Origin of the sequence: Phenylobacterium sp. (assembly GCF_030646615.1) — a bacterium.
Classification (GTDB): domain Bacteria; phylum Pseudomonadota; class Alphaproteobacteria; order Caulobacterales; family Caulobacteraceae; genus Phenylobacterium.
The window spans coordinates 114,254-158,561 of record NZ_JAUSLG010000066.1 but is presented as its reverse complement, the minus strand read 5'-3'; the positions used below and the strand labels follow the sequence as shown (position 1 = coordinate 158,561).

Genomic DNA, 44,308 nt, shown 5'->3' with positions numbered 1-44,308 from the left:
GATCGAGGCGCGGATCCACCACATGGCGTAGGTGGCCAGGCGGAAACCGCGGTCGGGATCGAACTTCTTGACCGCCTGCATCAGGCCGACATTGCCCTCGGAGATCACTTCGCCGATGGGCAGGCCATAGCCGCGATAGCCCATGGCGATCTTGGCCACGAGACGCAGATGGCTGGTGACGAGCTTGTGGGCGGCGTCGGAATCCTCGTGCTCCTGCCAGCGCTTGGCGAGCATGAACTCGTCGTCCTTGGCCAGCATCGGAAACTTGCGGATCTCGCTGAGATACCGGCTCAGGCCGCCATCTGGCGACATGACGGAAAGCGTGTTCGCTGCGGCCATGATTATCCCCTTTCCCTGCGGACCTTCAGGACCGTCGCGCAAACGCGCGCGGGTCAGTCCGCCCCTCCAACCCTGCCAGATAGGTATTGGTTTCTCGGAGCGGAAGACCGCCGGGGAGGGCGATCCGTCAGATCCACCGTGCGGACTGAATGTCCCACTTGTGTACTGGGGAATTATTACCCCCCGATCGGGGCGCAAGCAAGGCGATCATGCCCGAGGGCCGCAGGGAAAAACTCAGAGCGCCGACAGCAAATCTTCAAGCTTGTCCATGTCTGACGGCAGGGCGCTCTCGAAGCGCAGGGGCTCGCCGGTGATCGGGTGGATGAAGCCCAGCACGGCGGCGTGCAGGGCCTGGCGGACAAGGCCGGCCTCGGCCATGGCCGCGCGCACCGGGCCGGCCGGACTACCCGAGCCATAGATGAGGTCCCCCAGGCAGGGTGCGCCCTTGGAGGCCATGTGCACCCGGATCTGGTGGGTGCGGCCGGTCTCCAGCCGGCAGCGCACCCGGGCCGCGGTGGGGCGGTCGGAGGGACCGAACAGGGCGGTGACCTCGTAGTGGGTGATGGCCTCGCGTCCGCCGGTGCGCAGGACGGCCATCTTCTTGCGGTCGTGGGCCGAGCGGCCCAGGCGGGATTCCACCGTGCCCTTGCGCGGCTTGGGGGCGCCCCGGGTCAGGGCCACATAGGCCCGGTCGATGTCATGGGCGGCGAACAGCGCCGACAGGCCCTGGTGGGCGGCGTCGGTCTTGGCGCAGACCATGACGCCGGAGGTGTCCTTGTCGAGCCGATGGACGATGCCCGGCCGCGCCACGCCGCCAATGCCCGAAAGACTGGCGCCACAGTGATGCAGCAGGGCGTTGACCACCGTCCCGTCCGGGGTTCCCGGCGCTGGGTGGACCGCCATGCCGGCGGCCTTGTCGATGACGATCAGGTGGCTGTCTTCGAACAGCACGGTCAGCGGGAGGTCCTGGGGGGCCGGCTCGGCGGAGACCACCGCCGGGACCAGAATCTCATAGGCGCCGGCCAGGGCCTTGGCCGACCCATCGCTGACCGGCGCGCCCGCGCGGGTGACGGCGCCCTCGGCCAGCAGGGCCTGGATTCGGGCCCGGGAGAGCTCCGGGACCAGGGCCGCCAGGGTCTTGTCCAGCCGCCCGCCGGCCGCCTCGGGGGCGAGCTGAACGATCAGCAGGTCGCCCTCCTCGTCCTCGCCGACCGCAGGCGGATCTCCCGCGGGGTCAGAGCCCATGCTTTTCGGCCGCGCCCTCTTCCTGCCCGGTGATGGAGCCGTCCTTGAACAGGTATTCCCGCAGTTGACCGTCGAACTGCTCATCATTGCGGCGGATCCATTCCAGGACCATGGCTGCGTGCTCCATTTCCTCCTTGGCGTTGTGCAGGAGGATCTTCTTGAGCTCCGGGTCGTCGCAGTCGTCGGCCCGCTGGCGGTACCAGTCCACCGCCTCGAGCTCTTCCATCAGGGATGAGATCGCGTAGTGGAGCTGGAGGGTCTTGGGGCTAAGCTTTTCCCGGGGGACGTGAAGGGTTTCACTGGCCATAGGCATCATGCTCCTGTCGCAAAGGCCTTCTATTGCACGCGTGCGATCATGGCGCGAGTTGGGGACATTCAGAATGAAGATCGATCGGCGTCGGGCCTTGGCCCTCCTCGGATTTGGCGCTGCTGCGCCGCTCACCGCCCGCGCCCAGACGCCCTTTGGCGGCCAGGTCGCCTTCGAGCACGGCGTGGCGTCGGGCGACCCCCTTGCTGATGCAGTGGTCCTGTGGACCCGGATCACGCCGAAGGCCGAAGGCGCCGGCCAGATCGCCTATGCCTGGCGGCTGAATCCCATCGACCGCCGGGCCGGCGGCGCCAAGTCGGGCCAGGGCTTCACCGGCCCGGACCGGGACTTCACCGTGAAGGTCGATGTCACCGGCCTGGACGCCGGCCGGGGCTATACCTTCGAGTTCGAGGCCAATGGCGTGACCTCGCCCATGGGCCGCACCCGCACCCTGCCGGTGGGCGAGACCCGCGAGCTGGTCTTCGCGGTGGCCTCCTGCTCGCTCTATCCCAACGGCTATTTCAACGCCTACCAGGCCATCGCCGACCTGCCCAAGGTGGATGCAGTGATCCATCTGGGCGACTACATCTATGAATATGGCGGGCCGGGTTCCTACGGCATGACCTCGGCCGTGGCCGAGGAGCGCCCCCACGTCCCGCCCCACGAAATCGTCAGCCTGGCCGACTACCGTCAGCGCCACGCCCAGTACAAGTCCGACCCCCAGCTGCAGGCCGCCCACGCCCGGGCTCCCTGGATCGTGTCCTGGGACGACCATGAGACGGCCAACAACAGCTGGATGGGCGGCGCCGAGAACCACAGCCCCGAGACCGAGGGCGACTGGAACGTGCGCAAGGCCAATGCGCTGAAGGCCTATTTCGAATGGATGCCGATCCGCGACCCGGCGCCGGGCGGCAGCTTCGAGGCCATGAACCGCAGCTTCCAGTTCGGCGATCTGGCCAGCCTGATCATGCTGGAGACCCGGCTCACGGCCCGGGACGACCAGCTCGACTATGGGCGCGATCTCGAGGTGGTGGACGGCCAGCCCGACGTGGCCGGCTTCCGCGCCAAGATCAACGATCCGGCCCGCCGGATGATGAGCGAGGCCCAGGAGGCCTGGCTCGCCAAGGAACTGGCCGACTCCGTTCAGGCCGGCCGCCCCTGGCAGGTGCTGGGCAATCAGGTGGTCATGGCGCGGATGGATGTCCCCAGCCCCCGGGCCACCCTGGGGGAGCAGGCGGTCGCCGAGGCCATCGCCACCCAGCCCGAGGACATCACCAAGCGGATCGACCAGATGGAGCGCCTGGCGGCCATGGGCCTGCCCTATGGCCTGGACATGTGGGACGGCTACGCCGCGGCCCGCGAACGCCTCTATGACGCCGTCGAGGCGGCCAAGGCTCGGGCCATCGTCGTCTCCGGCGACAGCCACGCCTTCTGGGCCAACGAGCTCTATGACGACGGCGGCGCGCTGCGGGCGGTCGAGTTCGGCACGACCGGGATCACCAGTCCTGGGGCCGGCGACTATGTGAAGGGCCTGCCGGTCGGCGAGCTCTATATGAAGGGCGCGAAGGAGGTGGTCTTCAGCGACCACGACGCCAAGGGCTTCGTCCTGCTCACCCTGACGCCCGAAGCGGTGAAGGGCGAGCTGATGACCGTCTCCTCCATAGTCTCCAAGGACTATGAGACGGCGGTGCGCAAGGCCTTCACGGTGACGCCGCAAGAGGCCGGCGTCTCGCCGCTCAAGGACGCCTGAGGCCGACGGCCGGCTTAGTCGGGACGCTCGACCAGCCGGCCGTCCTCCACCACCCGGTAGAAGCAGGACCGGAAGCCCACATGGCAGGCGCCGCCATCGCCCTGGGGTAGGACCTTGATCCAGACGCAGTCCTGGTCACAGTCGATACGGGTCTCGACCACCTGCTGGACCTGGCCGCTGGTCTCGCCCTTGAGCCAGAGCTCATTGCGCGAGCGGCTGAAATAGTGGGCCTGGCCCGTGGACAGGGTCAGCGCCAGGGCCTGGGCGTTCATCCAGGCGAACATCAGCACCTCGCCGGTCTCCGCATGGGTGGCGACGGCGGCGATCAGGCCATTGGTGTCGAAGCGCGGGGCGATCATCTCGCCGCGCTCCAGGGCGTGTTTGTCGGAAGCTGTGGGAAATTGGGCGGTCATGGGCAAACTATAGCCCTCCTCCTGAGCCAAGGGGAGGTGTCCGGCGCAGCTTGCGTCCATTGTTGAGGGAGTTGACCCGCCCATGAGCCTCAGCCGCCGCACCCTGTTGTCGGCCGCCGCGCTGGCCCTGCCTGCGCCCGCCCTCGCCGCCTGGCCCTTCGGTCTTGGCCGCCGCGCCTCCCAGACGCCGGCGGACGGCCGCGCTAACTATGCCGGACCGCCCCTTCGCCAGCAGTTCGGCGACTGGCAGTTCGACCAGATCCGCACCGCAGTCTCGACCCGCCTGCAGCCGGTGATCCGCGACGGGCTGGAGGATCGCTTCTTCAAGGACCTCGCCGCGAGCCCGGGGGTGGAGACGGCGACCGCCGCCTTGGCCGAGCCCGGCGGGGCAGTCTGGACCCAGACCTGGACGCGGATCCCTGGCGCGCCGCCGGCGCGGTTCGCCTGGGGCGGCCTGGCCTCGACCTATGTGGCCACCGCCATTCTGCAGATGGTCGAGGCCGGCGACCTGGCCCTGGACGCGACCATCGACCGCTGGGCGCCCGACCTGCCCAATGCGCGCTGGATCACGCTGGAGGACGTGCTGGCGCAGACCAGCGGGCTGCCGGACGCCGATCTGGGCGCCGCCACCGCCCTGCCGCCGGCGTTTGCGCCCGGGGCCGCCATGACGCCATCGGCCGCCAACCCCGCCCTGCTGCGGCTGATCATCGCCGCGACGGACCAGACCCCCTGGGCCGACTCGCTGGATCGACGCATCGCTGAGCGGCGCGAGCTTGCCGAGACCGACTTCGCCCCTGAGGCGCCCGGCGGCGTGTCGGCCTCCGCCCTGGACGTGGTCCGATACTGGCGCGACCTCATGGGGGACCGGCTGCATGGGCCCGAGACCACCCGACGGCGATTCTACCGCCTCTATCCGATGGGCGAGGCCGGGGCGCATCGGGGCCTGGGCGTCATGGCGAGCGACCTGGCGCCCACCGAGACGTCGGCGGCCGACACCTGGCTTGGCTATTCCAGCCCCGGCGCCGGAGCCAGCGCCATGGTCGCCTATTCGATGACCACCCGCGCCACCGTGGCGGTCGCGCTGACCGGGGAGGGTTCGCCTGACAGCCTCGCCCTGGGCCTGCTGAGCCAGTTACGGCCGCTCTGAGCGCGCCCCCGTGAACCTGAAGGACCAGATCAAGGCCAGGGTGCTGGCCTTCGACGCCTGGGCGCGGCCCTGGGCGGCGCAGTCCCGGGGGCGGGCCTATGCCTATGAGTTCCTGCTGTTCGGGTTGAAGCAGGCCTGGGCCTGTCTCTATGGCGGGGCCATGCTGGCGTTGCTGGTGGGCACCCACCTGTTCTGGCCCGACGAGGCGCCCCTGGCGCGCTACGACTTCCTGGTGGTCGCCGCCATCGCCCTGCAGGTCTTCCTGCTGGCCACGGGGCTTGAGCGTCCCCGCGAAGCCCTGGTCATCGCCATCTTCCATGGGGTCGGCACCGGCATGGAACTGTTCAAGACGGCCCACGGCTCCTGGACCTATCCGGAAGCCAGCGTCCTGCGGCTCGGCGACGTGCCCCTGTTCTCAGGCTTCATGTACGCCTGCGTCGGCAGCTACATGGCCCGGATCATCCGCCTGTTCGACATCCGGTTCGAAGCCTATCCGCCGGCCTGGGCGCCCTGGCTGCTGGCGGGGCTGGCCTATGCCAACTTCTTCACCCACCACTATGTGGTCGATATCCGCTGGGGGCTGTTCGTCTTTTCAGCGGTGATCTTCGGCCGCACCTGGTTCCAGTTCACGCCCGATCTCGCCGTGCGGCGGATGCCCATGCTGCTGGGGGCGGTGCTGGTGGCCTTCTTCATCTGGATCGCCGAGAACCTGGGGACCTACGCCTCGGCCTGGGTCTATCCGGACCAGCAGGCCGGCTGGACCCCGGTCTCCCTGGCCAAGATGGGGTCCTGGTACCTGCTGATGATGCTGAGCTTCGTGCTGGTGACCCTGGTCCATCCGCCGCGGCCGGCGGCGAAGACGGCGCCTCTTCAAGACGCCGTCCTGGCCTGAAGCGGCTCAGCTCTTGTTGACGAAGTCCAGGAAGCGCTGGCGCAGGCTGGCGTCGCTCTTGAACACCCCGGTGAACTGGGTGGTGATGGTGCCCACATGCCGATGGTGCACGCCGCGGGTGGTCATGCACTGGTGCTGGGCGTCGATCAGCACGGCCACGCCGGCCGGCCGCAGGCTGTCGGTGATGGCGTCGGCGATCTGCTGGGTCATGGTCTCCTGGGTCTGGAGACGCTTGGCGAAGATCTCCACCACCCGGGCCAGCTTGGAGATGCCGACCACCCGGTTGGTGGGCATGTAGGCCACATAGGCCTTGCCCAGGAAGGGGGCCATGTGGTGCTCGCAGTGGCTCTCCACCTCGATCCCGCGCAGCATGACGATGTCGTCATAGCCCTGGACGTCCTCGAAGGTCCGCGACAGCTCCTTGGCCGGATCGGCGCCATAGCCCTCGAACCATTCGGCATAGGCGTCCACCACCCGCTTGGGGGTGTCGATCACGCCTTCCCGGCGCGGGTCGTCGCCGGCCCAGGCGATCAGGGTGCGAACAGCCGCCATGGCCTCTTCGCGGGTCGGGCGGGCGACGGGATCCAGGTCAGAACCGACGATGGTCCGTTCAGGCGTAATGGCGTCCATGGGCTGATGCGGGTCTTTCTGGTGCTGAGTTGCGCCGGAGCGAGGGCTCCGGAAATGACGCGTGCCACCGAGGTACGGCCGGGAAGCTTGAGCGGATGCGCCCCCTGTCTTCCCGCCCGGGCGATCTGTATATGGTTCCCTCAACCGAGCGGGCAACCGTTCCGCAGCGTCAGTATGGTCGATGTCCCTGAATCTCTATGACACCATGGCCCGCGAAAAGCGGCCCTTCGTCCCCGTCGATCCCAAGCGGGTGACGATGTATGTGTGCGGGCCCACGGTCTACAACTACGCCCATATCGGCAACGCCCGGCCGGTGGTGGTGTTTGACGTGCTGTTCCGCCTGCTGCGTCACACCTATGGCGCCGACGCCGTGCTCTACGCGGCCAACGTCACCGACGTGGATGACAAGATCAACGCCAAGGCCCAGGCCGAGGGCGTCGAGATCGACGTCATCACCCAGCGCTATCTCGACATCTACAATCGCGACATGGCGACCCTGGGGGCCCTGGCTCCCACCTTCCAGCCCCGGGCCACCCAGACCATGGACGCGATCATCGAGATGATCGGCCGCCTGGTGGACAAGGGCGCAGCCTATGCCGCCGAGGGCCATGTGCTGTTCAGCACGGAGTCCTATCCCGACTATGGCCAGCTCTCGGGGCGCAGCCTGGACGACATGATCGCCGGCGCCCGGGTCGATGTGGCGCCCTATAAGCGCAACGCCGCCGACTTCGTCCTGTGGAAGCCCTCCAAGCCCGGTGAGCCCGTATGGGACAGTCCCTGGGGGGCGGGGCGTCCGGGCTGGCATATCGAATGCTCGGCCATGATCGAGCAGACGCTCGGCCTGCCCATCGACATCCACGGTGGCGGCAACGACCTCATCTTCCCCCACCATGAGAACGAGCTGGCTCAGGGGGTCTGCGCCGCCCACGGCTGCGAGGCCGGCCACGGGGGCGACTATGCCCGCTACTGGATGCACAACGGCTTCCTGAACTTCGGTTCGGAAAAGATGTCCAAGAGCCTGGGCAATGTGGTCCTGGTCCACGACCTGGTGGCTCAGACGCCGGGCGAGGCGGTCCGCTGGGCCCTGCTCGTGGGCCACTATCGCGCGCCCCAGGAATGGTCGGGCGACCTGCTGGAGCAGGCCCGGAAGTCCCTGGACCGGCTCTATGGCGCCCTGCGCCGCTGCGCCGACGTGGCCGCCAGCACCGACGCGCCGTCGCCCAAATTCCTGGCGGCGCTGGAGGATGACCTCAACACCGCCCAGGCCATGGCCGAACTGTTCGCCCTGGCCTCGACCATCGAGACGGGGACCGATGAGGCTCGCGCCCATGCCAAGGGCGAACTGCTGGCGTCCGGCGCCCTGATGGGCTTCCTGCAGGCCGATCCCGAAGCCTGGTTCCAGGGCGGGGCCGATCCGGAGCTCAAGGCCCGGGTCGAGGCCCTGATCGCCGACCGGATCGCCGCGCGCACCGCCAAGGATTGGCCACGGGCCGATGCGATCCGTGATGAACTGAACGCCCTCAATGTGGTTGTCATGGACTCCGCAGACGGCGCCACCTGGCGGCTCAGGGAGCCGAACGCCTCGGAGGATTGAGCCATGATGGGCATGAACCGCAACACCAACCCCTTGGGCGCCACCCAACTGTCCCCCTCCTTCATGCCGGGCTTCGGGTTCGGCAAGCGCAAGGGCGGCGGGGGCGACGGCGTGAAAGGCCTCAAGCTCGAACACCGGATCGGGGTCCAGGCGCCGCCGCAGGTGATCTGGGACCTGATCGCCGATATCCGCGCCTGGCCGCAATGGAACCCGCTCTACACTCGGGCCGAGGGGGTTCTCGCCATCGGCGCGCCGCTGGAGCTGACCCTGGCCCTGCCGGAGCAGGCGCCGCGGCATATCGAACCGGTGGTTGTCGACTGGGTGCCCCTGGAGCAGCTCCACTGGCGCACCAGCGTGGCCAGCGGCTTCGGTGTGGCGATCCGCTATATCGAGATCGACCAGGTGGCCGAGCATGCCTGTATCGTGTCCAACGGCGAACTGTTCAGGGGCCTGTTCGGCCCGGCCTCGGCCAAGCGCGTGCAGCGGCCGCTCAAGAAGGGCTTCGCCGCCATGGGCGAGGCGTTGAAGGTCAAGGCCGAGGCCGCATGGCGCCCGGGCTCCTGACGCCCTAGATCAAGGCGATGATCGACGACCTCTATTCTTCCAAGCTTCTGAAGCTGGCGGCCAACATGCCCCGGGCCGGCCGGCTGGCCGAGCCGGACGGCACCTCGGAAAAGGTGGCCAAGCTCTGTGGCAGTCGGATCGTGGTCGATGTCACCCTCGACGGCGACCGCGTCGCCGACTTCGCCCAGGACGTAAAGGCCTGTGCCCTCGGCCAGGCCGCCGCCGCCGTGCTCGGAACCCATGTGGTCGGCGCCAGCCTGGCGGAGATCGAGATGGCCCGGGACGCCTTCCGTGCTATGTTGAAGGACGGCGCAGATGCGCCGGTCGGACGTTTTTCGGATCTCTCCATGCTTGCGCCGGTGAAGGACTATCCCGCCCGCCACGCCTCCACGCTGCTCGCGTTTGAGGCGACGGTCGACGCTGTCCGCCAGGCCATGGCGCGAACTAGCCCCGCCGGCGCGGCTTGATTTGACCGCCCCCGCAACGTAATCGCTGCGAGTATTCGCAAGCCTGCGGCCGGCATGACCCCCTACGAATCCTGCGTCAGAGGCGCCCATCGCGCCTACAAGCTGACGCTGTCCCCTCTGATCGGACGCCAGTGTCGCTTCCTTCCGACCTGTTCGGACTATGCGGCTCAGGCCCTGATCGATCACGGCCCCTGGCGCGGCTCCTGGCTTGCGGCGCGGCGGCTGTGCCGATGCAACCCCTGGGGCGGTTCGGGCTATGATCCGCCGCCACCGCCGCCGGGCCGCTCCGATGAGTCGCCGGCGCGCAAATGGACGTGTGACACATGATCGAGCTCGTTTTTCCCGACGGTTCCAAACGGCCCTTCGAGGCCGGCGTGACCGGCCGCCAGATCGCCGCGGGCATCGCCAAGTCCCTGGAGAAGAAGGCCGTGCTGGTAAAGCTGGACGGCCAGCTGCTGGACCTTGACCGGCCGCTGAACCACGGCGGCGCCTTCCAGATCCTCACGCGGGAGGACCCCGAGGTCCTGGAGACCATCCGCCATGACGCCGCCCACGTACTGGCCGAGGCGGTGCAGGAGCTGTTTCCCGGCACCCAGGTGACCATCGGCCCGTCCATCGAGGATGGCTTCTATTACGACTTCGCCCGCGACGAGCCCTTCAGCCTCGACGACTTCGAGAAGATCGAGGCCAAGATGCGCGAGATCGTCGAGCGCGACGAGCCGATCCGCCGGGAGGTCTGGGACCGCAACCAGGCCTTGGAGCATTTCCGCGGCATCGGCGAGGCCTACAAGGCCGAGATCATCGAGGACCTGCCGGAGTCCGAGGAGATCAGCGTCTATTGGCAGGGCGCCTGGAAGGACCTGTGCCTGGGTCCGCACCTGCCGTCCACGCGCCATGTGGGCAAGGCCTTCAAGCTGACCAAGCTGGCCGGCGCCTACTGGCGGGGCGATCACCGCAACGCCCAGCTGCAGCGGATCTATGGCACGGCCTGGGCCACCGAGGCCGACCTGGAGGCCTATATCCAGCGGATCGAGGAGGCCGAGAAGCGCGACCACCGCAAGATCGGCAAGGCCATGGACCTCTTCCACCTGCAGGAAGAGGGCAAGGGGATGGTCTTCTGGCACGCCAAGGGCTGGACCCTCTATCGGGCGGTGGAGGAATATATCCGCCGGCGCCTGACCAAGGACGGCTATCAGGAGGTCAGGACGCCCCAGGTGCTGGACCGTTCGCTCTGGGAGGCGTCGGGCCACTGGGAGAAGTTCGGCGCCAACATGTTCGTCTGTGAGACGGAGGAGGGCGAGAGCCTGGCCGTCAAGCCGATGAACTGCCCCGGCCACGTCCAGATCTTCAATGTCGGCCAGAAGTCCTATCGCGACCTGCCCCTGCGCATGGCCGAGTTCGGCGCCTGCCATCGCTATGAGCCGTCGGGCGCCCTGCACGGCATCATGCGGGTGCGCGGCTTCACCCAGGACGACGCCCACATCTTCTGCCGCGAGGATCAGGTCGAGGAGGAGACGAAGCGCTTCGTCCGCCTGCTCAACTCGGCCTATGCCGACTTCGGGGTGGAGCTGCACAGCGTCAAGCTCGCCCTGCGTCCGGACCTGCGGGCCGGCACTGATGAAATCTGGGACCTCGCCGAGACCAAGCTCGAACGGGCCGCCCGCCAGGCGGTCAATATGGGGGTCGAGCACCTGCCCGGCGAGGGGGCCTTCTATGGCCCCAAGCTCGAATTCCACCTGCGCGACGCCATCGGCCGGACCTGGCAGTGCGGCACCCTGCAGCTGGACTTCGTGCTGCCTGAGCGGCTGGAGGCCGAATATGTGGCCGAGGACGGCTCCAAGCAGCGGCCGGTGATGCTGCACCGGGCGATCGCCGGCTCGATGGAGCGCTTCATCGGCATGCTCATCGAGAACTATGCCGGCGCATTCCCGCTCTGGCTGGCGCCCACCCAGGTGGTGGTGGCGACGATCACCTCGGACGCCGACGACTTCGCCAGGGCTGCGGCGGCCAGGCTGAAGGCCGCAGGCCTGCGGGTGGAGACCGACCTGCGCAACGAGAAGATCAACTACAAGATCCGCGAACACAGCCTGGCCAAGGCGCCGGTGATCGCGGTGGTCGGGCGGCGAGAGGCCGAAGAGGGCAAGGTCGCTCTGCGGCGCCTCGGCTCCCAGGGCCAGGAAATCCTCACCCTGGAGGAGGCCGTCTTGCGGCTTGCCTCCGAGGCGCTTCCGCCCGATGTTGCCCGGGAGGCTCGGGGCGAGGCGGATACCTGGGGGTCCGCCGAGGCCATGGAGGCTGGATGAACGATATCGGCGCATCGTTTGTGGCGGTCGAGACCGCCCCGACGCCGCATGGGATCACCGAAGGTGCGCGCGTCTCGGTGATCATGGTCGTGTACATGACGGGCGAGGCTCTGGAGCAGAGCCTCGCCTGCGTGCTCGGCGATCGCCAGGTGGACGACTTCATCGTCGTGGACAACGGCTCGGACGCCCGCGAGGCGGCGATCCTGGACGCCTATGCCGAACGCCATCCGCAGATGCGGCTGGTGCGTGGCCAGGGCAATGTGGGCTTCGCCCGCGGAGCCAATCTGGGCGCGGGGCGAGCGGTCGGCGAAGTGCTGATCTTCCTCAATCCGGACGCCTTCCTGCAACCGGGTGGAAGTCGTGCGCTGGCCAAGGCGGTGCTGGACGGCCAGGCCATGCGCCTGGTGGGCGGCCGGGTGCTCAACGCCGATCGCACCGAACAGCGGGGCGCCCGCCGCGGCGAAATCACCCCGGTGGCGGCCCTGCTGTCGCTCAGCGGCCTGACCCGCCGGGCCAAGGCCCTGCGCCGCTACGAGGTCCATTGGGAGAATGAGGCGGCGCCCGCGGAGCTCTGCCCGGTGCCGACCATTTCCGGCGCCTTCTTCGCCATGCGCCGGGCCGACTACGCCCGCCTGGGCGGGTTCGATGAAGGCTATTTCCTTCACGTGGAGGATATCGACCTCTGCTGGCGGGTGCGGGAGGCCGGCGGCGAGGTCATGTTCCACCCCAAGGCCGAGGTCATCCATCTGGGCCATACCAGCCGGGCCAGCCCCTTGCGGGTCGAGCTCTATAAGGGCCTGGGCCTGGCCCGCTATTTCCGCAAACGCGCCCATGGGCTGGGCGAGGCTCTGGCCGCCTGGCTGCTCTGGCCCCTGGTGGTGGGGGCCGCCGTGGCCCGGCCGCTGCTCTGGCGGCTGACCGGCCGGGCGATCTAGCCAGAGCGCGTTCCGATAAGTGGGAACCGGTTATCGGAGCGAAACGCGCTCTAAGCCTTTGGAAATCCGCCCGCCCGGCTGACCGAGGCCGCCGGCGGTTTGCCCAGCAGGCCTGACATCCACTGGGCCGTCGCGATCAGGCCGTCCAGGTCATAGCCGGTCTCGAAGCCGGCCCGCTCCAGCATGTAGACCAGGTCCTCGGTCCCGATATTGCCGGTGGCGTCCGGGGCGAACGGACAGCCGCCGAGCCCGCCGCAACTGGCGTCCAATACGTCCACGCCGCCCTCGACCGCGGCGAAGGCGTTGGCCAGCCCCGTATTGCGCGTGTCGTGGAAGTGCATGCGCAGGGTCGTCTCCGGCGCGACCTGGCGCACCGCGGCGATCCGCTCACGCACCGTCCAGGGATCGGCGACGCCGATGGTGTCGGCCAGGGCGATCTCTGCCACCCCCAGCCTGGCGGCTTCCCCGGCCAGGGCCGTCACCTGATCGAGGCTGACTTCGCCGTCGAACGGACAGCCGAAGGCCACCGAAAGCGTCATGGACAGGGCCGGCCCGCCCTCGGCCCGGCGGCGCTCGACGATGGCGGCTAGGGCGGCCATCTGCTCGGCGGTGGTGGCGCCCTGGTTGCGCACGCCAAAGCCGTCTGTGGCGCAGACCACCACATTGGCCTCGGCGCAGCCTGTGGCGACCGCCCGGTCCCAGCCGCGGGCGTTGAGCACCAGCCCGATCGGCGAGAAGTGGCCCTCCGGCGGCCGGGCGGCCATGATCTCCTCGGCGCCGGCCATCTGGGGCACGCGTCGCGGATTGACGAAGGACACGGTCTCGATGCGCCGGGCGCCGGCGCTGCGCAGCCGGTCGATGAACTCGATCTTCTGTTCGACCTCCAGAAGGACCTTCTCGTTCTGCAGGCCGTCGCGAGGGCCGACCTCGACGATCTGGATTTTCCGGCTCATGGGCGGCCTCCGATCACCCGGCCCTCAGCCGGCGCGGGCCGGGGCGCAGCGTTCATATAGATGCGCAGATGGGTGCGATCGCCATTGGAATAGTTGAGGCCCCGGACCTCGCGAACCTGACGGACCTGCAGCCCCCGGGCGTTGAGTTCGGCGCGGAAGGCCGCCTCTTCAGAGGCGTCCACCACAGCCGGACGGAACGCGCCGATGGCCTGGGCGGCCTCGGCGCCGTCCTTGAGACTGGTGGGCGTGCCCAGGGCGAAGACCAGGCTGGGTTCGGCGTAGCCCGCCACAGCCACGGGGGCGGCGGCCATGCCCTGCCGGGGCAGGAGGCGTTCAGACTCCATGATTCGCGCCACCCGGGCCGAGCTCCACAGGGGGGCGAGGCCGGGGACGAGGCCGGCGGCCAGGGCGGCGTGCCCCAGGATGGCCAGGCCCATGGCCGCGACCATGGCGCCCTTCGGCGCCTGGCTGACCAGCATGAACCCGCCGACGAGCCCCGCCGCGGCGAGCAGGCCGCCCGCCGCGGCGGCGGCGGTGACATCGGCGTTCCCGCCAAACTCGGAGACCAGATAGAAGCAGAGCCCGGCCAGGATTAGGCCCGACAGGGCTGCGAGCACGGCCCCGGTCCATCGGGCGGCGGGCCCGATCCCGTCGCGCAGGGCCGCCGCCGCCAGCCAGGCCAGGGCGCCATAGGTGGGCAGGGTGTAGTGGACCAGCTTGGTCGGGGTGAGTTCGAAGGCGATCCAGGCGGGGATCAGCCAGCACAGGGCGAACCGCACCCCAGGCTCGCGCCGTTTCACCCAGCCCAGGACGAGAGCCCCGGGAATCAGCAGGGTCATGGGGAAGGCGAGGAAGCTCAGGCCCAGCAGGTGGTAGCCCGGCGGCGCGCCGTGGCTTTCATGGCCCCCGGCCAGCTTGGGCGCCAGGTCGCTCATCAGGGCGGTGGTCCAGAAGCCGCCGTCGGTGGCCACGGTGACCGCCCAGGCCCAGGGGCCCACCAGGCCCACCAGCAGGATGGGACCCCAGCTGAGGCCCAGGCCCTTCAGCCAGTCGATCTTCCGATCCCAGGCGATCAGGGCCAGGCTGGTCAGGGCCACGACCATCAGGCCAACGGGCCCCTTGACCAGCAGGGCCGCCGACAGGCCCAGCCAGAACAGCAGCCGCGTGCGCCAACTCACCGGCGAACCGCCGCGGGCCGCGCCATAGATCCGGGCCAGGGCCGCCATCATCAGGACGACAGACCCGCAGAGCACGGCGTCGGTCTTGGCGATGAAGGCCTCGGTGGAGAGCAGCAGGGTCGAGCCCAGCATGGCGCCGGCCATCAACCCCGCCGGCGCCCCGAAAAAGGCCGCAGCCCCCCAGGCGCAGGCGGCGGCGGCCAGCATGGCGCCCAGCAGCGAGGGCAGGCGATAGGCCCAGATCTCCCGGTCTTCGACTGCCGAAAACATGGAGACGCTGGCGGCCTGCAGCCAGTGGATGCCCACGGGCTTCTTGAACCGCGGCTCGTCCTGGAAGCGGATCACCACCAGGTCGCCGGTCTCCAGCATCTGGGCGGTGGCCTGGGCGAATCGCGCCTCGTCCCGGTCCAGGGGCGGCATGGCGAACACGCCGGGCAATCCGGCCAGGAGCGCCAGCAGGGCCGCAAACAGGGGGCCTCGCCAACCTTGGCTCGCCCATTGAAGACTGGACTGGAATGTCATGGCGCCGGTGATAGCACGATCCTTTCGCTCGCCAGCTTTTCGGCTATGGAGAAGCATGACCCCTAGTCCTGACATTTCCGTGGTCGTGCCGGTCTTTGACGAAGAAGGCGCCGCGCCCGCCCTGGCCCGCGAAATCGCCGCCGCCTTCCAAGGCCGCGAAGTCGAGATCATTTTCGTCGATGACGCCAGCCGCGACGGCACGCGGGCGGGCCTGCAGGCGCTGAAGGCCGAGCTGCCGCAACTGCGCGTGCTCAGCCATCGGCGCAATTCCGGCCAGAGCCGGGCGATCCGCACCGGGGTCCTGGCGGCCCGCGCCCCCGTGATCGTCACCCTGGATGGGGACGGCCAGAACGATCCCGCCGACGGCCCGGCCCTGGTGGACGCCCTGAACGCCGGGGGGCCGGATCTCGCCCTGGTGGGGGGAGAGCGGGTCAAGCGCCAGGACAGCCGCGCCAAGAAGCTCGCCTCCCGGCTCGGCAATGGGGTGCGCAAGCGGCTGCTGGGGGATGCGGCCAATGACACCGGTTGCGGCCTGAAGGCCTTCCGGCGCGAGGCCTTCCTGCGGCTTCCCTATTTCGATCACATCCATCGCTACATCCCGGCCCTGATGCTGCGGGAGGGCTATGAGGTGAGCTTCCGTCCGGTGGGCCATCGCCATCGCCAGACCGGCGCGTCGAAATACACCAATCTCGGGCGCCTCTGGGCCTCGGCCTGGGACCTTCTGGGGGTCATGTGGCTGCAGGCGCGGTCCCGCCGGCCGCAAGGGGTGGACGAGGCCTAGGCTCCGGCTTCCCGCAGGAGGGGCCAGAGCTTCCCGCGCCTCGGCGGCTAGGGTTAAGGTTGCTTCGGCCCTGGGCGACCTTGGCCTGAGGGGGAGATCCAATGCGCATGTTCGCCGCGTTTCCGCTGCTGGCCCTGCCGGTGCTGGTGTACAACCTCGTGGCCCTGACCCTGACCGGCGGCTTTTCAGCCGTCGACGCCCCCGCGCGTATGGCCGAGGCCCTGTTCACCATCCGCATGGCGTCCAATATCGACTGGTCGGTCAGCCTGGGGGACCTGCTGCTGGCCGCCGCCCTGGTGGTGCTGTTCATCGAGCTTTTGAAATCCACCACCAGCCGCGGGGTGGCGATCATCAATCACGCCCTGTCGATGATCCTGTTCATCATCTGCCTGGTCCAGTTTCTCCTGGCGCCGGCCTTCGCCACCTCGACCTATTTCCTGATCACGGTGATGGTGCTGCTGGACGTGCTGGCGGGCTTCATCGTGACCATTGTCGCCGCGCGCCGGGACATCGACTTCTCCGGCGGCGACGCCTGACGCCGCAGGCTGCGCTCAGGTGAGGGCCGTGAAGATCAGGGCCACAAGGGTGATGTCGAAGACGCGGGTGGCCAGGGCCAGCATGGGACAAACCGTGGAAGACGCACAAAGGGTCATCTTCGGTTAAGCAAGACCGGCGCCAGTTCGCAGGCTCGCTTGGAGGTACGCCTTGGCTTTGTTCTTCGACGCCCAGTGGTTCGACGCCCGCCTGGCCGAGCGGGGCCTGAGCCGGCGGGTGCTGGCGGCGGCCGCCGGCATGAGCGAGGCCGACCTGGCGCTGGCCTATAAGGATCAGCGCGAGCTTTCCCCCGACGAGGTGGGCGTCTTCGCCGAGGTTCTGGGGGTGAGCGCCGCCGAAATCGCCCGGCAGGCCGGGGTCTCCACGCCGGTCCCCGGCGCAGGCCCTGAGGCGCGGATCGCCGCCCTGGAGCGGAAGGTGGCCGCCCTGGAGGCCGATCTTGCCCGCCTGCTCGGCAGGAACGGGCAGGGCTAGGCGCCGCGGCCTGGGACGGCGGAGCTAGATGTCGGTGCGGGTCAGGCCGCCCTTGCGGGCCCGCCGATCGGCCTGGCCGGAAAACTCGGTCTGATTATAGGCGTTGCGGGCGGCGTTCAGGGTCGGGGGGCCGCCGCGCAGGCCGCGCTTCTGTTCGCCCGCGCCCATGACATGGGCGGTGAAGGTGGCCGGTCCGCCGCGGGTGATCGGCGCAGGCGGCGCTGCGGGTTCGAGGCCGCCCACCGGAACCGGCAGGTTCGGATGCTCTTCATCAGCCCCGCCCTGCGCCTCATGGGTCCGCGGCCGCACACGACGCAGACGCGCGATCTGCCGGAGAGGATCGATGGGCAAGGTCAAGGGCGGGCTCCTTCGGCCTGAACCGGACCAGCCTGGACGAGCTTTCTTAAGGAAGGCGGAAGGCGGCTTCTCGCATCCGTGCTCAATCCTTCGAGGCCAGCTTGTTGATCTGGGCCTGCATGGCCGACATCTGTTCCTGGAGGGTCTTGAGCAGGTCGGTCTGGGCGCCGCCTTCGCTGGGCGCCGGGGTCTCGCTGCGCGCCGCGGCGTCCTCGGCCTTGGGGGCGTAGGCGAAGGGGGTGAACATCTTCATCGCCCGGTCGAACATGGCCAGGTTCTGGCGGATCTGGTCGTCATAGGCGCCCAGCGGCGTGGCCTGACCCATCTGGGTGAACTGGGTGCGCATCCGCTCCTGCTGCTGGGCGAAGGTGGCCAGGGACAGCTCCAGATAGCTGGGCAGGAAGGCCTCCATGGAGTTGCCATAGAAGCCGATCAGCTGGCGCAGGAACTGGATGGGCAGCAGGCTCTGACCTTGGCTCTCTTCCTCGAAGATGATCTGGGTCAGGACCGTGCGGGTGATGTCGTCATTGGTCTTGGCGTCATAGACGACAAAATCCACCCCCTGTTTCACCATCTCGGCCAGATGCTCAAGGGTGACATAGGAAGACGAGGCGGTGTTGTAGAGCCGCCGGTTCGCATACTTCTTGATGACCACGCGGTCGCCGGCCTGCTTGCCGCCGCTCGTTTTTCCGCCGCCGTCCTGGGTCTCAGCCATCCCGTTTCCCTATTTCTTCGGGCCGCGCCTTTGGCGGCGGGTCCGGCTTTGCAGCGCAGTATCGCGGATGCGAGGAAAAGCGCAAATCACGCCGCCGCGCGCGCCGCCCTTGCCCAAGGCCCTGGTCGTCCTGATAGATAGCGACGAAGACTGAGGGAGAAGCTTCCTATGACCGATGTGGTGATCGTCTCGGCCGCGCGCACCCCTGTGGGGTCGTTCAACGGCGCCCTGGCCAGCCTGCCGGCCCACACGCTGGGCCAGGTGGCCATCACCGCGGCCATCAGCCGTGCGGGGCTGAGCCCCGCCGACATCGACGAGGTCATTCTGGGCCAGGTGCTGCAGGCCGGCGCTGGCCAAGGGCCCGCCCGCCAGGCCTCGATCGCCGCCGGCATTCCGGTGGAGGCCCCGGCCTGGAGTCTGAACCAGCTCTGCGGTTCGGGCCTGCGCGCCGTGGCCCTGGCGGCCCAGCAGGTGGCCGAAGGGGCCTCGAAGATCGTCATCGCCGGCGGCCAGGAAAGCATGAGCCAGGCGCCCCATGCGGCCCATCTGCGCTCGGGCCAGAAGATGGGTGACCTGAATTTCGTCGACACCATGATCAAGGACGGGCTGTGGGACGCCTTCCACGGCTATCACATGGGCCAGACGGCCGAGAACATCGCCGCCCGCTGGCAGATCACCCGGAGCGACCAGGACAATTTCGCCGTCGCCTCGCAGAACCGCGCCGAGGCCGCGCAGAAGGCCGGCAAGTTCACAGACGAGATCGCACCCGTCACCCTCAAGGGCCGCAAGGGCGACACGGTGGTCGATCAGGACGAATATATCCGCCATGGGGCCACACTGGAGAGCGTGTCGGGCCTGCGTCCGGCCTTCAATAAGGAAGGCTCGGTGACCGCCGCCAACGCGTCCGGCCTGAACGACGGCGCCGCGGCCCTGGTGGTCATGAGCGCCGAGGAGGCCAAGGCCCGCGGCCTGAAGCCCCTGGCCCGCATCGCGTCCTGGGCCCATGCCGGCGTCGATCCCGAGGTGATGGGCACCGGCCCGATCCCGGCCAGCCGCAAGGCCCTGGAAAAGGCCGGCTGGACCGTGGACGATCTCGACCTGGTGGAGTCCAACGAGGCCTTCGCCGCCCAGTCGATCTGCGTCGTGCGCGAGCTCGGGCTCGACGGCGACAAGGTGAACGTCAATGGCGGGGCCATCGCCATCGGCCACCCCATCGGCGCCTCGGGCGCGCGAATCCTGACCACCCTGCTCTACGAGATGAAGCGCTCAGGGGCCCGCAGGGGCCTGGCGACCCTCTGTGTCGGCGGCGGCATGGGCGTGGCCATGTGCGTCGAGCAGGTCTAGCCGGCAAGGACATCCCGCCAGGGGGCGTTCAAGCTCCCGGCTCCGAAAACAAGTAGGGGGAGACAGCACATGGCCAAGGTGGCGTTCGTCACAGGGGGCACCCGCGGGATCGGTCGGGCGATCTGCCAGAGGCTCAAGGCCGACGGCTTCGAGGTCGCGGCCGGCTATTCCGGCAATGAGGCCGCCGCCGAGGCCTGCGCGCGCGAGCTCGGCGTCATGGTGGTCAAGGGCAATGTCGGGGTGTTCGCCGACTGCAAGGCCGCGGTGGACCAGGTGGCCGCGACGCTCGGCCCGGTGGACGTGCTGGTCAACAACGCCGGCATCACCCGCGACGGCTTCTTCCACAAGATGGACTCCGAGCAGTGGTCGGAGGTGATCCGGGTGAACATGGACTCCCTGTTCAACATGACCCGGCAGGTGATCGAGGGCATGCGCGAGCGCGGCTGGGGCCGGATCATCAATATCTCGTCGATCAACGGCCAGAAGGGCCAGATCGGCCAGACTAACTATTCGGCCGCCAAGGCCGGCATGATCGGCTTCACCAAGGCGCTGGCCCTGGAGAACGCCCGCAAGGGCGTGACCGTGAACTGCATCGCCCCGGGCTATATCGACACCGAGATGGTCACCGCCGTGCCTGAAGAGGTGCTGAAGGGCATCATCGGCCAGATTCCCGTGGGCCGGCTCGGGCGTGGCGACGAGATCGCCGACATGGTCGCCTTCCTGTCCGGAGAGCACGCCGGCTATGTGACCGGATCGACACTGTCCCTGAACGGCGGTCAGTATATGGCCGGCTGAGCCAGCCTCCGTCTCAAAAGCGCCCCAGTCCAAAGCCATGTGTGATCGCCCATGATGAGCGCTCGCCCCGTGCTGCCCCTGAGGATTCTCGTCGCAGCGACCTTCGCCGCGGCTGGCGTCGCCATGGCGTTTCCGGCCATAGCCGCGCCCCTGTCCCTGCGCGAAGGCCTGTTCGGTGAGGGCCGCCAGGACGGCCGGCGTTTCTCCGCCCCGCCGGTCGCCCGCTATGTGGTCGAGGACGGCGGCGGATTCATCCTCGACCGCTCCACCCCGCGGCCGATGATGAAGTTCGAAGACAGCGCCGAGGTCTGGGTGCTGCAGCCCCAGCCGGCCCCCCGCGGCGACATCATCTACAAGAACGATCTGGGCCAGCCGGTCCTGCGGGCCACCCGTCTGGGCGGCCTGACCGTCTTTACGCCGGATCGGCCCTCAGGCGCCCCGGCGGCCCTGGCCGGCGGCTCCAACCCCCTGCGCCTGCCGGTGCTGGGGCCGGAGGCCCTGTTGCAGCGCCTGGCCCAGGCCAGCGCCCGGGCGAGCCGGGCGGCGCGGCGGCTGATCCCCTTCGAGGCCGACGCCTCGCCGGAGACCGCGCCCCTGGTGGCCGATGCGGCCATGGTGGCGGCTGAGGCGGTGGTGCGGATGTCGGCCCAGCCCAGTGGCCGGGCCGTGCTGAGCGGCGTCAACAAGGTGACCCTGGTGGAGGGCCGCCGGCCCGGCGCCAGCCTGCGGGCCGGGGTGATCCTGATCACCATCACCCCGGAGGACGGCCTGGCGGGCCGACCCTCGTCGGAGCGGATCGTCGCCGCAGCCGGCTCCCGCTGATCTCGCCTACCCCTTGAAGCTGTCCTTGGCCGCCCGCACCGCGGCGAAGGCCTCATGATCGGCCGCCCCGCTGACCCCCAGGGCCGGCGCCAGCAGGGGCGCGCGCAGGAACGGGTTGGTCTGCTTCTCCAGGCCGATGCTGGTGGGCACCGTGGGCTCGCCGCGTTCGCGGGCGGCGAAGATGTCCTTGGCCCGGGCCGCCAGGGCCGGGTCAGGGTCCACCGACAGGGCGAACCGGGCGTTGGCGGCGGTGTATTCGTGGGCGCAATAGATGGTTGTCTGGTCGGGCAGGGCGGCCAGCCGCTGCAGGCTCGCCCACATCTGGTCGGGCTGGCCCTCGAACATCCGCCCGCAGCCCAGGGCGAACAGGGTGTCGCCGACAAAGGCGATGGCGTCGGCGGCGTCGTAATAGGCCACATGGCCCAGGGTGTGGCCGCCCACCTCCATCACCGAAAACCGCGTCTCACCCAGCTCCACCGTGTCGCCGTCGCTCACCTCCCGGTCCAGGGGGGCGATCTTGCGCACCTCGGCCGGGCCGACGATCTTGGCCCCCGTGGCCGCCTGGATCTCGGCGTTGCCGCCGGCATGGTCGGGGTGCCAGTGGGTGTTGAGGATCAGGGCCAGGCGCCAGCCGGTCTTGTCCAGCTCGGCCAGGATCGCCTTGGCGTCCGGTGTGTCGATGGCCGCGGCCAGGCCGCTGGCCTCGTCGCGGATCAGGAAGCCGTAATTGTCGGAGAGGCAGGGAAATTGGTGGACGGTCAGGGCCATGGCGCGCCTCGTCGGGTTCTGGCGGGGCGACAAGGGCGCGGCCCGCAAACTAGGATAGGGTTCGAACCCCGATCCTAGTGCCCCAGGTCCATGCGTCGAGACATCCTTGAGCTGCGCGCCTTCTACGCCTCCGAGCTGGGGCGGGCCGCCCGCGCCATGATCAGTCGCAAGGTCACAGAGGCCTGGGGCTCGGCGTCTGGCCAGGATGTGCTGGGGCTCGGCTATGCGACCCCCTTCCTGGGCGGTCTGCGCGATCGCGCCCGCCGCACGGTGGCGGCCATGCCGGCGCAGCAGGGGGTCGAGATCTGGCCGAGCGCCACCGGCAATCTGGCCACCCTCGTCGATGAAGAGGCGCTGCCGTTCCAGAACGCCCTGTTCGACCGAATCCTGGTGATCCACGCCATCGAGGAGAGCCCTGATCCCGCCAGTCTCCTGCAGGAGGTCTGGCGCGTCCTGGCGCCGTCGGGGCGGGTGATTGTCGCCGTGGTCGCCCGCGATGGCCTGTGGGCCAATGCCGAAAGCACCCCCTTCGGCCACGGCCGACCTTACAGCCGCCGCCAGCTGGCCGCCCTGCTGCGCGAGGCCGAGCTCGAGCCCGCCGGCTATACCCGCGCCCTCTATGCGCCGCCGGTCTCCTGGATGGCCGGCTCTGCCGAGACCCTCGAGCAGGCCGGTTCACGGCTCTGGCCGCGCTTCTCCGGAGTGCTGCTGATGGAGGCGGTCAAGCAGACCTACGCCCTCAAGGCCAGGCCCCAGAGGGCCCGCGTCCGGCAGGCGCGACCGGCGTTTTCGCCGGCGCCGGCCATGCGCCAGGGCGACTCCGGGCAACCTTAACCGCAGGCCGACCGTTTGGAGCAGGCGCCTAAGGCGCAGGCGCCCGTCCTCACAAGGCCCTGATGGTCTTGGAGACACGGGCGGAACGCCCTAGCTTGAGATTGTCAGTTCGGCATTTCGCCGGCCCCAGCGGAGACCCGTCGCCATGAAGATGATCGTCGCGGTCATCAAGCCCAGCCGCCTCGACGCGGTGCTCGAAGCCGTCACCGAGGCTGGCGCGTCTGGCCTCACCGTCACCGAGGTCCGCGGCTATGGCCGCCAGCGCGGCAAGACCGAGGTCTATCGCGGGGCTGAGTACGAGGTGAAGCTCCTGCCCAAGGTCAAGCTGGAGATCGCCGTCCCGTCGGACATCGCTGATGCGGTGATCGAGGCGGTGGCCCGCACCGCCAACACCGGCAAGATCGGCGACGGCAAGGTCTTCGTCCTCGACCTCGAACAGGCCCTGCGCATTCGCACCGGAGATCGGGACGCCGCGGCCATCGCCGGCTGAATCCACAGCCCTGGATAGAGGTCGCCCCCGGGCTCGCCGGGAGATCGCCGTTCGCCGACGCCGCTTCCTTGCCCCAATTCGCCTTGGCATGGCCCCATTGGGTCCCGACTTCCTCCGCATTTGGGGCGCAATTGCCTCTCTAGAGCGCGGTTTTCGCGAATCGGGAGGGGATATTATGGACAGGCGTTGGTTGAGCGCGGCTGCGGCTGCGCCGCTTTTGCTTGTGGCGGGCGCAAGTCAGGCTGAGACGACGATCAGCACGGCGGTGACCACGCCGGTGTCCACGGCCACGGCGGCGTCCGGATCGCCCGATGACCTGACGATCTCCAGCACAGGCTCGGTCAAGCCCACGGGTGGGACCGCCGTGACCCTGAACAGCAACAACAGTCTGGCTGTCGCCGGCGAGGTGACCATCACCGACGCCAATGACGCCACCGCCATCCTCATCGAGGGCGGCCGCACCGGCGAGGTGACCCTGTCGGGCACGGTGCAGGTCAATGAAAGCTACGAGGCCGAGGACGCCGACGACGACGGCGATCTCGATGGGCCGTTTGCGTCCGGCTCCAACCGCTTCGGCGTGCGCGTCAGCGGCGCCGAGCCCTTCCATGGCTCCATCGTCCAGACCGCCGGCGCCATCATCGTCGAGGGCAATGACTCGGCGGGCATCTATGCCCAGAGCGCCGTGGACGGCTCGATCCGCTCGGCCGGCAGCATCAGCGTCACCGGCGATCGAAGCTATGGGCTGCACGCCGCCTCGACCGTGGGCGGCGATGTGGTCACCACCGGAGGGCTCACCGCCCAGGGCCAGGGGGCCGTCGGAGTCGCGGTGGACGAGAATGTGGGCGGCCGGCTCATCCTGGGCTCCAGCGTCACGGCGACCGGTTACCGCTATACGACCCGGCCCAGCGACACGAGCATCCTGGACGCCGACGACCTGCTGCAGGGCGGCCCGGCCGTCCGCGTGCGGGGCAGCGTCCAGGGGGGCGTGCTGGTGGATGCGCCGCCGGCCGACAACGATCCCGACGACGCTGACGAAGACGACGACGGCGTCGCCGATGCGTCGGAGTCCACCGGCGTCATCACCGCCTATGGCTCAGCCGCGGCCATCCAGATCGGCGGGCCTGGCGACATCTTGCTGGGCGCCGTCGGAACCGGCGCCGACGCCTATGGCCTGGTGGTCAAGGGCTCGGCTGCCGGGGTCGGCCTCTATGATGGCGTCAGCGGCCTGGGCGTCGAGATCGGCGGTCAGGGCGGCCAGGTGAACATCGCCAACGGGGTCAAGGTCGCAGGCGTGATTTCGGGCAGCGCCGTGCAGGCCGGCGCCGTCGGCCTTCACCTGAAATCAGGCGCCACCGCCTCCGTCATCGCCAACAGCGGCGTCATTCAGGGGCTCTCCACCGCTGAGAACGCCGTGGACGTGCGCGCCATCCAGATCGACGCCGGCGCCTCCTCAGCCCAGCTGACCAACACCGGCACCATTTCGGCCGCCATCAGCGGCGCCAAGGGCTCGGCCACCGCCGTGCTGGACTCCGCCGGGACCCTGGCCCTGGTGGAAAATACCGGCCTGATCAGCGCCGCCATCACGCCCAGCGACGAGGCGACCGTCGAGGGGCAGACCATCGCGCTGGACCTGCGCGCCAACACCTCGGGCGTCACGGTCCGCCAGACCGCCAACAGCGTCGAGACCGTCGTCCCGACCATCACCGGCGACGTCCTGTTCGGCTCAGGCCCGGCGCGCATGGAACTGCTGGCCGGGCAGATGACCGGCGCCCTGGCGTTTGGCGCCGGCGCCGACGCCCTGGTGGTCGATGGCGGCGCCACCTTCACCGGCGCCCTCACAGACGCCGGGGGCGGGCTCTCTGTGGCGATCGGCGAGGGCCGGGTGACGGCCACCAATGTCACCACCCTGGGCCTCACCACCCTGACGCTCGGCGGTGAGTCGGCGCTCGTCCTCACCGCCGATCCCCTGACAGGCGCCAGCACCCGGCTCAATGTCGCGGGGGCGGCGGTCCTCGAGGACGGCGCCCGGGTGGGCCTGCGGTTCAACAGCAAGCTGACCGATCCCACCAGCTTCACCCTGATCCAGGCCGGCGATCTGGACGTCCAGGGCGCGCTGGACGACAGCCTGCTCGCCGACGGCCCCTGGCTCTACAAGACCACCCTGCGGGCCGACCAGGCGCAGAATCAGCTGATCGCCGATGTCCGCCGGCGCACCGCCAGCGAGGCGGGCCTCGATTCGGCCCAGTCCAGCGCCTATGACGCGGTGTTCGACGCCTTCGACCGGGAGGACGACGTCCGCGACGCCCTGTTGTCCAAGACCGATCGGGCGAGCTTCATCGCCCTCTACGACCAGTTCCTGCCGGACTATTCGGGCGCCCTTTTCCGGGTCTTCGCCTCGGCCAATGAAGCGACGGCCAGGGGCATCGACGAGACCGAGGGCCGCCTTCCCGACGGCCAGCGCCGGGCCTGGGTGCAGGAGATCGGCGTCATCCAGCGCCAGGACCTCAGCGGCTCGGCCGGCTTCGACGCCGGCGGCTTCGGCCTGGCGGCGGGTGTCGAAAGCGCCGCGGGGTCGATGGGGTCGTTCGGCGTCCACACCAGCTTCCTGAACGTGTCGGTGGAGGAAAACGGCGCCGCGGCGGCGGAGGACCTGACGGGCACGGCCCTGTCGGGGGGCGTCTACTGGCGCGCCTCGGCCGGCGCCCTGCAGGCCTCGGCCAGCGCCACCGGCGGCTATGCCTGGCTGCAGGCCGACCGCGCCGTGGTCGACACCGACTCAGGCCTGGTCCGCAACGCCAATTCCGAATGGAATGCGGTGATGGGGGCGGCCCATGCGGGCCTGTCCTGGACCGCGCAGGCCGGACGCTTCCACGCCCGGCCCATGATGCAGGTGGACTATTTCTACTTCGGCGAGGACGGCCGCACCGAGAGCGGCGGCGGCGAGGCCATCGACCTGGTGATCGACGAACGCACGAGCCAGCAATTTTCGGCCTTCGCCGGCGTCGCGCTGGGCGCTACCTTCGGCGGTGAAGACTCCATGCTGTGGCGTCCCGAGGTCACGGTGGGCTACCGCGCGCTCACCGGCGATGGTCCGGACGTCACCACCGCGCGGTTCGTCAGCGGCGGCTCCAGCTTCACCCTGGCCGCGCCGGAACTGGACGATGGCGCCGCCGTGGTGCGGTTGGGCGTCCGCGGCATGACCCGCTATTTCGACCTCGCCCTGGAAGGCGGCGGCGAACTGCGCGGCGACCACCAGGCCTATGACGCCCGCCTGACGGCGCGCCTGGCCTTCTAGAGAGGTCTAGCTAAACAGATCGCCCGTGGCCGCGCGCTCCGGCGCCGGCGGCCGCGGGCGTTCGCGGGTCAGGAGGAAGAGCGCGGTCTCGGCCCGCCAGTTTTCGATGGGGCGGGCGGGATCGATGCTGCGGGCCGGCTGGTCGGGACTGACCGCGGCGCAGGCCTCGATCCGCAGGCCAAGCTCGGCGCAAAGCGTGGTGAAGTCCCGCAGGGTGCAGAAATGGATGTTCGGCGTCGACCACCAGGGGTCGGGCAGGGCCTTGGTCTCGGGCATGCGGCCCTGGGTCAGCAGGGCCCAGCGCATCCGCCAGTGACCGAAGTTCGGCACCGAGACCAGCGCCCGGTCGGCGATCCGCATCAGTTCGATCAGCACATGCCGCGGCTCACGCATCTGCTGCAGGGTCTTGGACAGGATGGCGTAGTCGAAGGCCTGGGTCGGGAAGTGGTCCAGGTCGCGGTCGCCGTCCCCCTGGACCGCGGCGATGCCCTTGGCGAGGCAGGCGGCCACGCCGCTGGGGCTGATCTCCAGCCCCTGGCCATCGACGCCCTTTTCCCGGGTCAGCAGATCCAGCAGGTCGCCCTCGCCGCAGCCGACATCCAGAACCCGGGTGTTGGGCCGCACCAGGCGCAGGATCTCCTTGAAGTCCTCCCGAAGCGCGCTCACGCCAGACCCCCCCGCGAGGCCTGAGACTCGAAGAAGCCTCGCAGGGCGGAGTGGAGCACCGGCTCGTCGAGGAAGATGGCGTCGTGGCCCTTGTCGGTCTCGATCTCGACGAAGCTGGCCCGGCAGCCCGCGGCGTTCAGGGCGCGGACGATGTCGCGGCTCTCACCGGTGGAGTAGAGCCAGTCCGACGAGAAGGAGAGCACGCAGAAGCGCACGTCCCGGGCCCGGCGGAAGGCGTTGGCCAGCACGCCTCCATGGCTGGCGGCCAGGTCGAAATAGTCGAGCGCCCGGGTGATGTAGAGATAGGAGTTGGCGTCGAAGCGGTCGACGAAGGAGGCGCCCTGGTAGCGGAGATAGCTTTCCACCTGAAAGTCGGGGGCATCAAAGCCCCAGGACAGGCCGTCCCGCTGCAGCTCGCGGCCGAATTTCCGCTGCAAGGCCGCTTCGGACAGATAGGTGATGTGGGCGGCCATGCGGGCCACGGCGAGCCCCTTTTCCGGGCGGACCCCATGGGCCTCATAGGCGCCGCCGCGCCAGTCGGGATCGGCCATGATCGCCTGGCGGCCGACCTCGTGGAAGGCGATGTTCTGGGCTGAATGGCGGGCGGCCGCCGCAATGCAGACCACCGAGCGCAGCCGATGCGGATAGTCTGTGGCCCACTGCAGGACCTGCATGCCGCCCATGGACACCCCGACCACGGCGAACAGGGTCTCGATCTCCAGGGCGTCCAGCAGCATGGCCTGGGCGCGGACCATGTCGGCGATGGTGATCACCGGGAAGGTGAGGCCATAGGGCTTGCCGGTGGCCGGATCGAGGGACGAGGGGCCGGTCGATCCCATGCAGCCGCCGACCACATTGGTGCAGATGATGAAATAGCGGTCCGGATCCAGGGGCAGGCCCGGCCCGATGACCCGGCTCCACCAGCCGGGCTTGCCGGTGATGGGGTGGATCGAGGCGGCATGCTGGTCGCCGGTCAGGGCGTGACAGACGAGCACGGCGTTGGATCGCTCGGCGTTCAGCCGCCCATAGGTCTTGTAGGCGATCTCCAGGGGCGCCAGCACGGCGCCGGAGTCGAGGCGCAGCAGGGCGTCGGCCGGCAGGCGCAGGGTCCCGCCGTTGGTTTCGATGGCCGGGCTCGCGATGACCGTCTGGCTCATGCCGCCTTGGACCGCCAAGCTCTGCGACTGTCAACCGCTTCGCGTCCGGGCAAGGTCGCGCTATGGAACAGGCTTGGGCTTATGGAGTGGGAATGCAGCGGCTGATCCTCTTGCGGCACGGCAAGGCCGAGCGCGAGTCATTGAGCGGGGACGATCACGCGCGGCGGCTGACCCCCCGGGGCCGCAAGGACGCCCGGGAGGCGGGCCAGCGCCTGACGGAGATGGGCTTCGCGCCCGATCTCGCCCTGGTGTCCGATGCGGCCCGGACGCGGGAGACCTGGGAGGCGCTGAAGCCGGTCTGCGAGGCCTGCGACGTCCGGGTCGACGAGGGGCTCTACCACGCCGAGGCCCAGACCGTGCTCGACCGGGTCCGCGAGGTCGCCCCCAAGGCCGGGACCGTGCTCGTGATCGGCCACAATCCAGGTCTGCACGAACTGGTCCTGCGGCTGCTGATCGAGGGCGGGGCGTCTAGCGATCTGCTGAACGCCGCCCGTTCGCGATTTCCCACCTCGGCGGCGGCGGTCTTCCTGTTCGACGGTCAAGGTCGTCCGGTCTATGACGGCCTGATGATGCCGCCGCGCGGAGGATATGATTGACCCGGATCTATAAGATCCTCCGCCGCGAGGAATGGGATCGGGCCAAGGCGCTCGGGCGGTTCGACGGCTCGGCCGTGGATCTGGCCGATGGCTATATCCACTTCTCCACCGCCGCCCAGGCCCAGGAGACCGCGCGCCGGCACTTCGCCGGCCAGGATGACCTGGTGGTGCTGGAGCTCGACGCCGACGACCTGGGGCCGGACGTGAAGTGGGAGCCCTCCCGCGGCGGCGACCTGTTCGCGCACCTCTATGGAAGCTTCGACACCGCCCGGGTCCTGGGCGTCCATGCGGCGCCGCTGGGCGATGACGGCGCGCCGGTGCTGGGAGACCTGTCTTGAGCGTCCTGCACACCCTGGCGGCCGGCGCCCTGCGCCAGATGGACCCCGAGGACGCCCACCGCCTGACGATCCGGGCCCTCCAGATGGGGCTTGGTCCCCGCCCGAGCGGCCCGGAGGACCCGATCCTGGCCATCACCTTCTGTGGCCTGTCCCTGCCCAACTGCCTGGGCCTGGCCGCCGGCTTCGACAAGAACGCCCAGGTCTTCGCCCCCATGCTGGCTGCGGGATTCGGTTTCGTGGAATGCGGCACGGTCACGCCCCTGGCGCAGGCGGGCAATCCCCGGCCGCGGCTCTTCCGGCTGAGCGAGGACAAGGCGGTGATCAACCGCATGGGCTTCAACAATGAAGGCCTCGACCCGTTCGCCGAGCGACTGGCCCGCCGCCGCCGCGGGGTGGTGGGGGCCAATATCGGAGCCAACAAGGAGTCCGAAGACCGGATCGGCGACTATGTGACGGGCCTGCGCCGCCTGTGGGGCCTGGCCTCCTATTTCACCATCAACATCTCTTCGCCCAATACGCCGGGACTGCGCGCCCTGCAGACCCGCGAGGCCCTTCAGGAGCTGTTGGGACGCTTGGGCGAGGCCCGCGACAGCCTGCCGGCCGAGGGCGCGGCGCCGATGTTCCTGAAGGTGGCGCCCGACCTGGAGGAGGCCGAGATCGCGGCCATTTGCGATGTGGTGGCCGAGGCGGGTCTCGAGGCCGTGATTGTCTCCAACACCACGATCGCAAGGCCGGCCGACCTGCGCTCGCCCCACGCCGGCGAAGCGGGCGGCCTGTCCGGCGCGCCGCTGCTCACCGCCTCCACCCGGGTGCTTCGCCAGTTCCACGAGGCCGCCCAGGGTCGCTTCCCCCTGGCCGGGGCCGGGGGCGTGGCCTCGGGCGCGGACGCCTACGCCAAGATTCGGGCCGGCGCCTGCGTGGTTCAGCTCTATTCGGCCATGGTCTTCCAGGGGCCGGGCCTGGTGGCGCGTATCAAGCGCGACCTGGCCGCCCGCCTGCGGGCCGATGGTTTCACCTCGACGGCCGAGGCGGTCGCCGCAAGCTGAGGCTTTGGCGGCCCTGGCGCCCAGCGGGGCCATGAGGCGCGTTGCTCAATCGGGCGGCGTGCATTAACGGACAGGCATGGCGGAGCCTCCCTCGCCACCGGAGCCCTCGGGGCCTGACAGGCGCGGCTTCTTCTGGCCGGGCGGCCTTTCTGCTCGCCTGCTCATCCTGACCAGTCTGTTCGTGCTTTTCGGGGGCGCCCTGATCGTGCCGCCGACCCTGGCGGCCTTCGAGGAGCAGTGGCTGCTGGACCGGGTCCGGGCCGCCGAACTGGCCTCTCTGGCCACCGAAGTGGCGCCCGATGTGGTGGTCAGCGAACAGCTCTCCTCCGAACTGCTGGAAGTGGCCGGCGTTGAGTGGGTGGCCATCCAGAGCGATGGGGTCCGCCGCCTCGTCCTGCGCGGCAACAATATGAGCCGCACCCCCTATCTGGTGGACCTGCGCGACCAGGCGGTCGCCTCCTGGCTGGCGGCCCCCTTCCAGACCATGTTCGGCGGCGAGGGGCGTATGGTCCGCGTGGTCGCCGAGCCCCGGTTCCGCGACGCCGAGTTCATCGAGATCGTCGCCCCCGACGCCGAGCTGCGTCAGGAACTGACGGCCTATCTCTGGCGGCTGATCGCGGTGACCGCCTTCGTCTCGGCCATGGCCGGCGGGCTGGTCTATCTGTCGCTGAACCTCTTCCTGGTCCGGCCCATGCAGCGGATCACCCGCGGGATGGAACTGTTCCGCACCGATCCGGACGATCCCCGGGCGACGGTCAAGCTGTCGGGCCGCCGGGACGAGATCGGCCGCGCCGAGGTGGAGCTGGCCCTGATGCAGGGCGACCTGCGCGCCGCCCTCAACGCCCGCGCCCGGCTGGCGGCCCTGGGCGAAGCCGTGGCCAAGATCAATCACGACCTGCGCAACATGCTGACCAGCGCCCAGATCGCTTCGGAACGGCTGGCCGCGTCGGCCGATCCGGATGTGAGCCGAGCCCTGCCGCGGCTGGAGCGGGCGCTGGACCGGGCGGTGAAGCTGGCCTCCCACGTGCTCACCTATGGCAAGACCCAGGAGGCGCCGCCGGAGGCGCGCACGGTGAGCCTGGCCGAGGCCGCCGAGATGGCCGCCGAGGAGGCGCGCCTGGCCCCCGACGGGGTGCGGCTGGACCTGCAGGTCGCCGCCGCCGATCAGGTGTTGGCCGATCCCGACCAGTTGCACCGGATCCTGGTCAATCTGATGCGCAACGCGCGGGAGGCCATCGAGCAGCAGGACAAGGACGGGCGCGGCGTCATCACCCTGAGCCTGCGCCAGGACGACGGACTGAGCCTTGTCCGGCTGAGCGACGATGGCCCCGGCGTGCCGGCCAAGGTTCGCGAGCGCCTGTTCCTGCCCTTCACCGGCTCAGGCCGGGCTGAGGGCGCGGGTCTGGGCCTGGCCATCGCCCGGGAGCTGGCCCAGGGCCATGGGGGCGATCTGAGCCTGGTGGAGAGCGGCGCGGCGGGCACGACCTTTGAGCTCCGCCTGCCCGGCGCGCCCGCGGCGCTGGCCCCGGCGCCACAGGCCAAGGCCGGCCGGACCCGACGCAAGGCCGCGCCCGCCGCGCCCAAGGCCTGACGGGGGCTTTAGAAGCCCCGGGCGACCCCTTCGCGGCGGGGATCGGCGGCGCCGTCGAGCCCTTGCGGCGTCACCCGCACCCCGTGCAGGCCCGAGCCCTCGCCCCCGACGGCGGTGAAGGTCACGCCGCGCTCGGCGAGGCCTGCCACCACCTCTGGGGCGAACTTGTCGCCCTCTGCGGCGTAGGACGCGCCTCGGGCGATCAGGTTGGGCAGGGCGATGGCCTCGGCCACCGGCATGTTCCAGTCCAGCATCCCCACCAGAGCCTTCAGATTATAGGCCAGGATCGCCGTGCCGCCGGGGGAGCCCACGGCGGCGGCCAGCTCGCCGTCCTCCAGCACGATGGCCGGGGCCATGGACGAGCGGGGCCGCTTGCCCCCGGCGATGGCGTTGGCCGCCGGCGCCCCATCGGTGTTGACCGGGGCGAAGGCGAAGTCGGTCAGCTGATTGTTGAGGAAGAAGCCCCCCACCATGCGGCCCGAGCCGAAGATGCTCTCCACCGTGGTGGTCATGGAGACCGCATCGCCCGCGGCGTCGACGACGACGAAATGCGAGGTGCCGGAGACCTCCCGGGTGGCGTCCGGCGCGCGGACCCCGGCGCCGGCCGGCGTCCCGGGGGAGGGGGCCGGGCCGGCGGTCGGCGCGATCAGCTTGGCCCGTTCAGCGAGATAGGTCTTGTCCAGCAGCCCCTCGGTGGGCACGGCGACGAAGTCGGGATCGCCCATATAGCGGTCGCGGTCGGCGTACATCAGGCGGCTCGCCTGGGTGAACAGGTACCAGCCCTGGGCGTCGTTGGGGTGATCGGCGATGGCGGTATGCTCGAGGATGCCCAGGCCCTCCAGCACGGCGGGACCGCCCGACGGGGCAGGCGGCGTGCACACTACATAGACGCGATAGGGCCGGCACAGCGCCTCGGTCTTCTTCGGCTCATAGGCCGCCAGATCCGCAAGCGTCATGACGCCCGGCAGGTCCCCCTGGCCGACGCGGGCCACGATGGCCTGGGCGATCTCGCCCTCCAGCAGGGCGTCGGGACCCTCGGCGGCGATCTTGCGCACCGTGGCGGCGTAGGCCGGGTTGCGCAGCCGGTCGCCGGCGGCGTAGCGGGTCCCGTCGGGCTTGGTGAAATAGGCCACCGCATCGGCCGCCTTGGCCTGGGGGGCCTGGCTGGTGATCATGCCGGCCAGGCGGGGGCTGACGATGAAGCCCTCGTCGGCCAGGCGCTCGGCCGATCCGAACAGCTGATTCCATTCCAGATTGCCGTGCTCGGCCTGGGCCATGTGCAGCATGGCCACCGCGCCGGGGACGCCGGTGGAGCGGCCGCTGAGCAGCACGTCGACAAAGGGCAGGGGCTTACCCTGGGCGTTCAGGAACATGTTCGGCGTGGCCGCGGCCGGCGCGGTCTCGCGGCCATTATAGGCGCTGACCACCCCGGTTTCGGCGTCGTAATGCACCAGGAAGGCGCCGCCCCCCAGGCCCGAGCTCTGCGGCTCCACCAGGCCCAGCACGGCCTGGACGGCGACCGCGGCGTCCACCGCCGAGCCGCCGGCCCGCAGGACCTCCAGACCGGCCTCCACGGCCAGGGGATTGGCCGCGGTGACCATCACCTGGCCCTGGGTCGGCGACGCCGTCGGCGGGGTGGCCGGACGCTGGGCCGTCTGGCTCATCGGCGCGCAGGCGGCGGCCAGCAGAAGCAGGGCCGGAACCAGGGGGCGGACAAGGGGATGGGCGAGGCGGGCGATGGGACGCGGAAGGGAGGAGGACACGGCGCTCCGGGGACTGGCTTGGATCATGGCGGCACCTTAGCGGCGCCGGCGTGGACAACAACCGTCTGGCTGTGTCACCCAGCCGGAAGGGAGACCCACGCCATGACGTCATCCATCGCCCGCCCCGGCATCGCCCGCCCGGGACCGCGCAACCTGATCACCGACGTGCCGGGGCTGAAGGTCGGCCAGGCCCATGACGCCCAGGCGCGCACCGGCGTCACCGTCATCCTGCCCGACGCCCGGGCCGTGGCAGCCTGCGACGTCCGCGGCGGCGGCCCCGGCACCCGGGAGACCGATGCGCTGGATCCGCACAATCTGGTGGACGCCATCGACGCCGTGGTCCTGTCGGGCGGTTCGGTCTATGGCCTGGCGGCTCCGGACGGGGTCACGGCCTGGCTGGGCGCCCAGGGCCGGGGCTATGGCCTTGTCGCCCAGTCCGCCGTTCCGCCCTCTCCGGTCGTGCCGGCCGCCATCCTGTTCGACCTGGCCAACGGCGGCGACAAGGCCTGGGGGGAGGATCCGCCCTATCGCGCGCTCGGCCGCCAGGCGGCGCTGGCCGCAAGCGAGGCGTTTGACCTCGGCACGGCCGGGGCCGGCTACGGCGCCATGGCCGGCCGGCTCAAGGGCGGCGTCGGCTCGGCCTCGGCGATCACTGCCGACGGCTTCGCCGTGGGCGCCGTGGTGGCGGTCAACAGCTTCGGCTCGGTGGTGGCGCCCGGCGGTCGCACCTTCTGGGCAGCCCCCTACGAGATGGACGGCGAGTTCGGCGGCCTGGGCTCAGCCGGCCTGGCGGGCGCCGGCGACGACTGGGGCCTGGCCAAGGCCGATCCCCAGGCCCGCACCAACACCACCATCGCCTGCGTGGCCACCGACGCCGTCCTGACGCCCGCCCAGGCCCGCCGCGTGGCGGTGATGGCCCAGGATGGCCTGGCCCGCGCCATCCGCCCCGTCCACGCCCCCTTCGACGGGGATGTGGTCTTCGCCCTGTCCACCGCCCAGCGGCCCCTGGGCCCGCGCCCGGACTTCCAGATCGCCCGCCTGGGCGCCCTGGCCGCCGACGTCCTGGCCCGCGCCGTGGCCCGCGGCGTCCACGCCGCTGCGCCCTGGCCCGACGCCGACATACCCTGCTGGCGCGACCTCGCCTGAGGGAGGCCAAGAAGAATCGCCATTCCCCCAATTCCCCGGCTTGAACTTTCCCAAAAGGCCGACTAGGTTCCGCGCCCTTGCCGCAAGGCACTGCGCGCCCGTAGCTCAGCTGGATAGAGCATCAGACTACGAATCTGAGGGTCGGACGTTCGAATCGTTCCGGGCGCGCCACTTCTTCCCATTGAAATCATTCGTGTTTCAGCCTTTCTGCTGGGCCTCGGCAGGGCATTTCAGGCCCTGGTTTGCAGCCGGTTTGCAAATTCTGTTGCTGCTGCGTTCTCAAATTGAGCGATCGCCTGGGTCGCCAGATGCCGAGTCGGCGCCAGGTAGGTCTCCAGAATCCGAGTCGCCGTCGCCAATGAGTGCTGCGTGATAGAGGCGATCTGCGGAACCGAGCAGCCGGCTTCCGCCAGCATGGTAACGGCTGTCCCCCGTAGGTCGTGGAAGTGGAGCGACGCGTTCGTCAGCCCCGCCGCCCTCATAGCGTCTTCCCACTGACGGCCGAAATAGCGGGCCGTGAACGGGCGTCCCTCCTTCGTGGTGAGGATGACAGCTGAGCCTCTGCTCATCCCTTCCAACATGGCTCTGAGGGACTTTGTGCAGGGTATCGAGACCATCGGACCTTGCCGGCCAGCTCTCTGGTTTTTCCCGATGCGAAGGTTCAGGTGGGCACCGTCGTAGTTGCTCCAGCAAAGCTTGCGTATGTCGCCCTGGCGGAGGCCGGTGTGCAGCGCCAGGATGAGCGCTCGTTGCATCTCCACAGGCGCCGCGGCCATGAACGCTTCAACGTGTTCGGGCAGCCAGAGGATCTCGGAGCGGTCGGAGTGATAGAGGCGCTTGAAGCCTTTCACGTGGTTTGACTCCACGTGGCCGTTCTCCACAGCCCAGCTCAACATCGCCGATACGACGGCGAGCCTGTAGTCAGCTTCCCGCAATCCAGAGGTTCGGGCGACGACTGATCGCCAGCTCATGAAATGAGAACGGACCCTAGGGTTATTGAGGGCCGCAATAGGCATGTCGCCGAACTCGATCTCAGCAGCAGCCAGCTTGCGCCCGTACTCCTTGCGCGTGCTTGCCGCCAGGCGGGTCTGGAACTCCGGGGATTTTGTGTAGGCCCGGGTCAGGCCTGCGAACGTGCCAGCCGAGTGACGCTCCCGAAGCGTCTGCTCGGCTCGCGCATATGACTCCAAGAACTCCGGTGATCCAGGCTCGCCTATAAGACGGGTGCCGCTTGCGCGATGGTAATAGTAACGGGCTCGCCGTCCATCGCTGAGGCGCTTGGTGACGGTATTCACCCCTCTAAGCGCGACGCGCACTGCGTGCATACTCCCATGCAGCAAGTGGGTCGGCTAATTCGCCGTCGGCCGCCAACCCACTTAGTCGATCCATGGCTCGCTCGAGCAGCACGCGGTCAATGCGCCCACCAGGGAGTGTTGGATTTGGATAAACGCCTCGGGCTCGCGCGACAGCGAAGGCCCCTCTGCTGAGTCCGGCTACGGCCGCTGCTTGGCAGATCGTCAAGCCTCGAGGAACGACAGTGACCGAGGGGGAGGATGCTACGCGGGGGGGCATCTATGCACCCCCCGAGGAGGCTGTCGCAGTGGTTTCTTTGTCGGAAACGCATTCCGCTAACGCGTCGAAACACGCTGGCAAGAGCCAGACCCTTGTGTGAATCTGCCTTGCCGCGACCCTAGGGCGGTCATCATCCAGCTTGTTGTATCTGAATTGCATGCCCAGGCGGCGTTCGTCCGACAGGCTTACAAAAAGCGTTGCTGACCAATCGTTGTCGGATCTGTCTACGAAGATTGCGGCCCCTGTAGCCGTCGTTTCGCTGTCATGCGGAGCCGATATTGGCGCGACTGAGGGAGCCGACCTTGGTGGGAGAAGCCATGGTTCTGCTGAGTAGAACCGAGGCGGCGCTCCATCCTCTAGAGGCCGTGGGCGCTTCTCCTGATGAGATGTCGACGAGCCGGCCCCTTCTCTATTTTCTCGATTCCGAAGCGCCTCAATGAGGCAGATCATCGTGTCCGCGAGCGTGTCCCGCGCCAGACTGGGGAACATCGCACTGAACGACTCCCGGCTAAGCTCGATCACGTCGGGGTCGTAGATCCCCGCCATGACGGTACGTGTGGATCCCAGAGATTCGACGGCGGCCGCAGCCTTGGTCATGTCGCCAGCCACGGCCAACCCAAGCAATAGGCTCGCGACGTCCCTGCTCGACATTTCCGCCCCATGGCGACCTCGCCCGAATGTCGTGATCAGCCCACCCTCGCGGAGGCTCCGAGCTAGCACCTTGATCGACGCTTCGGTTTCACCCGTCGCGTGGGCGGCGGCGCGAACGAGGTCTGGGAGTTTTGCCATGGCTCAAATGTGAAGCAACGCACACGAGATCGCAAGCTCTAATGCGAAGGTCCACGTTTGAGCGTCGATGCAACTTAAGACAGGCCCCCTTGGCCCATACGGGGCGGGCCCAGCCCAGCCACTCCTGCCAAGTGCGCCCGCAGGATGGGTGGATGAACGGCATGCGGCCCGGCCTCACGAGCGCGATCCCAACTGCCGCTCGTAGCGCCAACCGGAGCGCCTCGATATCGGGCGATGCATCTCCTCGGCATCCTGGAAGCGGGCGCGCATTCAAGATGACGTCCCGGCCTGAGCCCGTTGGGAGGCGTGATCCGACCGGCGCGCGGGGAGAAATTCTGACCGAAAGTACTTCAGGTCGCCGCGAAGGATGTGTTTCGTGGAGGTCTGCTCAAGGTTCGCGCAACGCGGTGATGAGAGGGGGGCGGCACGTTGTACATCCAGTGGTGCGTGAAAGGCATTGCGAGTGGCCCGGGATTTGATTGGGCTCACGCCCAACTGATGCTAAGCGCCGAAGAAGGCATCATCAGCAATTGGTGGCATCATCACGGGACAATCGCCCCGACTGGCGTCGCGAGTGTTTTGAACCTGGCTAACCTCTACCGCCATCTGAATGACTACGGGGCCTATGGTCCTGTCTCCCCGTTCATCTCCCTTGCCGCCGGAAGCGTCGAGCGAGACGCCTACCTTCATACGAACACCATCCACAGCGCCATCGACACAGCGCTTTGGTTCGCGACCGGCTTTGGGACCCGACCCGGCGCTCTGTTCTACTGCTGGGTCCCGGTAGGATTGAACCCGGCCGTCGAGGTGAGTTCCGTCGGGGAGTCGGTGAGAGACCTCCACGTTTACAGGGACTATCTCCCGTTCCAGCCCGAAGGCGAGGTGACGGCGAAGATCAACATCCCGGCCAATCAAATCCAGCGTGTCGAGTGGTGGGGTTCCTTCACCGACACAGCGCCGGCCGACATCTATGTAAACCCGCTTTTCGTTGAACCGACACCACTGACGACGCTGCGGGATTTGTTCTAATGGCGTTTCACGAAGCGATTAGCGACGACTTGCTCAAGCGCCGTCGGCTGTTCTGCGAGGCCCGCGTGAAGGCGCGCGCGGAGGCTGAAAGGGAAGGCTCTACCCAACTGATCGTGGCGGGACTTCACAAGGAACTCGCAGCCATCGCCCTGCTTCAGGGGGATTTAGAGGACGGGCGAAAGCACCTCGCTGAGGCGGGCGAACTGTTGGTACGGCAGAACGTCGCACACGGTTTGGTGCTGCTGGGGTTGGCTGGAACGCACCGGGTTCTCGATGATGCCCTGGCTAGGAAGATCGCTGATGTAGCCGCCCACCTCGACGAGGCGCACGAAACTGTTGAGGCCCGCGTCCGGGGGGCCGCGTTCTACTCTCCGATCCAATGGCTCGCCGTCATTCAAGCTTCGGTGCTTGCGCATACGGAGGGCGTAGACGTGTCGGTGCTCGTCGAACGGCTGCGTTCTCAGGGCAGCGTGACCATGGCCAATGGTCTGCCGCTAGGCCTGTACCTTGATCTGCTTTCGCCGCGCGACGAAACTCCTGCTATGCCGAGCCGTCGGATGGAGGACTTCTTCACCCTGCTGAGCTGGCGGCGGCGGGCCCTTCGGATCGCGAGAGAGGACGTCTATCACTGGGAATCAACACTCGATCCGGCGGCCTTGATCGACTTCGATCTTGTCGCTCTTTTCGTGAGCTGCCCGATCCCCGAACTTGTCCAACCATGGAGGTCCGCAGATTCGGACAGCCACCAACTCGAGTTGCTGCCGATGATCATCGCCGATCGCCTTCGTGGGGTCGCCGAGGGCCGGAGGCCTGTCTAACTTCCAGCATGGCCTCAACGAACTCTGGCGCTCAGAACAGCGGACGAAGTCCATGGCCGAAGAGAAATCCAGGAGGCAGCTGCGCAGCGCAGCATGAGGGGTGGAACTGAATGTCTGGATCCGCGCGGTGGCAAGGCCGTTCTTGGCGCGTATCTGTCATCGGTTAGCGAGCGGCGAAATTCACCTTTCGGAAACGGCTGGTACGTATTACCTTTGAAGCACATCGTGCCCTACGGCACACCGTGGTGACCCTAGCGTTGCAAGCTAGGGGCAGCCACCGGGGCTACGGCCTCGAGATCCGACGGTTCCTGGTGAACCTCCCGTGTTGGCTCCGGTCAAGCGGGACGAGCGGCGCTTCCGGGCGCTTTATCGACCGGCTGGTGGGAAATAGGTCGTCACGGGTATGCGCCGCGCCTAGCTCTAGGTCGCGGCGTTTTATTTTTTACCCTTCCGCGTAGTGCGGGCCTTGCCCAGCCGGACGACATCGTCGGGGTAGATGTTCACGTACTGGGCAGTGAATGCACGCTCGCCGCGGCGTGAACAGTCGAACAGCTCGTTCTTGAAGGGCGAGCCGTCTCGAGATTGGACGTCGTGATGGAAGCCGTCGGGCAACGCGGCACCAAAACGATAAAGGCTGCGGAGGATCTCGCTCAGTTTGGTTCGTTCTGCCTCGGCTTCGTCTACTTCCCAAGTCCCGCCGTCGTATGCCGTCGGGTGCGCATTGAGGAAGGCGTTCCCGCGCGTGTCCACATGCGCATGCCTGACATCGCCGCCCAGCCACTTGATATCGTCTTTCGTCAATTGAACCGTTTTCAGCTCAGGAAAGCGATCGGTTGGCGCGCGGTCGCCACGTCTATATGCGTCGAAGAGCGCCCGTAGCCGGCGATCGCCAAGGTGAAAATTGTCCGGCGGCAGGAGGAGGACCTCGCCGTCATTCAGCAGGCGATTGACCCTCTGTTTCACTTCGTCGAGCGCCTGCTTAGACGCGCTAGCCGCGCTCATCGCCTCGGCCGCGGCAGCGATGACAGCCTTTGGATCGTGGCGGTGTTGAATGCCCGCCTCGTTGTAAGCCTCAAGCGCAGCCATGGGCGCGGGCATCACGCTAAAATCGAACGCGGATAGGAGATGTTCTTGGTCGGCGCTCGGCACATAGAGCAGCGTGATGGTTGCGGGCCAAGCCTGGTTGGGTGGAGCGCTTCGGCGTCGCCGAATCGCAAAGCCAGCGACTTCCTCAAGCAGCTTGCCAACAACCTCTGGCGAGTAGAGCGCTCCATCTGCATGCCGCGACGGACTGCCGAAGAAGGCGACAAGCGGAAACCGATGCTCAAGGGCGGCTTGAGCTTCCTCAAGCGCCGCCTTGGGCAGGCCAGCGATTACGAAAGTCGCCTTTCGCCCCTTGGCTGCCGCCGGGGCCGCGCGACGTGGACGTCGATTCGCCAACTAGGGTAGCCGGCTCAGAGCGAGCGCGATGTCGAGCGGCACGACCAGACGGCCACGAACGTCTTCGGGCTGGGCATCGTGGAGGCGCTCAAGCGCGTTGTCGCCGATGGGCTTATTATCCTGCGGCTTCGTTGTCGGTGGCGGGCTCGGGTTCGTAAGCGCTGTCAGATCAAGCTTATGTGCCTCCGCCCATGCCTTGATCTTCCCGAGTAACTCCGGTGGGAGGTTGCGGCCATCGTCGATATAGGTCCCGGGCAGCCGGAACTCAGGTTCCACCAAGACAGCTCCGTTCTCGTCGTGATGACCAACCAGATACCTGTAGGGCGGCGAGGTACGCACACTGACTGGCTTCTCGGTGTCGGCGCAGAACGCAAGCAGGATCGGGCGCGGCAGGCGCTTGACGAGCTGATCGTCGCGTCGCTTGGCAAACGCGGCCTCCACGATGTCTTCTCGGCCCTCGGGCGCGATGACCACGAAGGCTTTTACCTGTGGGTCGGCCCGAATGATTAACTCCGGCGCGACTTCCTCGACCACCTTAGCGAGGGGACGGCGCTCGCCTTCTATGGGCCAAAGTCCCGCAGAGACCAGCTCCTTGCCGAGCGCCGAAAGCAGCATGGCGTCGCTCGGCTCCTTGTAGTGTCGCGCAACCCGCTTGCGAATTTCGTCGGCGATCATGGAGCCCCCATTCTACGACTTCGCGCGACCTTAGGCTTGAGCGAACACGGCGTCACCAGCTGTGATTTGCTGTTCTTCCCCTCATCCATCGATGGACGATCCAAGGTCCGCTTCCTGCCCCAATGCCACCTTCCGCTCGTGGTGCTGACCTGACGTCAGCTGACTTCTCGATGCATCGGGCTGCGCGCCAGGCCCACCTTAAATTGTAACGACATGAGGGGGCGGCTGTGGCCTTCGCAAATTATGGATAGGCGGCACGGTTGTGCGGTGGATTGGATCTTCGGCGGCGGCTCTATTCGAGCCGCTGAAACGAAAGAGCCCAGCTGGGCGGCCGGGCTTTATCAAATCCTCTGGTGGGACAACATCGCTCTCGTGGTCGATGGCCACTGCGTCATGAGGGCGATGAGGTGTCAGCTAAACTTGGTCAACACTGCGTTAACAACCCTCGTGGGGTACCGCGCGTTCCGTCGAGCCTGAGGCGAGTAAGACCGTAATGTAAGCCTACATTACACATCTTGCCTCCTCACACCAAGAGAACTAAGGCGACTTAAGGAGAAGGAATGATCTTTGCGAGATTTCTATCTGCCGGGAATCCTTAAGTCGCCTTAAGTCGCCTTAGTTCTCCTTAAGTCGCCTTAGTTCTCCTTAACTCCTCACATGGCCGCCATGAGGTCCATCTGGGCAGCGGTAGATCCGGATGCACGGCTCACCTCCGACTTCGTCATAGCTCTTGGCGCTTCGAGCGTCATGGCCGTGCCGTCAGTCCACTGGTGAAGATGAACCGGAAATCAGGCGTTGCTTGCCGCTCAGCCCTCTGCCGGTGAGAGCGCGAAAGGGTGTGGTGTTCACTCGCCCGCAATCCGGATAAAGGTCCCAGGTTCTGGCACTAAGTAACACCCAGATGGCTACACCGCCGCCATCTCAGTCGTCATATCCATCATCATCATAGCCGTCCGGGTATTCCTCGGGGGTCCAGGCAATCGTGTTCGCGGCTAGATGTTTCGACGGTGGCGCGCGATTCACTCGTGCGGCCATTGTGAGGCGAATTTTCTCTAAGTCGGCTGCATGAATGTAAGCGCCGAAAAACTCGCGAGCTATGTCGCTAACCGCCTGTTGAAGTAGGTGCGCCCTATAGTCGTCGTCTGCTTCCATATATCTTCTGGCGTAAATGTTGATGCGGAGAATCTCAAGGAATTCACGATCAAACTCCATGGCGCAACTTCGTTGTGCAATCTCTGAGGACCTTGCCGCCTCCCAAGATGGAGCTTTCTCGTCCGCATAGAGCGACAGAAGTCCCTCGAGGGACTGTAAAGTAGACGCTAATTCAGCACAGGCGCGCCGCGTAGCACCAAGCGCCCATCCCCCTTCCTCGGAGAATAGGTCTGGGCGCGTCGCTTTTAATTCAGCCAAGCGCGCGGCGCCTTCGCGGATAAAATCTGAGAGTATCTGAGCGTGTGCTACGGCAGACCCAAGCGCGAACGCTTTCGACGTACCGTCGATCGCGGACCCAATAGCACGCGCCCGCGCATCACCGAACTCTACCGATCGGCCGACGCTTGTGTGATCGTCCATCCTCATCGTAACCCCCGCGACTCGGCAGCAGTGCTTGCGAGGTTATTGGTGGTTTGCCTGATCGCCAAATCACCCCGAGAATCTTGTACCCTGGGTGGCACCAGCTTGATGAACTCGCGCATCTCCTCGGATTGTAGATAGCGCCACCTCGGAAGGCGTAGAGCTGTCTTGGGGCATGTGGCGTTCTCAGCGTCGCAGGTATGCTACCGCTCAGCCGCGGAGTGCCTCATGGCGACTATTGAAGAATGGCTGAGCGTTTGCGACCGGCTCTACGCCGAGGGCATGGGGAACGTGTCAGCCCAGCTCAGCGCGTCCAAAAAGGTTGACCGCGGACGAGAGGAATAGAGCGGTGGCCGAGAGCAAGGTAAACCGAGACAAACGACCGGCGCCGGCAGGCGAGGGCGCTGCGGGGCTCGCCGTGGTCGAAGTAGCCAATTGGCGTGCCGGATATGGACTGTCTTCAACAGCCCGACTGCGCCAAAACCCACGTTGTTCACGAGAACCGGCGGTCGCGGCAGACTACAACATAGCCCAACTGGTCATCAAATACGGCTGCGCCAGATAGCCATGCCCTCGAGGTCTCACCGGGCCACCAGGCCGGGTTGCCGTCTATTCCTAGAGATGCCGGTGTGCTTCAACCATCGCTATGGTTGTCGGACTTACTCGGGATAGACCGTCACAAGGGATATTGGAGCGACCATGGCGGCTTGTTCCATCCATGGTGGCTGTATCGCCAGGCCAGAGATGCAGCGCTCGGCCGTAGACCTCGGCGGTGCGGCAGATAGGCGGCCTTGGATTCAAGGCGTGTCGTCAGGTTGCGATCACCGTCCGAAAAAGTGCTGTCGGCCTTGGCCGTTTCGCAGACTACTTGGCCCGACGGGCCTAGTGTCATCAGGCCAGCGTCAAACATCCGGTGATGATTGACGCACAGGCACAGGCCGTTTGTGGGGCTGATGCGCTGCTCTCGGGTCGCGAGCCCCCAGGGGATGATGTGGGCGGCCTCTAGACACGCTTTGAAGGAAATCCCGCAAAATGCGCAGCGTCCGCTGTAGGCGTCGATCACCGCCTTACGGAAGATCATTTGCGAGACGCCGCGAGATCGGACCAGATTGTAGACCTCTTCGGCAGCTTGCGGCTCGCGCCGAAGGCGGTTCGCCAGTTCGTCGATCTCGGCGCCGCTCTCTGCATAGTCGAAGGGATTGGAGGTTGGCCACGGATAGGCCCAGACGGCGCCCCGGCCGGCTGCGCGCTCGTCGTCCTCGAGCGCCACGAAGCCGTGGCCGGGCTCGCCGCTGGCTTTTGATACGACGAGGATGGTCAAGGGCGGGAGGTCGAGATTGAGGCAGTAATCCTGGATTAGTCCCAGCGCCCAGCCGTGGCGGTGATCGATAGAGCCGATTACATCCGCCAGGGCCGAATAGGTGATTGTGCGACGCTGCTTCGCGAGGCTGGTCAGCACGGGCCAAATGCGCCACGCGGCCTCATCGCGCTTCATGCTCCGCTTAGTGGCGGGGGGAGACGAGATGGGCGTCACGTCTGTGGGACCTCGGGCCAATCCAGGGCCTCCAATTCAAAGTGCGGGACAATCCCGTGGGTGTCGAAACAAGTTTGCAGTCGCTCGGCCAGCCAGAGCTGGCCTTC

General features: G+C 67.9%; 44 protein-coding genes and 1 tRNA gene (1 of these 45 only partly in view). 26 read left to right on the top strand and 19 right to left on the bottom strand.

Annotation, left to right across the window (positions count from 1 at the left end; translation table 11 throughout):
• From Q7S93_RS11650 to Q7S93_RS11640, 3 genes are all read right to left on the bottom strand, one after another.
• Positions 1–339 (bottom strand): sigma-70 family RNA polymerase sigma factor (locus tag Q7S93_RS11650; protein ID WP_304714073.1); only part of this gene is annotated, 339 nt, incomplete at its 3' end.
• A 234-nt stretch (positions 340–573) separates the two neighbouring features.
• Positions 574–1,584 (bottom strand): RluA family pseudouridine synthase, encoded by a 1,011-nt coding sequence (locus Q7S93_RS11645; RefSeq protein WP_304714072.1) that lies wholly within the window; start codon positions 1,582–1,584, stop codon positions 574–576.
• Positions 1,574–1,891: a ferritin family protein gene (locus Q7S93_RS11640; RefSeq protein ID WP_304714071.1), complete on the bottom strand. Its 318-nt coding sequence runs from the start codon at positions 1,889–1,891 to the stop codon at positions 1,574–1,576. The genes Q7S93_RS11645 and Q7S93_RS11640 overlap by 11 nt, the downstream gene beginning before the upstream one ends.
• 73 nt (positions 1,892–1,964) lie before the next feature.
• On the opposite strand from Q7S93_RS11640, the gene Q7S93_RS11635 reads away from it, so the two are divergent.
• Positions 1,965–3,641 (top strand): alkaline phosphatase D family protein, encoded by a 1,677-nt coding sequence (locus Q7S93_RS11635; RefSeq protein ID WP_304714070.1) that lies wholly within the window; start codon positions 1,965–1,967, stop codon positions 3,639–3,641.
• 14 nt (positions 3,642–3,655) lie between these two features.
• On the opposite strand, the gene hisI is transcribed toward Q7S93_RS11635, so the two are convergent.
• Complete coding sequence (gene hisI / locus Q7S93_RS11630; RefSeq protein WP_304714069.1) at positions 3,656–4,054, bottom strand: phosphoribosyl-AMP cyclohydrolase; 399 nt, start codon at positions 4,052–4,054, stop codon at positions 3,656–3,658.
• 82 nt (positions 4,055–4,136) lie between these two features.
• Between hisI and Q7S93_RS11625 the strand changes: the two genes are divergently transcribed.
• Positions 4,137–5,201, top strand: a complete 1,065-nt coding sequence (locus Q7S93_RS11625) for a serine hydrolase domain-containing protein (protein WP_304714068.1) — start codon at positions 4,137–4,139, stop codon at positions 5,199–5,201.
• Between the two features lie 10 nt (positions 5,202–5,211).
• Positions 5,212–6,093, top strand: a complete 882-nt coding sequence (locus Q7S93_RS11620) for a DUF817 domain-containing protein (protein WP_304714067.1) — start codon at positions 5,212–5,214, stop codon at positions 6,091–6,093.
• Positions 6,094–6,099: 6 nt separating this feature from the next.
• Here Q7S93_RS11620 and folE read toward each other — a convergent pair whose 3' ends face one another.
• A complete protein-coding gene (gene folE / locus Q7S93_RS11615; protein ID WP_304714066.1) occupies positions 6,100–6,723 on the bottom strand; it encodes a GTP cyclohydrolase I FolE in 624 nt (207 codons plus the stop codon).
• Positions 6,724–6,904: 181 nt separating this feature from the next.
• Here folE and cysS point away from each other — a divergent pair, with 181 nt between their 5' ends.
• Genes cysS through Q7S93_RS11585 form a run of 6 tightly spaced genes read left to right on the top strand, consistent with a single transcriptional unit; the run spans position 6,905 to position 12,586 of the window.
• Complete coding sequence (gene cysS / locus Q7S93_RS11610) at positions 6,905–8,317, top strand: cysteine--tRNA ligase (RefSeq protein WP_304714065.1); 1,413 nt, start codon at positions 6,905–6,907, stop codon at positions 8,315–8,317.
• Between the two features lie 3 nt (positions 8,318–8,320).
• Entirely contained in the window at positions 8,321–8,881 is a 561-nt protein-coding gene (locus Q7S93_RS11605) for an SRPBCC domain-containing protein (RefSeq protein WP_304714064.1), read from the top strand.
• A gap of 17 nt (positions 8,882–8,898) precedes the next feature.
• Complete coding sequence (locus tag Q7S93_RS11600) at positions 8,899–9,348, top strand: iron-sulfur cluster assembly scaffold protein (RefSeq protein ID WP_304714063.1); 450 nt, start codon at positions 8,899–8,901, stop codon at positions 9,346–9,348.
• A gap of 54 nt (positions 9,349–9,402) precedes the next feature.
• Positions 9,403–9,675, top strand: a complete 273-nt coding sequence (gene yidD, locus Q7S93_RS11595) for a membrane protein insertion efficiency factor YidD (protein WP_304714062.1) — start codon at positions 9,403–9,405, stop codon at positions 9,673–9,675.
• Complete coding sequence (thrS, locus tag Q7S93_RS11590; protein ID WP_304714061.1) at positions 9,672–11,651, top strand: threonine--tRNA ligase; 1,980 nt, start codon at positions 9,672–9,674, stop codon at positions 11,649–11,651. Before yidD ends, thrS begins: the two co-directional genes overlap by 4 nt.
• Positions 11,648–12,586: a glycosyltransferase family 2 protein gene (locus Q7S93_RS11585; protein WP_304714060.1), complete on the top strand. Its 939-nt coding sequence runs from the start codon at positions 11,648–11,650 to the stop codon at positions 12,584–12,586. The genes thrS and Q7S93_RS11585 overlap by 4 nt, the downstream gene beginning before the upstream one ends.
• Positions 12,587–12,636: 50 nt before the next feature.
• On the opposite strand, the gene Q7S93_RS11580 is transcribed toward Q7S93_RS11585, so the two are convergent.
• A complete protein-coding gene (locus Q7S93_RS11580) occupies positions 12,637–13,539 on the bottom strand; it encodes a hydroxymethylglutaryl-CoA lyase (RefSeq protein WP_304714059.1) in 903 nt (300 codons plus the stop codon).
• Positions 13,536–15,239 carry an ArnT family glycosyltransferase gene (locus Q7S93_RS11575; protein ID WP_304714058.1) on the bottom strand — a complete coding sequence of 568 codons (1,704 nt, stop codon included), beginning with the start codon at positions 15,237–15,239 and terminating at the stop codon, positions 13,536–13,538. The genes Q7S93_RS11580 and Q7S93_RS11575 overlap by 4 nt, the downstream gene beginning before the upstream one ends.
• Before the next feature lie 55 nt (positions 15,240–15,294).
• Here Q7S93_RS11575 and Q7S93_RS11570 point away from each other — a divergent pair, with 55 nt between their 5' ends.
• The 3 genes from Q7S93_RS11570 to Q7S93_RS11560 all read left to right on the top strand — a co-directional run bounded on the left by Q7S93_RS11570 (position 15,295) and on the right by Q7S93_RS11560 (position 17,049).
• A complete protein-coding gene (locus Q7S93_RS11570) occupies positions 15,295–16,020 on the top strand; it encodes a glycosyltransferase family 2 protein (protein WP_304714057.1) in 726 nt (241 codons plus the stop codon).
• 107 nt (positions 16,021–16,127) lie between these two features.
• On the top strand, positions 16,128–16,556 hold the full coding sequence (locus Q7S93_RS11565) for a hypothetical protein (RefSeq protein ID WP_304714056.1): 429 nt from the start codon (positions 16,128–16,130) through the stop codon (positions 16,554–16,556).
• A 169-nt stretch (positions 16,557–16,725) separates the two neighbouring features.
• A complete protein-coding gene (locus Q7S93_RS11560; RefSeq protein ID WP_304714055.1) occupies positions 16,726–17,049 on the top strand; it encodes a helix-turn-helix transcriptional regulator in 324 nt (107 codons plus the stop codon).
• 24 nt (positions 17,050–17,073) lie between these two features.
• Here the strand turns inward: Q7S93_RS11560 and Q7S93_RS11555 are convergent, their stop codons facing one another.
• Positions 17,074–17,406, bottom strand: a complete 333-nt coding sequence (locus tag Q7S93_RS11555; RefSeq protein ID WP_304714054.1) for a hypothetical protein — start codon at positions 17,404–17,406, stop codon at positions 17,074–17,076.
• A gap of 82 nt (positions 17,407–17,488) precedes the next feature.
• On the bottom strand, positions 17,489–18,121 hold the full coding sequence (phaR, locus tag Q7S93_RS11550; RefSeq protein ID WP_304714053.1) for a polyhydroxyalkanoate synthesis repressor PhaR: 633 nt from the start codon (positions 18,119–18,121) through the stop codon (positions 17,489–17,491).
• A 168-nt stretch (positions 18,122–18,289) separates the two neighbouring features.
• Here phaR and Q7S93_RS11545 point away from each other — a divergent pair, with 168 nt between their 5' ends.
• The 3 genes from Q7S93_RS11545 to Q7S93_RS11535 all read left to right on the top strand — a co-directional run bounded on the left by Q7S93_RS11545 (position 18,290) and on the right by Q7S93_RS11535 (position 21,082).
• Complete coding sequence (locus Q7S93_RS11545) at positions 18,290–19,465, top strand: acetyl-CoA C-acetyltransferase (protein WP_304714052.1); 1,176 nt, start codon at positions 18,290–18,292, stop codon at positions 19,463–19,465.
• Positions 19,466–19,534: 69 nt separating this feature from the next.
• A complete protein-coding gene (phbB, locus tag Q7S93_RS11540) occupies positions 19,535–20,260 on the top strand; it encodes an acetoacetyl-CoA reductase (protein WP_304714051.1) in 726 nt (241 codons plus the stop codon).
• A gap of 54 nt (positions 20,261–20,314) precedes the next feature.
• On the top strand, positions 20,315–21,082 hold the full coding sequence (locus Q7S93_RS11535) for a DUF4908 domain-containing protein (protein ID WP_304714050.1): 768 nt from the start codon (positions 20,315–20,317) through the stop codon (positions 21,080–21,082).
• 6 nt (positions 21,083–21,088) lie between these two features.
• Here Q7S93_RS11535 and gloB read toward each other — a convergent pair whose 3' ends face one another.
• Positions 21,089–21,850, bottom strand: coding sequence for a hydroxyacylglutathione hydrolase (gene gloB / locus Q7S93_RS11530; RefSeq protein ID WP_304714049.1), 762 nt, complete (start codon positions 21,848–21,850; stop codon positions 21,089–21,091).
• 90 nt (positions 21,851–21,940) lie between these two features.
• Here gloB and Q7S93_RS11525 point away from each other — a divergent pair, with 90 nt between their 5' ends.
• The 3 genes from Q7S93_RS11525 to Q7S93_RS11515 all read left to right on the top strand — a co-directional run bounded on the left by Q7S93_RS11525 (position 21,941) and on the right by Q7S93_RS11515 (position 26,469).
• The gene (locus Q7S93_RS11525) at positions 21,941–22,684 is read left to right on the top strand and encodes a class I SAM-dependent methyltransferase (protein ID WP_304714048.1); all 744 of its coding nucleotides are present in this window, start codon (positions 21,941–21,943) and stop codon (positions 22,682–22,684) included.
• A 145-nt stretch (positions 22,685–22,829) separates the two neighbouring features.
• Positions 22,830–23,174, top strand: coding sequence for a P-II family nitrogen regulator (locus tag Q7S93_RS11520; protein WP_300577982.1), 345 nt, complete (start codon positions 22,830–22,832; stop codon positions 23,172–23,174).
• A gap of 364 nt (positions 23,175–23,538) precedes the next feature.
• The gene (locus Q7S93_RS11515) at positions 23,539–26,469 is read left to right on the top strand and encodes an autotransporter outer membrane beta-barrel domain-containing protein (RefSeq protein ID WP_304714047.1); all 2,931 of its coding nucleotides are present in this window, start codon (positions 23,539–23,541) and stop codon (positions 26,467–26,469) included.
• Between the two features lie 6 nt (positions 26,470–26,475).
• Here Q7S93_RS11515 and metW read toward each other — a convergent pair whose 3' ends face one another.
• Both metW and metX read right to left on the bottom strand, forming a co-directional pair.
• Positions 26,476–27,135 carry a methionine biosynthesis protein MetW gene (gene metW / locus Q7S93_RS11510; RefSeq protein ID WP_304714046.1) on the bottom strand — a complete coding sequence of 220 codons (660 nt, stop codon included), beginning with the start codon at positions 27,133–27,135 and terminating at the stop codon, positions 26,476–26,478.
• Positions 27,132–28,292, bottom strand: a complete 1,161-nt coding sequence (metX, locus tag Q7S93_RS11505) for a homoserine O-acetyltransferase MetX (RefSeq protein ID WP_304714045.1) — start codon at positions 28,290–28,292, stop codon at positions 27,132–27,134. Before metX ends, metW begins: the two co-directional genes overlap by 4 nt.
• 92 nt (positions 28,293–28,384) lie before the next feature.
• Here metX and Q7S93_RS11500 point away from each other — a divergent pair, with 92 nt between their 5' ends.
• From Q7S93_RS11500 to Q7S93_RS11485, 4 genes are all read left to right on the top strand, one after another.
• The gene (locus tag Q7S93_RS11500; RefSeq protein ID WP_304714044.1) at positions 28,385–28,888 is read left to right on the top strand and encodes a SixA phosphatase family protein; all 504 of its coding nucleotides are present in this window, start codon (positions 28,385–28,387) and stop codon (positions 28,886–28,888) included.
• Positions 28,885–29,226, top strand: coding sequence for a DUF952 domain-containing protein (locus tag Q7S93_RS11495; protein WP_304714043.1), 342 nt, complete (start codon positions 28,885–28,887; stop codon positions 29,224–29,226). Before Q7S93_RS11500 ends, Q7S93_RS11495 begins: the two co-directional genes overlap by 4 nt.
• On the top strand, positions 29,223–30,272 hold the full coding sequence (locus Q7S93_RS11490; protein WP_304714042.1) for a quinone-dependent dihydroorotate dehydrogenase: 1,050 nt from the start codon (positions 29,223–29,225) through the stop codon (positions 30,270–30,272). Before Q7S93_RS11495 ends, Q7S93_RS11490 begins: the two co-directional genes overlap by 4 nt.
• Before the next feature lie 76 nt (positions 30,273–30,348).
• Positions 30,349–31,863, top strand: coding sequence for a sensor histidine kinase (locus tag Q7S93_RS11485; RefSeq protein ID WP_304714041.1), 1,515 nt, complete (start codon positions 30,349–30,351; stop codon positions 31,861–31,863).
• A gap of 8 nt (positions 31,864–31,871) precedes the next feature.
• On the opposite strand, the gene ggt is transcribed toward Q7S93_RS11485, so the two are convergent.
• On the bottom strand, positions 31,872–33,653 hold the full coding sequence (gene ggt / locus Q7S93_RS11480; protein ID WP_370652142.1) for a gamma-glutamyltransferase: 1,782 nt from the start codon (positions 33,651–33,653) through the stop codon (positions 31,872–31,874).
• Positions 33,654–33,728: 75 nt separating this feature from the next.
• On the opposite strand from ggt, the gene Q7S93_RS11475 reads away from it, so the two are divergent.
• Positions 33,729–34,772: a P1 family peptidase gene (locus Q7S93_RS11475; RefSeq protein WP_304714040.1), complete on the top strand. Its 1,044-nt coding sequence runs from the start codon at positions 33,729–33,731 to the stop codon at positions 34,770–34,772.
• Positions 34,773–34,866: 94 nt separating this feature from the next.
• A tRNA-Arg gene (locus tag Q7S93_RS11470) sits at positions 34,867–34,943 on the top strand.
• A 59-nt stretch (positions 34,944–35,002) separates the two neighbouring features.
• Here Q7S93_RS11470 and Q7S93_RS11465 read toward each other — a convergent pair.
• Positions 35,003–35,962: a tyrosine-type recombinase/integrase gene (locus Q7S93_RS11465; protein WP_304714039.1), complete on the bottom strand. Its 960-nt coding sequence runs from the start codon at positions 35,960–35,962 to the stop codon at positions 35,003–35,005.
• Positions 35,963–37,562: 1,600 nt separating this feature from the next.
• On the opposite strand from Q7S93_RS11465, the gene Q7S93_RS11460 reads away from it, so the two are divergent.
• Together Q7S93_RS11460 and Q7S93_RS11455 are read left to right on the top strand one after the other, a co-directional pair.
• Positions 37,563–38,162 (top strand): hypothetical protein, encoded by a 600-nt coding sequence (locus Q7S93_RS11460; protein ID WP_304714038.1) that lies wholly within the window; start codon positions 37,563–37,565, stop codon positions 38,160–38,162.
• Positions 38,162–38,980, top strand: coding sequence for a hypothetical protein (locus Q7S93_RS11455; RefSeq protein ID WP_304714037.1), 819 nt, complete (start codon positions 38,162–38,164; stop codon positions 38,978–38,980). Before Q7S93_RS11460 ends, Q7S93_RS11455 begins: the two co-directional genes overlap by 1 nt.
• Before the next feature lie 435 nt (positions 38,981–39,415).
• On the opposite strand, the gene Q7S93_RS11450 is transcribed toward Q7S93_RS11455, so the two are convergent.
• The 5 genes from Q7S93_RS11450 to Q7S93_RS11430 form a co-directional block, all read right to left on the bottom strand.
• Positions 39,416–40,420 (bottom strand): hypothetical protein, encoded by a 1,005-nt coding sequence (locus Q7S93_RS11450; RefSeq protein ID WP_304714036.1) that lies wholly within the window; start codon positions 40,418–40,420, stop codon positions 39,416–39,418.
• Entirely contained in the window at positions 40,421–41,095 is a 675-nt protein-coding gene (locus tag Q7S93_RS11445; RefSeq protein WP_304714035.1) for a hypothetical protein, read from the bottom strand.
• A gap of 921 nt (positions 41,096–42,016) precedes the next feature.
• On the bottom strand, positions 42,017–42,307 hold the full coding sequence (locus Q7S93_RS11440; RefSeq protein ID WP_304714034.1) for a hypothetical protein: 291 nt from the start codon (positions 42,305–42,307) through the stop codon (positions 42,017–42,019).
• Positions 42,308–43,343: 1,036 nt separating this feature from the next.
• On the bottom strand, positions 43,344–44,162 hold the full coding sequence (locus Q7S93_RS11435; protein ID WP_304714033.1) for an HNH endonuclease: 819 nt from the start codon (positions 44,160–44,162) through the stop codon (positions 43,344–43,346).
• A gap of 35 nt (positions 44,163–44,197) precedes the next feature.
• Positions 44,198–44,308, bottom strand: partial view of a phospholipase D family protein gene (locus Q7S93_RS11430; protein ID WP_304714032.1) — the final stretch only. The gene runs 1,080 nt beyond the window's last position; 111 of the gene's 1,191 nt are visible here — the last part of the coding sequence; the start codon falls outside the window, past its right edge; its stop codon occupies positions 44,198–44,200.

Excerpts from the sequence above, each read along its gene's own strand:
- Q7S93_RS11645 (WP_304714072.1), bottom strand. The coding sequence starts at position 1,584 with ATGGGCTCTGACCCCGCGGGAGATCCGCCTGCGGTCGGCGAGGACGAG.
- Q7S93_RS11640 (WP_304714071.1), bottom strand. The coding sequence starts at position 1,891 with ATGGCCAGTGAAACCCTTCACGTCCCCCGGGAAAAGCTTAGCCCCAAG.
- Q7S93_RS11635 (WP_304714070.1), top strand. The coding sequence starts at position 1,965 with ATGAAGATCGATCGGCGTCGGGCCTTGGCCCTCCTCGGATTTGGCGCT.
- hisI (WP_304714069.1), bottom strand. The coding sequence starts at position 4,054 with ATGACCGCCCAATTTCCCACAGCTTCCGACAAACACGCCCTGGAGCGC.
- Q7S93_RS11625 (WP_304714068.1), top strand. The coding sequence starts at position 4,137 with ATGAGCCTCAGCCGCCGCACCCTGTTGTCGGCCGCCGCGCTGGCCCTG.
- folE (WP_304714066.1), bottom strand. The coding sequence starts at position 6,723 with ATGGACGCCATTACGCCTGAACGGACCATCGTCGGTTCTGACCTGGAT.
- cysS (WP_304714065.1), top strand. The coding sequence starts at position 6,905 with ATGTCCCTGAATCTCTATGACACCATGGCCCGCGAAAAGCGGCCCTTC.
- Q7S93_RS11605 (WP_304714064.1), top strand. The coding sequence starts at position 8,321 with ATGATGGGCATGAACCGCAACACCAACCCCTTGGGCGCCACCCAACTG.
- Q7S93_RS11600 (WP_304714063.1), top strand. The coding sequence starts at position 8,899 with ATGATCGACGACCTCTATTCTTCCAAGCTTCTGAAGCTGGCGGCCAAC.
- yidD (WP_304714062.1), top strand. The coding sequence starts at position 9,403 with ATGACCCCCTACGAATCCTGCGTCAGAGGCGCCCATCGCGCCTACAAG.
- thrS (WP_304714061.1), top strand. The coding sequence starts at position 9,672 with ATGATCGAGCTCGTTTTTCCCGACGGTTCCAAACGGCCCTTCGAGGCC.
- Q7S93_RS11585 (WP_304714060.1), top strand. The coding sequence starts at position 11,648 with ATGAACGATATCGGCGCATCGTTTGTGGCGGTCGAGACCGCCCCGACG.
- Q7S93_RS11580 (WP_304714059.1), bottom strand. The coding sequence starts at position 13,539 with ATGAGCCGGAAAATCCAGATCGTCGAGGTCGGCCCTCGCGACGGCCTG.
- Q7S93_RS11575 (WP_304714058.1), bottom strand. The coding sequence starts at position 15,239 with ATGACATTCCAGTCCAGTCTTCAATGGGCGAGCCAAGGTTGGCGAGGC.
- Q7S93_RS11570 (WP_304714057.1), top strand. The coding sequence starts at position 15,295 with ATGACCCCTAGTCCTGACATTTCCGTGGTCGTGCCGGTCTTTGACGAA.
- Q7S93_RS11565 (WP_304714056.1), top strand. The coding sequence starts at position 16,128 with ATGTTCGCCGCGTTTCCGCTGCTGGCCCTGCCGGTGCTGGTGTACAAC.
- phaR (WP_304714053.1), bottom strand. The coding sequence starts at position 18,121 with ATGGCTGAGACCCAGGACGGCGGCGGAAAAACGAGCGGCGGCAAGCAG.
- Q7S93_RS11545 (WP_304714052.1), top strand. The coding sequence starts at position 18,290 with ATGACCGATGTGGTGATCGTCTCGGCCGCGCGCACCCCTGTGGGGTCG.
- phbB (WP_304714051.1), top strand. The coding sequence starts at position 19,535 with ATGGCCAAGGTGGCGTTCGTCACAGGGGGCACCCGCGGGATCGGTCGG.
- Q7S93_RS11535 (WP_304714050.1), top strand. The coding sequence starts at position 20,315 with ATGAGCGCTCGCCCCGTGCTGCCCCTGAGGATTCTCGTCGCAGCGACC.
- gloB (WP_304714049.1), bottom strand. The coding sequence starts at position 21,850 with ATGGCCCTGACCGTCCACCAATTTCCCTGCCTCTCCGACAATTACGGC.
- Q7S93_RS11525 (WP_304714048.1), top strand. The coding sequence starts at position 21,941 with ATGCGTCGAGACATCCTTGAGCTGCGCGCCTTCTACGCCTCCGAGCTG.
- Q7S93_RS11520 (WP_300577982.1), top strand. The coding sequence starts at position 22,830 with ATGAAGATGATCGTCGCGGTCATCAAGCCCAGCCGCCTCGACGCGGTG.
- metX (WP_304714045.1), bottom strand. The coding sequence starts at position 28,292 with ATGAGCCAGACGGTCATCGCGAGCCCGGCCATCGAAACCAACGGCGGG.
- Q7S93_RS11500 (WP_304714044.1), top strand. The coding sequence starts at position 28,385 with ATGCAGCGGCTGATCCTCTTGCGGCACGGCAAGGCCGAGCGCGAGTCA.
- Q7S93_RS11485 (WP_304714041.1), top strand. The coding sequence starts at position 30,349 with ATGGCGGAGCCTCCCTCGCCACCGGAGCCCTCGGGGCCTGACAGGCGC.
- ggt (WP_370652142.1), bottom strand. The coding sequence starts at position 33,653 with ATGATCCAAGCCAGTCCCCGGAGCGCCGTGTCCTCCTCCCTTCCGCGT.
- Q7S93_RS11475 (WP_304714040.1), top strand. The coding sequence starts at position 33,729 with ATGACGTCATCCATCGCCCGCCCCGGCATCGCCCGCCCGGGACCGCGC.
- Q7S93_RS11455 (WP_304714037.1), top strand. The coding sequence starts at position 38,162 with ATGGCGTTTCACGAAGCGATTAGCGACGACTTGCTCAAGCGCCGTCGG.
- Q7S93_RS11445 (WP_304714035.1), bottom strand. The coding sequence starts at position 41,095 with ATGATCGCCGACGAAATTCGCAAGCGGGTTGCGCGACACTACAAGGAG.
- Q7S93_RS11440 (WP_304714034.1), bottom strand. The coding sequence starts at position 42,307 with ATGGAGTTTGATCGTGAATTCCTTGAGATTCTCCGCATCAACATTTAC.
- Q7S93_RS11435 (WP_304714033.1), bottom strand. The coding sequence starts at position 44,162 with ATGAAGCGCGATGAGGCCGCGTGGCGCATTTGGCCCGTGCTGACCAGC.